The 55,756-nt window shown below is 68.1% G+C and carries 53 protein-coding genes; 16 read left to right on the top strand and 37 right to left on the bottom strand.

The features are described 5' to 3' along the window. Window positions 1-268: 268 nt before the first annotated feature. Together B0W80_RS20550 and B0W80_RS20545 are read right to left on the bottom strand one after the other, a co-directional pair. Window positions 269-628, bottom strand: a complete 360-nt coding sequence (locus B0W80_RS20550; RefSeq protein WP_077001012.1) for an HU family DNA-binding protein — start codon at window positions 626-628, stop codon at window positions 269-271. A 112-nt stretch (window positions 629-740) separates the two neighbouring features. After that, a complete protein-coding gene (locus B0W80_RS20545) occupies window positions 741-1,259 on the bottom strand; it encodes a PPC domain-containing DNA-binding protein (protein ID WP_077001011.1) in 519 nt (172 codons plus the stop codon). 195 nt (window positions 1,260-1,454) lie between these two features. Here B0W80_RS20545 and B0W80_RS20540 point away from each other — a divergent pair, with 195 nt between their 5' ends. Then, window positions 1,455-2,375: a transcriptional regulator GcvA gene (locus B0W80_RS20540; RefSeq protein WP_077001010.1), complete on the top strand. Its 921-nt coding sequence runs from the start codon at window positions 1,455-1,457 to the stop codon at window positions 2,373-2,375. A 5-nt stretch (window positions 2,376-2,380) separates the two neighbouring features. On the opposite strand, the gene B0W80_RS20535 is transcribed toward B0W80_RS20540, so the two are convergent. From B0W80_RS20535 to B0W80_RS20520, 4 genes are read right to left on the bottom strand one after another with little or no spacing between them, the layout of a single operon-like run. Beyond that, complete coding sequence (locus tag B0W80_RS20535) at window positions 2,381-3,292, bottom strand: amidohydrolase (protein WP_077001009.1); 912 nt, start codon at window positions 3,290-3,292, stop codon at window positions 2,381-2,383. Between the two features lie 19 nt (window positions 3,293-3,311). Continuing rightward, the gene (locus tag B0W80_RS20530) at window positions 3,312-4,310 is read right to left on the bottom strand and encodes a tripartite tricarboxylate transporter substrate binding protein (protein WP_077001008.1); all 999 of its coding nucleotides are present in this window, start codon (window positions 4,308-4,310) and stop codon (window positions 3,312-3,314) included. Window positions 4,311-4,367: 57 nt separating this feature from the next. Continuing rightward, window positions 4,368-5,591, bottom strand: a complete 1,224-nt coding sequence (locus B0W80_RS20525; RefSeq protein WP_077001007.1) for a CaiB/BaiF CoA-transferase family protein — start codon at window positions 5,589-5,591, stop codon at window positions 4,368-4,370. 46 nt (window positions 5,592-5,637) lie between these two features. Continuing rightward, the gene (locus tag B0W80_RS20520; protein ID WP_077001006.1) at window positions 5,638-6,426 is read right to left on the bottom strand and encodes an enoyl-CoA hydratase-related protein; all 789 of its coding nucleotides are present in this window, start codon (window positions 6,424-6,426) and stop codon (window positions 5,638-5,640) included. Window positions 6,427-6,657: 231 nt separating this feature from the next. Here B0W80_RS20520 and B0W80_RS20515 point away from each other — a divergent pair, with 231 nt between their 5' ends. From B0W80_RS20515 to B0W80_RS20485, 7 genes are all read left to right on the top strand, one after another. Beyond that, complete coding sequence (locus B0W80_RS20515; RefSeq protein ID WP_077001005.1) at window positions 6,658-7,797, top strand: iron-containing alcohol dehydrogenase; 1,140 nt, start codon at window positions 6,658-6,660, stop codon at window positions 7,795-7,797. Between the two features lie 51 nt (window positions 7,798-7,848). Beyond that, on the top strand, window positions 7,849-8,856 hold the full coding sequence (locus tag B0W80_RS20510) for a TRAP transporter substrate-binding protein (RefSeq protein WP_077001004.1): 1,008 nt from the start codon (window positions 7,849-7,851) through the stop codon (window positions 8,854-8,856). Between the two features lie 10 nt (window positions 8,857-8,866). Further along, window positions 8,867-9,793 (top strand): amidohydrolase, encoded by a 927-nt coding sequence (locus B0W80_RS20505; RefSeq protein WP_077001003.1) that lies wholly within the window; start codon window positions 8,867-8,869, stop codon window positions 9,791-9,793. Window positions 9,794-9,835: 42 nt separating this feature from the next. Then, a complete protein-coding gene (locus B0W80_RS20500; protein WP_077001002.1) occupies window positions 9,836-10,339 on the top strand; it encodes a TRAP transporter small permease in 504 nt (167 codons plus the stop codon). A 19-nt stretch (window positions 10,340-10,358) separates the two neighbouring features. Then, the gene (locus B0W80_RS20495; RefSeq protein ID WP_077001001.1) at window positions 10,359-11,636 is read left to right on the top strand and encodes a TRAP transporter large permease subunit; all 1,278 of its coding nucleotides are present in this window, start codon (window positions 10,359-10,361) and stop codon (window positions 11,634-11,636) included. Between the two features lie 154 nt (window positions 11,637-11,790). Next, window positions 11,791-13,317, top strand: a complete 1,527-nt coding sequence (locus B0W80_RS20490) for an ABC transporter substrate-binding protein (protein WP_256856636.1) — start codon at window positions 11,791-11,793, stop codon at window positions 13,315-13,317. Between the two features lie 49 nt (window positions 13,318-13,366). Next, window positions 13,367-14,299, top strand: coding sequence for a TauD/TfdA family dioxygenase (locus B0W80_RS20485; RefSeq protein WP_077001000.1), 933 nt, complete (start codon window positions 13,367-13,369; stop codon window positions 14,297-14,299). A gap of 48 nt (window positions 14,300-14,347) precedes the next feature. Here B0W80_RS20485 and B0W80_RS20480 read toward each other — a convergent pair whose 3' ends face one another. Further along, a complete protein-coding gene (locus B0W80_RS20480) occupies window positions 14,348-14,560 on the bottom strand; it encodes an acetyl-CoA carboxylase biotin carboxyl carrier protein subunit (protein WP_077000999.1) in 213 nt (70 codons plus the stop codon). Between the two features lie 94 nt (window positions 14,561-14,654). On the opposite strand from B0W80_RS20480, the gene B0W80_RS20475 reads away from it, so the two are divergent. Genes B0W80_RS20475 through B0W80_RS20465 form a run of 3 tightly spaced genes read left to right on the top strand, consistent with a single transcriptional unit; the run spans window position 14,655 to window position 17,094 of the window. Beyond that, a complete protein-coding gene (locus B0W80_RS20475; protein ID WP_077000998.1) occupies window positions 14,655-16,223 on the top strand; it encodes an FAD-binding protein in 1,569 nt (522 codons plus the stop codon). Further along, on the top strand, window positions 16,220-16,696 hold the full coding sequence (locus B0W80_RS20470) for a MaoC family dehydratase N-terminal domain-containing protein (RefSeq protein ID WP_077000997.1): 477 nt from the start codon (window positions 16,220-16,222) through the stop codon (window positions 16,694-16,696). Before B0W80_RS20475 ends, B0W80_RS20470 begins: the two co-directional genes overlap by 4 nt. Next, window positions 16,693-17,094, top strand: coding sequence for a MaoC/PaaZ C-terminal domain-containing protein (locus B0W80_RS20465; RefSeq protein WP_077000996.1), 402 nt, complete (start codon window positions 16,693-16,695; stop codon window positions 17,092-17,094). The genes B0W80_RS20470 and B0W80_RS20465 overlap by 4 nt, the downstream gene beginning before the upstream one ends. Window positions 17,095-17,144: 50 nt before the next feature. Here B0W80_RS20465 and B0W80_RS20460 read toward each other — a convergent pair whose 3' ends face one another. Further along, window positions 17,145-18,680, bottom strand: coding sequence for an acyl-CoA carboxylase subunit beta (locus B0W80_RS20460; RefSeq protein WP_077000995.1), 1,536 nt, complete (start codon window positions 18,678-18,680; stop codon window positions 17,145-17,147). A gap of 183 nt (window positions 18,681-18,863) precedes the next feature. Here B0W80_RS20460 and B0W80_RS20455 point away from each other — a divergent pair, with 183 nt between their 5' ends. Beyond that, complete coding sequence (locus B0W80_RS20455; RefSeq protein WP_077000994.1) at window positions 18,864-20,210, top strand: acetyl/propionyl/methylcrotonyl-CoA carboxylase subunit alpha; 1,347 nt, start codon at window positions 18,864-18,866, stop codon at window positions 20,208-20,210. A gap of 26 nt (window positions 20,211-20,236) precedes the next feature. Then, window positions 20,237-21,130 (top strand): IclR family transcriptional regulator, encoded by an 894-nt coding sequence (locus tag B0W80_RS20450; protein WP_083745530.1) that lies wholly within the window; start codon window positions 20,237-20,239, stop codon window positions 21,128-21,130. A 47-nt stretch (window positions 21,131-21,177) separates the two neighbouring features. On the opposite strand, the gene B0W80_RS20445 is transcribed toward B0W80_RS20450, so the two are convergent. From B0W80_RS20445 to B0W80_RS20355, 19 genes are all read right to left on the bottom strand, one after another. Beyond that, on the bottom strand, window positions 21,178-22,602 hold the full coding sequence (locus B0W80_RS20445; RefSeq protein WP_077000993.1) for an aldehyde dehydrogenase family protein: 1,425 nt from the start codon (window positions 22,600-22,602) through the stop codon (window positions 21,178-21,180). Beyond that, window positions 22,599-22,931, bottom strand: a complete 333-nt coding sequence (locus tag B0W80_RS20440) for an antibiotic biosynthesis monooxygenase (protein ID WP_077000992.1) — start codon at window positions 22,929-22,931, stop codon at window positions 22,599-22,601. Before B0W80_RS20440 ends, B0W80_RS20445 begins: the two co-directional genes overlap by 4 nt. 20 nt (window positions 22,932-22,951) lie before the next feature. After that, a complete protein-coding gene (locus tag B0W80_RS20435) occupies window positions 22,952-23,566 on the bottom strand; it encodes an NADPH-dependent FMN reductase (RefSeq protein WP_077000991.1) in 615 nt (204 codons plus the stop codon). Then, the gene (locus tag B0W80_RS20430; protein WP_077000990.1) at window positions 23,563-24,636 is read right to left on the bottom strand and encodes an LLM class flavin-dependent oxidoreductase; all 1,074 of its coding nucleotides are present in this window, start codon (window positions 24,634-24,636) and stop codon (window positions 23,563-23,565) included. The genes B0W80_RS20435 and B0W80_RS20430 overlap by 4 nt, the downstream gene beginning before the upstream one ends. A 78-nt stretch (window positions 24,637-24,714) precedes the next feature. Continuing rightward, the gene (locus tag B0W80_RS20425) at window positions 24,715-26,247 is read right to left on the bottom strand and encodes an ABC transporter substrate-binding protein (protein WP_077000989.1); all 1,533 of its coding nucleotides are present in this window, start codon (window positions 26,245-26,247) and stop codon (window positions 24,715-24,717) included. A gap of 188 nt (window positions 26,248-26,435) precedes the next feature. Further along, window positions 26,436-27,605 carry a thiolase family protein gene (locus B0W80_RS20420; RefSeq protein ID WP_077000988.1) on the bottom strand — a complete coding sequence of 390 codons (1,170 nt, stop codon included), beginning with the start codon at window positions 27,603-27,605 and terminating at the stop codon, window positions 26,436-26,438. After that, complete coding sequence (locus tag B0W80_RS20415; protein WP_077000987.1) at window positions 27,602-28,780, bottom strand: acyl-CoA dehydrogenase family protein; 1,179 nt, start codon at window positions 28,778-28,780, stop codon at window positions 27,602-27,604. The genes B0W80_RS20420 and B0W80_RS20415 overlap by 4 nt, the downstream gene beginning before the upstream one ends. A gap of 16 nt (window positions 28,781-28,796) precedes the next feature. Then, entirely contained in the window at window positions 28,797-29,963 is a 1,167-nt protein-coding gene (locus tag B0W80_RS20410) for an acyl-CoA dehydrogenase family protein (RefSeq protein WP_077000986.1), read from the bottom strand. A 13-nt stretch (window positions 29,964-29,976) separates the two neighbouring features. Further along, on the bottom strand, window positions 29,977-31,011 hold the full coding sequence (locus B0W80_RS20405; RefSeq protein ID WP_083745526.1) for an ABC transporter ATP-binding protein: 1,035 nt from the start codon (window positions 31,009-31,011) through the stop codon (window positions 29,977-29,979). Next, window positions 31,008-32,099, bottom strand: a complete 1,092-nt coding sequence (locus tag B0W80_RS20400) for an ABC transporter ATP-binding protein (protein WP_083745525.1) — start codon at window positions 32,097-32,099, stop codon at window positions 31,008-31,010. The genes B0W80_RS20405 and B0W80_RS20400 overlap by 4 nt, the downstream gene beginning before the upstream one ends. Further along, a complete protein-coding gene (locus B0W80_RS20395; RefSeq protein WP_083745524.1) occupies window positions 32,099-32,998 on the bottom strand; it encodes an ABC transporter permease in 900 nt (299 codons plus the stop codon). The genes B0W80_RS20400 and B0W80_RS20395 overlap by 1 nt, the downstream gene beginning before the upstream one ends. After that, window positions 32,991-33,908, bottom strand: a complete 918-nt coding sequence (locus B0W80_RS20390) for an ABC transporter permease (RefSeq protein ID WP_077000985.1) — start codon at window positions 33,906-33,908, stop codon at window positions 32,991-32,993. Before B0W80_RS20390 ends, B0W80_RS20395 begins: the two co-directional genes overlap by 8 nt. Next, window positions 33,905-35,578 carry an AMP-binding protein gene (locus B0W80_RS20385; RefSeq protein WP_077000984.1) on the bottom strand — a complete coding sequence of 558 codons (1,674 nt, stop codon included), beginning with the start codon at window positions 35,576-35,578 and terminating at the stop codon, window positions 33,905-33,907. The genes B0W80_RS20390 and B0W80_RS20385 overlap by 4 nt, the downstream gene beginning before the upstream one ends. Further along, complete coding sequence (locus B0W80_RS20380; protein ID WP_077000983.1) at window positions 35,575-37,116, bottom strand: ABC transporter substrate-binding protein; 1,542 nt, start codon at window positions 37,114-37,116, stop codon at window positions 35,575-35,577. The genes B0W80_RS20385 and B0W80_RS20380 overlap by 4 nt, the downstream gene beginning before the upstream one ends. A gap of 23 nt (window positions 37,117-37,139) precedes the next feature. Next, window positions 37,140-37,913, bottom strand: coding sequence for a 3-oxoacyl-ACP reductase FabG (gene fabG / locus B0W80_RS20375; RefSeq protein ID WP_077000982.1), 774 nt, complete (start codon window positions 37,911-37,913; stop codon window positions 37,140-37,142). Window positions 37,914-38,396: 483 nt separating this feature from the next. Then, on the bottom strand, window positions 38,397-38,738 hold the full coding sequence (locus tag B0W80_RS20370) for a carboxymuconolactone decarboxylase family protein (protein WP_218668925.1): 342 nt from the start codon (window positions 38,736-38,738) through the stop codon (window positions 38,397-38,399). A gap of 70 nt (window positions 38,739-38,808) precedes the next feature. Further along, the gene (locus B0W80_RS20365; RefSeq protein WP_077000981.1) at window positions 38,809-39,558 is read right to left on the bottom strand and encodes an enoyl-CoA hydratase/isomerase family protein; all 750 of its coding nucleotides are present in this window, start codon (window positions 39,556-39,558) and stop codon (window positions 38,809-38,811) included. Next, window positions 39,555-40,121, bottom strand: a complete 567-nt coding sequence (locus tag B0W80_RS20360; protein ID WP_077000980.1) for a cysteine dioxygenase — start codon at window positions 40,119-40,121, stop codon at window positions 39,555-39,557. Before B0W80_RS20360 ends, B0W80_RS20365 begins: the two co-directional genes overlap by 4 nt. After that, window positions 40,118-41,308: a CaiB/BaiF CoA-transferase family protein gene (locus tag B0W80_RS20355; RefSeq protein ID WP_077000979.1), complete on the bottom strand. Its 1,191-nt coding sequence runs from the start codon at window positions 41,306-41,308 to the stop codon at window positions 40,118-40,120. Before B0W80_RS20355 ends, B0W80_RS20360 begins: the two co-directional genes overlap by 4 nt. Window positions 41,309-41,364: 56 nt before the next feature. On the opposite strand from B0W80_RS20355, the gene B0W80_RS20350 reads away from it, so the two are divergent. Both B0W80_RS20350 and B0W80_RS20345 read left to right on the top strand, forming a co-directional pair. Next, window positions 41,365-42,153 (top strand): IclR family transcriptional regulator, encoded by a 789-nt coding sequence (locus B0W80_RS20350; protein ID WP_077000978.1) that lies wholly within the window; start codon window positions 41,365-41,367, stop codon window positions 42,151-42,153. Between the two features lie 86 nt (window positions 42,154-42,239). Further along, on the top strand, window positions 42,240-43,226 hold the full coding sequence (locus B0W80_RS20345; RefSeq protein WP_179106983.1) for an ABC transporter substrate-binding protein: 987 nt from the start codon (window positions 42,240-42,242) through the stop codon (window positions 43,224-43,226). A gap of 10 nt (window positions 43,227-43,236) precedes the next feature. Here the strand turns inward: B0W80_RS20345 and B0W80_RS20340 are convergent, their stop codons facing one another. The 10 genes from B0W80_RS20340 to B0W80_RS20295 form a co-directional block, all read right to left on the bottom strand. Continuing rightward, the gene (locus B0W80_RS20340) at window positions 43,237-45,426 is read right to left on the bottom strand and encodes a hypothetical protein (protein ID WP_077000976.1); all 2,190 of its coding nucleotides are present in this window, start codon (window positions 45,424-45,426) and stop codon (window positions 43,237-43,239) included. 15 nt (window positions 45,427-45,441) lie between these two features. Then, window positions 45,442-45,810 carry an HPF/RaiA family ribosome-associated protein gene (locus tag B0W80_RS20335; RefSeq protein ID WP_077000975.1) on the bottom strand — a complete coding sequence of 123 codons (369 nt, stop codon included), beginning with the start codon at window positions 45,808-45,810 and terminating at the stop codon, window positions 45,442-45,444. A 134-nt stretch (window positions 45,811-45,944) separates the two neighbouring features. After that, entirely contained in the window at window positions 45,945-47,189 is a 1,245-nt protein-coding gene (locus tag B0W80_RS20330; protein ID WP_077000974.1) for an NAD(P)/FAD-dependent oxidoreductase, read from the bottom strand. A 36-nt stretch (window positions 47,190-47,225) separates the two neighbouring features. Further along, window positions 47,226-48,233, bottom strand: coding sequence for a tripartite tricarboxylate transporter substrate binding protein (locus tag B0W80_RS20325; protein ID WP_083745522.1), 1,008 nt, complete (start codon window positions 48,231-48,233; stop codon window positions 47,226-47,228). 61 nt (window positions 48,234-48,294) lie between these two features. Then, window positions 48,295-49,056 carry an SDR family NAD(P)-dependent oxidoreductase gene (locus tag B0W80_RS20320; RefSeq protein ID WP_077001014.1) on the bottom strand — a complete coding sequence of 254 codons (762 nt, stop codon included), beginning with the start codon at window positions 49,054-49,056 and terminating at the stop codon, window positions 48,295-48,297. A gap of 26 nt (window positions 49,057-49,082) precedes the next feature. Then, on the bottom strand, window positions 49,083-50,750 hold the full coding sequence (locus B0W80_RS20315; RefSeq protein ID WP_179106982.1) for a thiamine pyrophosphate-binding protein: 1,668 nt from the start codon (window positions 50,748-50,750) through the stop codon (window positions 49,083-49,085). A 65-nt stretch (window positions 50,751-50,815) separates the two neighbouring features. After that, window positions 50,816-52,072, bottom strand: a complete 1,257-nt coding sequence (locus B0W80_RS20310) for an SRPBCC family protein (RefSeq protein WP_077000972.1) — start codon at window positions 52,070-52,072, stop codon at window positions 50,816-50,818. A 9-nt stretch (window positions 52,073-52,081) separates the two neighbouring features. Further along, on the bottom strand, window positions 52,082-52,582 hold the full coding sequence (locus tag B0W80_RS20305; RefSeq protein WP_179106981.1) for a nuclear transport factor 2 family protein: 501 nt from the start codon (window positions 52,580-52,582) through the stop codon (window positions 52,082-52,084). Between the two features lie 114 nt (window positions 52,583-52,696). Continuing rightward, window positions 52,697-53,590, bottom strand: a complete 894-nt coding sequence (locus B0W80_RS20300; RefSeq protein WP_083745519.1) for an IclR family transcriptional regulator — start codon at window positions 53,588-53,590, stop codon at window positions 52,697-52,699. A gap of 223 nt (window positions 53,591-53,813) precedes the next feature. After that, on the bottom strand, window positions 53,814-54,716 hold the full coding sequence (locus tag B0W80_RS20295; protein WP_143684707.1) for an AraC family transcriptional regulator: 903 nt from the start codon (window positions 54,714-54,716) through the stop codon (window positions 53,814-53,816). A 97-nt stretch (window positions 54,717-54,813) separates the two neighbouring features. On the opposite strand from B0W80_RS20295, the gene B0W80_RS20290 reads away from it, so the two are divergent. Further along, complete coding sequence (locus B0W80_RS20290; protein WP_077000969.1) at window positions 54,814-55,554, top strand: SDR family oxidoreductase; 741 nt, start codon at window positions 54,814-54,816, stop codon at window positions 55,552-55,554. The last annotated feature ends 202 nt before the right edge of the window (window positions 55,555-55,756 follow it).

The raw sequence follows: 55,756 nt of genomic DNA, 5'->3' as shown, positions 1-55,756 counted from the left end.
GCCAACGGCGCCGGTGCAGGGGGAACGGTGCAGTTCGATGGCCACAACTTCGCACTGGACATCCAGGGCGGCAACAACCCGGAGTGGCCCGACATGACGGTGAATGACGACTACGACTACTCGCAGGTGTACGAGTACGCGTATTAGGCGGTGGCGCCGATGGTTCTTGCTTCCCGCCAGCCCGGCGCCTGAGCCGGCCATGAAAAACGGCCCCGTCGGGGCCGTTTCTTCATTTGTTGGCGGCCGAGAGGCTGCCGGCTGTGCTGCCTTACTTCTTCTTGGCAGCAGCCTTCTTCGCCACAGGCTTGGCCTTCGGCGCCGCAGCGGCCTTCTCGGTCTTGCGCTTCGCGGCCTTCGGGTCCACGGCGGCCTTGAAGGCGGCGCCCGGCACGAACTTCGGCACCTTCTGGGCGGCGATCTTGATCTTCGTGCCCAGGCTGGGGTTGAAGCCGGAGCGTGCGGCGCGGGCCACTTGCTTGAAGGTGCCGAAGCCGACGATCTGCACGGGATCGCCCTTCTTCACGGCGGCGACGATGGCGGTCGTCACGGTTTCGAGGATGCGGGCACCTTCGGCCTTGCTGACGTTGTGGGTGTCTGCGATCTTCTCGACGAGTTCAATGCGGTTCAAAGCTGATTTCCTATGAGTTGATGTCGCCACGTTGCCAGTGGCGGCACGCGATGATCGGCCATCGCGAGCGGGGCGCAGTGTATTCGATGACGAGCGACGCCCCGCCACAGCCTCACTTCGCGCCGGGATGCAGCCCCAGCACGTTCGCGCCGATGGCCGGATCGACGAAGCGCTCGAGCCGGTGCGGATGCAGCATCACCGTGACCTCGCAGGAGCCGGTGCCCACCGTCAGGCCCAGCAGGTGCCCGCCCGCGCCGACGAAGCTGCCGTCGGTCACGATGCCGTGCGCGTGGATCGAGGGCTTGCCCTCCTTCCAAGCGATGCTGCCGGTCAGGTTGGCGAGTTCGACGTCCTTGAAGGTCTTGGGGTCGAAGACCTTGCGCGAGAAGTCGTAGAAGCCGAACTTCGCCTCGCGCATGAAGCCGATGCCGACGATGCTGGCACTCGGGATCTGCTCGACCACCGCGAGCCGCTCCAGGTGCGCGATGACGTCGTCGCCGTTGCGCAGCACCATCAGGTAGCCGGTGGGCGTGCGCGTCACCTTGCCGGTGAGGTCTTGCGCCGACGCGCCGAAGGCCAGGGTCGCCAGCAGGGCCGGCAGCAGGGGAAGAAAGCGTTTGCAGAAGGGCATGCGTTGTCTCGTTTGCGGGTTTGAAATCACACGGTGCGCGATGCGGTGCTGCATCGGGCGGGGGCCAGTCTAGGAATCGCGCCAGAGAGCGGCAAACGAGTTTTTCTAGGGCGACTGCCGAGAAAAATTCGAAGGCTTTGGCCTCACACTCGACACGCGCGGCCGCGCCTTCAGGGCCGCACCCAGGAGACGACCTTGTCACGCCCCATCCCGCCCCTGAACGCGCTGCGCGCCTTCGAAGTCGCCGCACGTCACCTGAGCTTCACGCGTGCCGCCGACGAGCTGTTCGTCACGCCATCGGCCGTGAGCCACCAGGTCAAGACGCTGGAAGAGAACCTCGGCGTCGCGCTCTTCATGCGCGACTCGAAATCGCTCTCGCTCACGGCCGCCGGCAAGGCCTATTTGCCGGGCGTGCAAGAGGCGTTTCAGCAGTTGGTCTTCGCCACGCACCAGCTCAACAAGACGCTGGGCGTGCCTTCGCTGAAGATCAACCTGCCGCCCACCTTCGCAGTGAAGTGGCTCACGCCGCGCATGCGCCGCTTCATGCAGGCGCATCCCGACATCGACCTCAAGATCGCCACCGAGAAGGACATGGTCGACTTCACGCGGCAGGACTTCGACCTGGCCGTGCGCTACGGCCGCGGCGTGTACCCCGGCATGTACTCCGAGCTGGTGCTGCCCGTGGAGGTGTTCCCCGTCTGCAGCCCGGCGCTGATGCAGGGCGAGCATCCGCTGGCCTCGCCGGCCGATCTGCGCTTCCACACGCTGCTTCACGACGAGAGCACCTACGACGACGTCAGCAACCCCAACTGGTCGATGTGGCTCGAGCACGTGGGCGTGACGGACGTCGACACGACGCGCGGCCCATCCTTCTGGCCCAGCCACCTGGTGCTGGGCGCGGCGATCGACGGCCTGGGCGTCGCGCTCGCCAAGAAGCACTGGGTGGCCGGCGACATCGCCGCCGGGCGGCTGGTGCGGCCCTTCGAGGGCAGCATGCAGGTGGAGTTCGCCTACTACATCGTCTTTCCGGAAGACCGCGCGAACGACCCGCGCATCCACGCCTTTCTCGAATGGGTGCGCGAGGAACTGGCGCGCCCACCTGACGAAGCGATGTAGCAGCCTCAGCCGATGCGGTAGATGCGAACGGCGTTGTCGTGCAGCAGCGCGCGACGCTCGTGCGCCGGGCGCGGCGCGATCGCGGCGCGGAAGCCGGCCAGGAGGGTGGCGTAGTCCGCGACCAGGCTGTCCACCGGAAAGTTGCTCGCGAACATGCAGCGCGTCGCGCCGAAGATCGCGATGGCATCGCGAATCACAGGCACGTTGTCGGCCTGCGTCCACGGACGGCCTGCGAGGCCCAGGCCCGAGATCTTGAGAAAGGCATTGGGCTGTGCGGCCAACGCCTCCAGAGCGGCGCGCCAGCCGCGCAGGCCTTCGTCACTGCGGTCCGAAGGCAGGCCGGTGTGGTTGAGGATCAGCGTGGTGCGCGGAAAGTCGCGCGCCAGCTCGGCCGCCTGGTCGAGATTCCACCATGGCGCCTGCAGGTCGAACGAGAGGCCGTGGCGTTCCAGCAGCGCATAGCCTTCACGCCAGCGCGCGTCGTCCATCGACCCGGCGACGCCGCGCCGCGCGTCGGCCCGCGCCGCGGCCGTCGCCGGCTTGTGACGGATGCCGCGCACGAGCGCGAAGGCGGCCTGCGCGGCCAGCACTTCGGCCGCGTCGGAGCGATCAAGTGCCGCGTGCGCCACCACGACCGAGGGCCGCCCGTGCGAACGCGCAAGCTCGGTCAGCCAGCGCGTCTCGGCCAGCGGATCGCGGCGGTCCCACTCGGCCTCCACATGCACCGTGGCCACCGGTGCATCGGCGCGCGTGTCCCGGGCGTAGTCCGCGGGCAGGTAACTGCGCTTCAGCGCCGAGTAGTCGCCGTAGCGAAAGGCCGGCACCGTCTCGCCCTGCAGCCACGGATACGGGTTGGCTTCGAGATCCCAGAAGTGCTGGTGCGCGTCGATGAAGGCTTCGCCGGGGGTCGGGTCCATCGCAGGATGTCCAAGGCTTTCAGTTCGAAATCTTCAACTTGCCCGACAGCTCCTTGAAGAAGGCGCTCTCGCGCACCATCACCGCTTCGAGCGCGGCATCGTCGGCATAGGTGTCGGTGCTGAAATGCAGCTTCTGCAGCGCATCGATCCACAGCGGCTCCTTCACCGCCTTGGCCGTGGCCGTCTTCAGCACCGCCATCACCTCGTCGGGCGTGTTGCGCGGCGCCGAGAGCCCGCGCCAGATGCCGATCGACAGGTCGACCTTGCGCTCCTTCAGTGTCGGCACGTTCTCGAAGCCGTCGGCCACGCGCTTGTCGGCCATCACCGCCAGCGCCTTGAGCTTGCCCGCGGCGACGTAGCTCGACACTTCGGCGGTGCTGACGGTTACCGCGTCGATGTGCCCGCCCAACAGGGCCAGCACCGCCGGCGCGCCGCCCGCATAGGGAATGTGGTTAAACTGCGCACCGGTCTTCTCCGACAGCGCGGCGGCGGCCATGTGCCAGGTCGAGCCGTGGCCCGCATTGCCCACGCGGATGTTCGCTTCGGGTTTGCGTGCGGCGTCGAGGAACTGCTCGAGCGTTGCGTAGGGCGCGTCGGCACGCACCACCACCGCAGCCGGGTCGGCATTGAGCCGCGCGATGGGCCGCAAGTCCTTGTACGAGAACTTGGCCAGGCCCAGGTGGTTCAGGAAGGTCAGCTCGGTGGACGACAGCACGATGCGGTAGCCGTCGGGCTTGGCATTGACGACCTCGCCCAGCCCCAGCACGCCGCTCGCGCCGGGCCGGTTGATGACCACGATGGGCTGCGGCAGGTGCCTGGCCACCGCGGCACCGAAGGCGCGGCCAACCACGTCGGCGCCACCGCCGGCCTGCCAGGGCACGACCAGTTCGATGGGCTTGTTCGGATAGGCGCCGCCCTGCGCCCAGGCGGGCACGGCGAAGGTGGTGCCCAGCAGCATGGCGGCGGGCCAGGTGCGCAGCCATTGGCGGCGCGCGGTGTCGATGGTCGAGAGGGCCATGTTCTTGTCTCCAGGTTCGTGATGGTGTCGCTTTGCGTGCGTTCGTGCCAGCGCCGGTCAAGCGGTCGCTGCGGCGTCGGTGCGCGCCGGACCGAAGGCGCCGGCGCGGCGGAGGGCCTCGATGCGGTCCTGGGTCAAGCCGATCTCGCCGAGGATCTCGTCCGTGTGCTGGCCCAGCAGCGGCGCCGGATGCCGCACGCGCTGCGGCGTGCCGCCGAGCTTGACCGGGAAGCCCAGCGCGCGCGTCTCGCCTTCGACCGGATGCTGGATCTTCAGCACCATCTCGCGCGCCACCGCCTGCTCGCTTGCGAGCGCCTCGGCGTAGTTGTAGATCGGTGCGGCCGGCACGCCCGCGGCCAGCAGCGCATCCACCCACTCGTCGGCGCTGCGGCGTGCGAACTCGCGCTCCAACTCGGCGATCAGCGCCTCGCGGTTGCGGATGCGCAGCACGTTGTCGATGAAGCGCGGGTCCTGCACCAGGTCGTCGCGGCCCACCACGCCGCACAGCGCCGTCCACAGCTTGGGGTTGGCCGCGCCGATGACGAAGTGGCGGTCGGCCGCCTTCACCGCCTGGTAGGGCGCGCTCATGCGGTTGGCGCTGCCGATGGGCACCGGCAGCTCGCCCGTGCCCCAGTATTCGGCCGATTCCCACACCGACAGGCCCAGCGCCGTCTCGAACAGCGATGCGTCGACGAGCTGGCCCTCGCCGGTGATGTCGCGGCCGATCAGTGCGCTCAGGATGCCGTAGGCCGCGAAGAGCCCGGCCCCCAGGTCGGCCAGCGGCACGCTGGACTTCACCGGCTCCTGGCCCGGGTGGCCCATCACGCTCATCACGCCGGTCATGGCCTGCGCGATCAGGTCCAGGCCGGGCCGCTTGGCCCAGGGGCCGGTCTGGCCGAAGCCGGAAATGCTCGCGTACACCAGGCGCGGATTGATCTTGCGCAGGGTCGCGTGATCGATCTTGAGCCGCGCGGCCACGCCGGGGCGGTTGTTCTCGACCAGCACGTCGGCGTCCTTCACGAGCGCGTAGAAGGCTTCGAGCCCGGCCGGGTTCTTGAGATCGATCTCGACGCTGCGCTTGTTGCGGTTGAGCGCGAGGAAGCCGCCGCTGTCGGCGCCCTTGAGCCGGAAGCCCATCGAGCGCCGGGTCTGGTCGCCGATGCCCGGCGTCTCGACCTTGATCACGTCGGCACCCATGTCGCCGAGCAGCATGCAGCAGAAGGGTCCGGCCATGATCTGGCTGACGTCGAGAACCTTGATGCGGGAAAGAGGAAGGGTCACCTGGAGGCTCCGGAAGATGTTCGATGAATGACGATGGGTGGCTCGCTCAGCGGCCGACGAAGGCCGGCTTGCCCTTGGCCAGGAAGGCCTGGAAGCCGATGCGGAAGTCCTCGGTGTCGAAGCAGGCGTAGGCCTCGTCGGCTTCCTCGGGCGTGAGCGGCACGGGCTGTGCGAGGCGCCGCACGAACTTCTTGTGCCAGCGCGCCACCAGCGGCGCGCCGTTGGCGATGCGGCGCGCGGTCGCCTCGCCCTCGGCCAGCACATCGGCGTCGGCCACCACACGGTTCACGAGGCGCTTGGCCAGCGCCTCCTGCGCGTCGAAGACGCGGCCTTCGAGCACGATCTCGAGCGCGGTGGCACCGCCGACCAGGTCGACCAGGCCGCCCAGCTCGCCGTACGACATCGTCAGGCCCAGCTTGTTGACCGGCACGCCGAAGCGGCTCGACGTGCCGCAGATGCGCATGTCGCAGACCGAGGCGATCTCGAGCCCGCCGCCCACGCACGCGCCTTCGATCACGGCCAGTGTCGGATGGCGACTTTGCGCAACGGCCTGCATCGCGGCGTACGTCACCTTGGCGTAGGTGGCGGCCTGCTTCGAATCGGCACGCAGGCGAGTGAACTCCTCGATGTCGGCGCCGGCCGAGAAAGCCTTGCCGCCGGCGCCGCGCAGCACGATGCAGCGCAGCGCGTCGTCGGCCGACAGCATGGCCATGGCATCGCCGAGGCCTTGCCACATCGCCAGGTCCATGGCGTTCATGCGGTCGGGCCGGTTGAAGGTGATGGTGGCGATGCGGGCGTCTTGCTCGTGGCGCTCGACCAGGATGGGCGGGGTCATGGTGATTCGTCTCTCGTGTGGTGGGCTGTGAACCGGGCGAAGTCTAGGTTTGGGCCACCGTCCAGCCAAACGAGAAAAACTGGGCCGACCTTCAAGAAAAACTCGGCCCCGCGCTTGTGAATTTTTCTCGGCCGGGCTTCAAGTAAATCCACGTTGCCCGGCCCTGGCGCCGTTCCTAGACTCGCGGCCCGAACCCCCACAGGACACCCGACCGGAGACACGAGACGCACCATGGCCCTCATCCACTACATCACCCAGATCCAGATCGACTTCGGCGCGGTGTCCTTGCTCGCGCAGGAATGCGAGCGCATCGGCATCCGGCGCCCGTTGGTCGTCACCGACGCCGGCGTGCGCGCCGTCGGCGTGCTCGACCGCGTCACTGCGCACATCGGCGAAGGGCGCCGCTTCGTGGTGTACGACGGCACGCCTTCCAACCCGACCGAGCGCGCGATGCGCGAGGCCGTGGCGCTCTATCGGCAGCACGATTGCGACGGCATCGTCGCCGTCGGCGGCGGCTCGCCGATCGACCTGGCCAAGGGCGTGGCCGTGTGCGCCACGCACGACGGCCCACTCGCCACCTTCGCCGCCATCGAAGGCGGCGTGGCCCGCATCACCGCGGCCACGGCGCCCGTGATCGCGGTGCCCACCACCGCCGGCACCGGCAGCGAGGTCGGCCGCGGCGCGGTGTTGATCCTCGACGACGGTCGCAAGGTCGGTGTGCTTTCGCCCTTCCTGGTGCCGCGGGTCGCGCTGTGCGACCCCGAACTCACGCTCGGCCTTCCGCCGATGCTGACCGCGGCCACCGGCATGGATGCGATCGCGCATTGCATGGAAACCTTCATGGCACCGGCCTTCAACCCGCCGGCCGATGGCATCGCGCTCGACGGCCTGCGCCGCGCGTGGAAGCACATCGAAACGGCGACCACGACGCCCGGCGACCGCGAGGCGCGGCTGAACATGATGAGCGCCTCGATGCAGGGCGCGCTGGCCTTCCAGAAGGGCCTGGGTTGCGTGCACAGCCTGAGCCATGCGCTGGGCGGGCTCAATCCGCGCCTGCACCACGGCACGCTCAACGCGATCCTGCTGCCGGCCGTGATTCGCTTCAACGCCGAGGCACCCTCGATGCGGAAGGACGACAAGCTCGCGCGCATGGCGCAGGCCATGGGCCTCGCGGCGGCAGACGAGGTGGCGGCGGCCGTCGCCGACATGAGCCGGCGGCTCGGGCTGCCTGTCGGGCTGACCGCGATCGACGTCTCGCCCGACGTCTTTCCGCGCGTGATCGAAGGCGCGCTGAAGGACCACTGCCACAAGACCAACCCCCGCGAGGCGAGCCCGGCCGAGTACGACGCGATGCTGCAGGCCTCGCGGTAGCCGCCCCTCGTCACCCCTCGTCACCGCTCATCCAACCCAAGGAGACAAACCATGACAAAGAGCTTTTCCGCGATCCGCCGTTTCGTCGTCCGGCCCTCTGCAGTGGGCCTGCTGTTCGCCCTGCTCGCCTTCGGTGCCGCAGCCCAGGCACCGGTCAAGCTGCGCTTCAGCCACACCGTGCCCGAGAGCGATTCGCAGCACAAGGCCGCGCTCGAATTCGGCAAGCGCGTGAAGGAGCGCACCCAGGGCGGCGTCGAGGTCCAGGTCTTCGCCAACAGCCAGCTCGGCAACGACGTGACGCTGGTGACCGGCGTGCGCAGCGGCACCATCGACATCGGCGCCACCGGCAACCCCTTCGTGACCGGGCTGGCGCCCAAGCTCAACGCGCTCGACCTGCCCTACCAGTTCGCCGATGCGCAGCAGGCCTACCGCACGCTCGACGGCCCGGTCGGGCGCTCGCTGCTCGACGAACTCTCCGCGCACCAGATCAAGGGACTGGCCTTCTGGGAGATCGGCTTTCGGAGCCTGGGCAACAACAAGCGCCCGATCAACGGCGCCGACGACATCAAGGGCCTGAAGATCCGCACCACGCCCAATCCCTCGCACCTGAAGGCCTTTCAGCTGCTCGGCGCCAACCCGCAGCCGATGCCCTTCGCCGAAGTCTTCGGCGCGCTCGAATCGGGCGCGGTCGACGGACAGGAGAACCCGCCGACGCTGATGCTGTCGTCGAAGATGTTCGAAGTGCAGAAGTACCTGTCGCTCACGCGCCATGCCTACACGCCGCTGGTGGTGATCATGAACAAGGCGCGCTTCGAGGGCCTCAAGCCCGACTACCAGAAGGTGCTGCTCGAAGAGGCGGCCAACGCGGCGGCCTTCCAGCGCAAGCTGAACGCCGACGGCGAGAAGGACGCGATCGCCCAGCTGCGCGCCAAGGGCATGCAGATCAACGAGAACCCGGACACCGCCAGCATCCGCAAGGTGGTGCGCGACGAGACGCGCAAGCTCTACGTCGACAAGAACGGCGATGCGGTGCTGAAGGCCATGGATGCCCAGCCCTGAGGCCTTCGGAATGAATGGCACGCCCGCGCCGGCCATCGTCGACGCGCACCATCATCTCTGGCGGCTAGGCGAAGGCCGCTATCCCTGGCTGCAGGAAGGCTACGACCCCGGGGCTTTCTTCCTGGGCGACTACAACGCGCTGCGGCGCGACTTCGACGCGGATGCCTACCGCGCGCGCACCGAGGGCCTGAACGTGGTCGCCACCGTCCACGTCGAGGCCGAACGCGATCGCGCCGAATCGTTGGCCGAGACACGCTGGCTGCATGCGATGCATACGCGGCACGGCTCTCCGAACGCCGTGGTAGCGCACGTCGATCTGCTTGCGCCCGATGCGGCACAACAGCTGGCGCAGCATCTCGAATGGCCGCTCGTGCGCGGTGTGCGCTGCAAGCCGCTGACGGCGCCGACCGCGTCCGCCGGCGTGGAAGGGCGACCCGGCGCCTTGCAGGACTCGCGCTGGCTCGCTGGCCTGTCGCTGCTGGCCAGGCACGAGCTGGCCTGGGACCTGCGCGTGCCCTACTGGCACCTCGAAGAAGCCGCAGCGCTCGTCGAGCGCGTACCGGGCCTGCCCGTGGTGCTCGAGCATGCAGGCCTGCCCTGGGACCGCAGCGAGGCCGGCTTGGCGCATTGGCGCCGCGGCATGCAGGCGCTCGCCGCCTTGCCAGGCGTGCACGTCAAGCTCTCGGAATTCGGGCTGCCCGATGCGCCCTGGGATGCCGCAAGCACGGTCCGCGTGGTGCGCGAAACCATCGACATCTTCGGCTGGCAGCGCTGCATGTTCGCGAGCAACCTGCCGGTGTCGGGCCTGCGCGTGTCGATGGCCGAGCTGGTGCGCACGATGTCCGAGGCGCTCTCGGCGCTGGATGTCCAGGCGCGCGACGCCGTCTGGCGCGGCAACGCGCTCCGCTTCTACCGCATCGACATGGCCGAGCGCTGATCGACGCCAGGCTGCACTGCAACTACAACAAGGAGACTCCCCATGCTTTCCCGCCTCGTCGAGCGCGGCGCCCAGTGGCTGATGATCGCGATGATGGCCGTGATGGTCGCGCTCGTGTTCGGCAACGTCGTGCTGCGCTACGCCTTCAACTCCGGTATCGTGTTCTCGGAGGAAGCCTCGCGCTTCGTCTTCATGTGGCTCACGCTCCTGGGTGCGCTGCTGGTGATGAAGGACAACGCCCACCTGGGCATGTCGACCATCGTCTCGCGCCTCGGCGAGCCGGCCCAGCGCTTCTGCCGCGGCGTGGCCGACCTCGGCGCCCTCGCCTGCTGCCTGCTGCTGGCCCACGGCGCGTGGAAGCTCGTGGTGATCGGCATGGACGACTACGCGCCCGTCACCGGCGTGCCGCTGGGCGCGGTGTATGCCTGCCTGCTGGTCAGCAGCGCGGGCATGGCGCTGATCCTCGCGCATTCGCTGTGGCGTCTTTTCAGCGGCCGCATGCCGCGCGAAGAGCTGGTCAGCGACGTCGCCAGCGCGTGCGAATGACGGCCACCGAAAGACACGCATGACCATCTTCGTCTTCATCACCTCGCTGCTGGGGGCCATGGCCTTCGGCATGCCCATCGCCTTCGCCCTGCTGGTCTGCGGCGTCGCGCTGATGGCGTACCTCGGCAACTTCGACACGCAGATCCTTGCGCAGAACATGCTGGAGGGCGTCAACAACTACCCGCTGATGGCGGTGCCCTTCTTCATGCTGGCGGGCGAGCTGATGAACGCGGGCGGCCTCTCGTCGCGCATCGTGAAGGTGGCCGATGCACTGGTGGGCCACGTGCGCGGCGGCCTCGGCTACGTGGCGATCATCGCGGCCACCGTGGTCGCGAGCATCTCGGGCTCGGCGGTGGCCGACACGGCGGCCGTCGCGGCGCTGCTCATTCCGATGATGCGCAACGCCGGCTACGACGTGCCGCGCGCGGCGGGCCTGATCGCGGCCGGCGGCATCATCGCGCCGGTGATTCCGCCGTCGATCGCGATCGTGGTGTTCGGCGTGGTGGCGCAGGTGTCGATCACCAAGCTGTTCCTGGCGGGCCTCTTCCCCGGCATCATGATGGCGCTGACGCTCACCGCCACCTGGTGGTTCTGCGCGAAGAAGGAGAAGAAGGTCGCGGTGCGCCGCTTCTCGCTGCGCGAACTGGGCCGCAGCCTCGTCGACGGCATCTGGGCGCTGGTGCTGCCCTTCGTGATCATCGGCGGCATGAAGTTCGGCGTGTTCACGCCGACCGAGGCAGCCGTGGTGGCGGTGGTCTACGCCTTCGTGGTGGGCCGCTTCGTCTACGGCGAACTCCAGCTGAGCCGCCTGCCCGAGCTGGTGCTGAGCGCGGCCAAGACATCGAGCACCGTGCTGTTCCTCGTGGCCTGCGCGCTGGTGTCGGCCTGGCTCATCACCATCGCCAACATCCCGGCACAGGTGACGGAGCTGCTGGAGCCCTTCATCGACAACAAGATCCTGCTGATGTTCGTGATCATGGTGCTCGTGATCATCGTCGGCACCGCGCTCGACCTGATGCCCACCGTGCTGATCATGACGCCCATCCTGATGCCGGTGATCGCCAAGGCCGGCATCGACCCGGTGTACTTCGGCGTGATGTTCATCATGAACAACGCCATCGGCCTGCTGACACCGCCGGTGGGCACCGTGCTCAACGTGGTGGCCGGCACCTCGCGCGTGGGGCTGGACAGCGTGATCCGCGGTGTGTGGCCCTTCTTGCTGTCGCTGACGGCGCTGATGTTCCTGTTCGTGCTGTTCCCGCAGCTGATCATGGTGCCGGCGAGCTGGCTGCGTTGAGGCCAGGTATTCCAATATTTGGATATAAGGTTCGATCGGTTTTTCATTGGTAAACGGTATCTAGTGGAATTCCCCGTATGCCATGAAGTCTGAACCGTGATGTCATATGTTGGCATTCGAAGGCGGCACGCCTTCCGTCCAACAAGGAGACATCGTGGGACTCTTTCGCAGCGGCACCTGCGCCGCCCTGCTGCTGGGCAGCCTGGCATTCGGACCGCATGCGACCGCCCGGCCGGCGGTCGACAAGGACACGGTGGTGTTCGGCGTCAGCCGCGACATCGCGATGCTCGACGCCCAGGTCGACAACACCGGCAACTCCGACCGCTACGCCTGGCAGCTGTTCGACAACCTGTACACCTTCGACAAGAAGGGCCGGCTGGCGCCGCAGATCGCCACCGGCTACACCGTGTCGGACGACCAGCTGCAGTACCGCTTCAGCCTGCGGCGCGACGTGAAGTTCCACGACGGCACGCCGCTCAAGGCCAAGGACGTGAAGTACTCGCTCGAGCGCATCATGGACCCGGAGGTGAAGAGCACGCGCCGGCCCTATTTCTCCGACGTCGACAGCGTCAGGGCCCCCGACGAGTTCACGGTGGTGGTCAAGCTCAAGAAGGTCGACGCCGTCTTCATGAACAAGGTGGCGGCTTTCGTCGCCATCGTGCCGATGGACTACACGCGCTCGCTGGCGGACGTCGACGCCTTCTCGCGCGCACCGATCGGCGCCGGCCCCTACAAGCTCGTCGAACACAAGCTGGGCCAGAGCCTGACGCTGGAGCGCTTCGACGGCTATTGGGGCGCCAAGCCGGGCATCAAGCGTCTGGTCTACAAGGTGATCCCCGAAGCCGCGAGCCGCGTCAACGCGCTGCTCGCGAACGAAGTCGACATGATCGACAACGTGCCGCCGAACGACGTGGCACGGGTCAAGGCGGCCGCCGAGCGCGAGGCGGTGTCGGTGCCCATGGGCAGCCCGCTGCACGTGCGCCTATACACCACCACGCCCGGCACGCCGCTGCACGACCGCCGCGTGCGGCTGGCCCTCAACCATGCGGTGGACGTGAACGCGATCATCGCCAACGTGATGAAGGGCGTGGGCAAGCCGCTCACGACCTATATCTCGTCGTACTACCCGATCGGCGTCGGCAAGGACCTCAAGCCCTATGCCTACGACCCCGCGCTCGCGAAGAAGCTGCTGGCCGAGGCCGGCTACCCCAAGGGCTTCGAGACGGAGCTGATGTCGCCGACCTCCTACCCGAAGGAGGTGACGGAGGCCATCGTCGCCTACTGGTCGCAGGTGGGCGTGAAGGCCAAGATCAAGATGCTGGACTTTCCCGCCTGGACACGCCTGAACAACACGAAGAAGTCGGGCCCGATGACGATCATGCAGTACTCCAACGCGATGTACGACCCGATCACCGCCATCCAGGGCACAGCCAGCAAGGCCGGCACCTGGTCGGACTACGACAACCCCGAGGTCGAGACACTGATCACCAAGACCAACTCGGTCGCCGACCCGGCCGAGCGTGACAAGCTGTTCCAGCAGATCGGCAAGCTCATGCGCGACGACGGCCATGCGGTGCTGATCTCCGAGCTGTTCCTGGTGTTCGCCAAGGACAGGCAGATCGAGTGGGAGCCGCAGTACGGCTATTCCTTCTACGACCTTCGCACGCTGCGCTGGAAATGACGGCGCCGCTTTTTCATACCGCATCCAAAGCCCGACAAGGATTCATCCGATGACCCAGCAAGCCGCGCCCACCCGAACCGCCGGCCGCCCGAGCGGCGGCGCCTCGTCCTTCGACATCGTCCCCACCGGCTGCGCCCTGGGCGCCGAGATCGTCGGCCTCGACATCGCAGGCGAAGTCTCATCGGCCGATTTCGCGCGCCTGCGCCAGGCCTACGACGAGCATTCGGTGCTCGTCTTCCGCGGCCGGGCGCTGCAGCCGGCAGAGCAGGTCGCGTTCAGCCGCGGCTTCGGTGACCTGGAGCGCCACGTGGTCGAGAAGTACCTGCTGCCCGGCCACCCGGAGATCTTCCGCGTGTCGAACATCGTCGAGAACGGCCAGCGCATCGGCGGCAGCGGCGAGTTCTGGCACACCGACCTGTCGTACGTGGCCGAGCCCAGCCGCGGCTCGCTGCTCTACGCGGTCGAGGTGCCGGTGCGCGACGGCGTGGTGCTGGGCGACACCGAATTCGCCAGCAGCGCGGCCGCCTACGACGCGCTGCCCGCGGCGCTGCGCAGGAAGCTCGACGACATGCAGGCCGTGCATCGCTTCGGCGACATCTACGCCAAGGTGAATGCGCAGCGCGGCACGACGACGACGCTGTCGGACGAGCAGAAGAAGCGCACGCCCGACGTGGTCCATCCGGTGGTCATCCGGCACCCCTTCTCCGGGCGCAAGAGCCTGTTCGTGAACGAAGGCTTCACCGTGTCCATATTGGGCGTGCCAGAAGCGGAAAGCACGCGGCTGCTCGAAGAGCTGTACGCGCACTGCAAGCGGCCCGAGTTCGTCTACCGCCACAAGTGGCAGCCCCATGACCTGGTGATGTGGGACAACTGGGCCACGATCCACCGCGCCACCGGCGGCTACACGGCCGAAGAGCGCCGGCTCATGTACCGCACCACGCTGCAGGCCTCCGTGCCCTTCGGCAGCCTCACGCCGCAGTGAAGCGAATTCACCCGTGCCGGGCACGGCGCGGGTGCGATCGGCGGCGACTCAGTCGAGCACCACCACCACGTCGCCTTCGTTCACGCTGTCGCCCTCGGCCACGCGCAGTTCGCGCACCACGCCGGCTTGCGGCGCTTCGAGGTGAATCTCCATCTTCATCGACTCGACGACCAGCAGGGTGTCGCCACCGTCGACGCGCGCATTCAGGCTCACGGGAACCTGGATGACCTTGCCGGAGATCTCGGACTTCACTTCTTTCATTTGTCTCATTCCACTATTTGGATTTTAACCAAGGCGATTTACTGCATGATTTGGTACGCTACGCCTTTGAATGCGTCGATGATATAGCCAATATATGGAATTACAAAGCTCCACATCGAGCGCCGCGCAGTACGACGTGGTGGTGGTCGGCTACGGCGCCGCAGGCGCGATGGCCGCCATCGAAGCCTGGGACGCCGGCGCCCGGGTGCTGCTGATCGAGAAGATGGCGCAGCCTGGCGGCATCTCCATCCTGTCGGCCGGCGGCGTGCGGATCGCCTTCGACGCCGACCAAGGCCTCGCCTACCTGCGCGAGACCTGCGGCGGCCGCACGCCGGACGACCTCCTGCAGGCGCTGGCCCAGGGCATGCACGCGGTGCCGGAGCAACTGCGCCGGCTCGCGCGCGTGAACGGGGCGCAGATCTCGGTGGAGCCGGCTGCGGGCAACTATCCGTTCGCCGGTTGCGATGCACTGGGCTACGCCGAGGTGGCCGACATTCCCGGCTTCGCGCAGGACCCGGCCGGCTGGCTGCATGCGCGGCCCTTCCGCCCCGGCTGCCTGCTCTTCAAGCTTCTGCTGGACAACGTGGAGCACCGCCGGCGCCAGGGACGGCTCGACGTCTGGTTGTCCACCCCGGCGGATCGGTTGATGAAGGATGCACACGGCCGGGTCACGGGCCTGCGCGTGCAGCACGGCGGCCGTGCGGTGACCGTGCATGCGCAAGGCGGCGTGATCCTCGCCTGCGGCGGCTTCGAGGCAGACGAGGAAATGAAGCGCCAGTACCTCCCGGCCATGCCGGTGCTGGCGGGCAGCTTCGCCGGCAACACGGGCGACGGCATCCGCATGGCGCAGGCGGTGGGCGCGGACCTCTGGCACATGTGGCACTTTCACGGCCCCTACGGCATGCGCCACAGCGACCCTGCCTATCCGTTCGGCCTGTATGTGAAGGCCCTGCCGATGTGGACGCCCGAGCGGCCGACGCGCAGGCCGCTGCCCGTGATGCCGTGGATCGTGGTCGACCGCCGCGGCCGGCGCTATATCGACGAATACCCGCCCTATATGTCCGACACCGGCGTCCGGCAGTTCGACTTCTTCGACCCGCAGGCCCATGCGCACACGCGCCTGCCCTCCTTCATGGTCTTCGACGAGGCGGGCCGGCGCATGTATTCGATGGGCCGCGCGATCACCAACGACCCGCAACACTGGTACGACTGGAGCGAGGACAACCTGGCCGAGGTCGAATCGGGCATGCTGCAGCGCGCCGATTCGATCGCTGCCCTCGCTCGAGCCGCCGGCATCGATGCCGCGGCGCTCGAAGCCACCGTCGCCACCTGGAACGCCGCCTGCGCCGCGGGCCGGGACGACGCCTTCGGCCGCCGGCCGGAGACCATGGCGCCGATCGTCGAAGGGCCCTTCTACCTGGCCGAGCTCTGGCCGGTGGTCATCAACACGCAGGGCGGCCCGGTTCACGACGCGCGGCAGCGGGTGCTCGACCCCTTCGGCGACCCCATCGAAGGCCTGTACGCGGCCGGCGAGATGGGCAGCGTGTTCGGCCACGTCTACATGGCGGGCGGCAACCTCGCCGAATGCTTCGTCGGCGGCGCTGCCGCCGGTCGCGAAGCGGCGCAACGCAGCCTGCCCGCAAGGCAAAGGAATGCAGCATGAGTGAAATCGATCTCTCGCTCGTCGGATCGCTGTCGCAGCCCTTCGTGGTCGACGTGGAGCGCGGTGCGATCCGCCGCTTCGCCGAGGCCGTCGGCGAGCCCAGCCCCATCTACCGCGAACTCGCCGCCGCGCGCACCGCCGGCTTCGACGACATCCCGGCGCCGCCGACCTTCCCCACCTCGTTCCGGCCGCCGCAGGAGCCGGCCTGGACGCGCGACCTCGACCGCCGGCGCATCCTGGCCGGCGAGATGTCCTTCCACTACGAGCGGCCGGTGTTGGCCGGCATGCGGCTGGAGTGCCGCCTGCGCTTCGTCGGCGTCGAGGACAAGCAGAGCGCGCGCGGCAGCATGCAGCTGATCCGCCAGCAGATCGAGGCCCGCCTGCTCGACGCGGACGACCGCGCCGGCGATCTCGTCGTCACCTGCGGCCGCGTGACCCTCTATCGCGCCTCGCGCACGGAGCAAGACGCATGAACGGCCCGCTGTTCGCGATGAAGCCCGGCGAGTCGCTCAGCATGACCTTGCCGCCGGTGACGACCACGCAGCTGGTGCAGTACGCCGGCGCATCGGGCGACTTCAACCGCATCCACTACGACCACCCGTTCGCGGTCGAGGCGCAGCTGGGCGGCGTGATCGCGCACGGCATGCTGACGATGGCCTTCATGGGCCGCGCGGTGGGCGAATGGGCAGGCACGCCGGGCCGCGTGAAGAACATCAACGCGCGCTTCACCTCGCCCGTGCGGCCGGGCGACCGCGTGCGTGTGCAGGCGACCGTGACGGCACCCGAAGCCACCGGGCACGTGGCCTGCACGCTCGAGGCGTGGGTGGAAGACACGCGCGTCGCCGTTGGCGAGGCCTTGATCGCACGCTGAGCCCCGGCCGCAGCTGCAGGCAGCGCCTGCGCGCGGCGGGCGCAGGAGCGTCAGGGATCGATGCGGTGCTTGAACTTGGCTTGCCGCGCGGCCTCGCACTTGGCGAGCGACTGCAGGATGACCTGGCGCGTCTCGCCCGGATCGATCACGTCGTCGATCAGCCCCATCTCGGCGGCCCGGTAGGCGCTGGACTGCTCGCGCAGCTGCTCCATGATCTCAGCCTTGCGCTGCACCGGGTCCGGCGCCGCGGCGATGGCCTTGGCATGCACGATCTCGACGCCGGCCTCCGGACCCATCACGTCGAAATGCGCGGTCGGCCAGGCGACGATGGTGTCGGGGTTCATCGACCGTCCACAGAAGGCGATGTAGGCCAGCCCGATCGCCTTGCGCGCGACGATGGTGATCCGCGGCACCGAGGCCGCCGCCACCGAATTCAGCAGCCGCGACGCGAGCGAGACCATGCGGTGCTTCTCGATGTCCGGCCCCACCAGGAAGCCCGGCGCATCGCAGACGAAGACCAGCGGCAGGTGGAAGGCGTCGCAGGTGTCGATGAACTTGCGCGCCTTCTGCGCCGACCTCTCGTCGAGCACGCCGCCGCGCGCCATCGGGTTGGACGCGACGATGCCCACCGGCTGGCCGCCGAAGCGCGCGAAGGCGGTGACCACGCCCACGCCGTAGCGCGGCCGGTAGTGCAGCAGCTCGCCGCCATCGACGATCAGGCCGAGCACCTTGCGCATGTCGTAGGCCTGGCGGGCCAGGTCGGGGATCAGCGTGGCGAGCTTTTCCCGGCCCTCGGGCGTGTCGACAGCCGCCGGCTTCGGCGCTGCGCGCGGCGGCAGTTCGCCGCTGTGGCTGGGCAGGAACGACAGGAAGCGGCGGATCTCGGCCAGGCATTCGGCCTCGGTGTCGCCTACGTGGTCGGCCTGGCCGGTGTCGACGGCGCAGATCTCGCTGCCGCCCAGCGACTCGCTCGACACCTCCTGGCCGATGCCGACCTTCACCACGATCGGGCCCGACATGCCCATGAAGCCGGTGTCGCGCGCGATGGTGGTGAAGTCGGATTGCGCGGCCGTGAACGACGGCCCGCCGAAGGCCGGCCCGAGGATGGCAGCGACCTGCGGCACCTGGCCCGACATGCGGAAGTGGTCGCCGAAGCGCGCACCCATGGTGGCGGCCATGGCACCGAAGCTTTCCTGCACGCGCGCAGCGCCCGCTTCCATGAGCGCGATGAAGGGCTTGCGATGCGCGAGCGCCGCCGCGCGTGCCCGCGCGATCTTCAGCTCGCCCACCTTGCCGCGCGTGCCGCCCATCACGGTGTTGTCGTCGGCGGCGACATAGACGATCCGTCCGTCGATGGTGCCGTGGCCGACCACGATGCCGTCGGCCGGCGTGCGGTCCGCCAGGCTGGGATGCGAGCTGCGCGCCAGCACGCCCAGCTCGACGAAGCTGTCCGCATCCAGCAATTGCGCGATGCGCTCACGCGCGGTCAGCTTGCCCTGCGTGCGCAGCTTGTCGATGGCCGCGGCGTTGGGCGCACGGCCCGTCGCGCGGCGGGACTTCAGCTCTTCCAGGATTTCGCTCTTCATCTTCGCCTCTCGTATTTCGTCTCGTGTTCGTCGGGAAGCGCGTCGCGTCGACATCGTCGTCGTGATCGCACCTCAAGATACTCCATATATTGACATTGTAGTTTCCATCTAATCGAACATCTAGTCTTAGTAAGAGCAGCAATGTATGATTTGCAACACCAATATATGGAATCTTGAGACATCATGTACAGCAAAGTGCTAGTTGCCAACCGCGGCGCCGTGGCCGCGCGCGTGATCCGGGCGCTCAAGGGCCTGGGCATCCGTTCCGCCGTTCTCTACTCCGACGCCGACAAGGACCTTCCCTACGTCGCGCAGGCCGACGAAGCCATCGCGCTGCCGGGCAGCGCCGCCACCGAGACCTACCTGAATCAGCCCGCGGTGCTGGCCGCCCTCGCCACGTGCGGCGCCGATGCGGTGCATCCCGGCTACGGTTTCCTGTCCGAGAACGCCGGCTTCGCGCGGCGCGTGACCGAGGCGGGCGCCGGCTTCATCGGCCCGTCGCCGCAGTGGATCGAAGCCATGGGTCACAAGACGCGGGCGCGCGACACCATGGCCTCGCTGGGCATGCCGATGTCGCGCAGCAGTGGCCTGCTGGGCGCCGACGCGGCGGCCAACCTGCGCGAGGCGGCCGCGATCGGCTTTCCGGTGCTGGTGAAGCCCGCGGGCGGCGGCGGCGGGATCGGCATGGTCGCGGCACGCAGCGCCGAGGAACTGGAACGCGCGGTCGGCCAGGCGCGGGCGCTCACGCAGCGCAGCTTCGCCTGCGACGACCTGTACCTGGAGCGCCTGATGGAAAAGCCGCGCCACATCGAATTCCAGGTACTGGCCGACCGCCACGGCGAGGTGCGCCATTTGTTCGAGCGCGACTGCTCCATCCAGCGCCGCCACCAGAAGGTGATCGAGGAATCGCCCGCACCGCGCCTGCCGCGCGCCCAGGTGCTCGAGCGGGCCGACGAGATCGTGCGCGTGCTGTCGCGCATGGGCTACGACGTGATCGGCACCGTCGAGATGCTGCGCGACATGGCCGGCGAGTGGAACTTCCTGGAGATGAACACGCGCCTGCAGGTCGAGCATGCCGTGACCGAGGAGATCACGGGCATCGACCTGGTGGCGGCGCAGGTGAAGCTGGCCAGCGGCATGCGCATGCGCGACGTGCTGCCGGCCGAGGTGCAGTCCCGCGGCCACGCCATCGAGGCCCGCATCTATGCCGAGGACCCGGTGAAGTTCTACCCCTCGCCGGGCCTGCTGGAGGTGTTCCGCATGCCGGCCGGTGACGGCGTGCGCGTCGAAACGGGTTACGCCGAGGGCAACCGCGTCACCCCGCACTACGACCCCATGATCGCCAAGGTGATCGTTCATGCGCCCTCGCGCGACGGCGCCATCGCCCGGCTGGAACAGGCCCTGCGCGCGACCGAGATCGCCGGGCTCAAGACCAACCTGCCCTTCCTGCTGAAGATCCTTGCCAGTGCGGAGTTCCGCTCGGGCGAGGTCCACACCGGCCTGGTGGGAGAGATCGCTGCCCGGCACTGACGCGCCGAGGCACAATGGCCGGCACCATGAAGAGCAACAACAAGAGGAGCACCGCGCCTTCGCCGCGCGGCAGTGCCGCGGAGACGACGCCGGCCACGCGCCCGAGGGCCGCCAAGAAGGCGCCTTCGAAGCTGGGCACGCCCACCTGGGGCACGCAGAGCATCTACCGCGCCGTGACCATGCTGCGCGAGATCGCCTCGCACGGCAGCAAGGGCGTGCGCCTGGTGGACCTGGCCAAGGTGCTCGACCTCGAATCGCCCACCGCCCATCGCATCGTCAAGGGGTTGATGGCGCAGGGCATGGTCTCGCAGGACCCCGGCACCAAGCTGTACCGCCTGGGGCACGTGGTGTACGAGCTGGGCCTGGCCGCCTCGCCGCACTTCCAGCTGAAGGAGCTGTGCCACGCCACGCTCGACCGCATCCGGCAGAAGACCGGCGACTCGGTGTTCCTCATGGTGCGCAGCGGCACCGAGGCCGTCTGCCTGGAGCACCTGGAAGGCACCTACCCCATCCAGACGCGCGCGCTCGACGTCGGCGGCCGCCGGCCGCTGGGCGCCGGCGCCGGCTCGCTGGCCTTGCTGCTGGAGCTGCCCGACGAGGACTGCGAACGCATCATCACCCTCAACAAGGACCGCTACACCTCGCACGGCAATGCCAGCGCCGAGCGTGTGCGCGCCGCCGTGCTCAAGTCGCGCGAGGTGGGCTATGCGGTGAACGTCGACGACGTGCTCGAAGGCGTGACCGCCATTGGCATGCCGGTGCGCATCGGCTCCGGGCCGGCCTTCGCCGCCATCAGCGTGGCCGCCATCGGCTTTCGCATGCGCGACGAGCGCCGCACCGAGATCGCCGAGCTGCTGCAGAAGGCCGTGCGCCAGCTCGAGCGGCAGCTGGCCGCGCAGACCGACCTCTGGCCCCAGTAGACGGAAGGCACCTCGGCAGCCGGGCATCGGCGCGTGGGCCCGGCGGCTCAGGCGTGGTAGCCGAACATCGACTTGATCTCGAGGAATTCCTCGAAGCCGTAGCGCCCCCACTCGCGCCCGTTGCCCGAGCGCTTGTAGCCGCCGAAGGGCGCATGGCGCTGCGCCATGGCCCCATTGATGTGGACCATGCCGGCGCGCATGCGCCGAGCGACGGCGCGTGCCGCGTCGATCGTCGGACCGTGGACGTACGACGACAGGCCGTACTCCGAATCGTTGGCCTGCGCGACCGCCTCGTCCTCGGTGTCGTAGGGGATCATCACCAGCACGGGGCCGAAGATTTCCTCGCGCGCGATGCGCATGTCGTTGCGGACGCCGCGGAACAGCGTCGGCCGCACGTAGAAGCCGCTCGCCAGGCCCTCGGGTCGCCCCGGGCCGCCGAAGGCCAGGCGCGCGCCTTCGTCGATGCCGGCCTGCAGCATCGACTGGATGCGGTCGAACTGCACGCGGTTGGCCACCGGGCCGTGCGTGGTGGCCGCGTCCGCCGGCGCGCCGAGCACCAGGCCGGCGGCCACCTGCTGCGCGATCCGCACGGCCTCGTCCTCCAGCTCGGCCGGTACGAACATGCGCGTCGGTGCATTGCACGACTGGCCGGAGTTGTTGAAGCAGAGGCGTATGCCGTGCGTCACCGCGGCTTCGAGGTCGGCGCCGCGCAGGATGATGTTGGCCGACTTGCCGCCCAGTTCCTGCGTCACACGCTTCACGGTGGGCGCCGCGGCGATGGCGACCTGCGTGCCGCCGCGCGTCGAGCCGGTGAAGGACACCATGTCGACCTCGGGATGCGCCGCCAACGCCGCACCGACGCCGGGGCCATCGCCGTTGACCAGGTTGAACACTCCGGCCGGCACCTCCGCCTCGTGCAGGATCTGCGCGAAAAGCAAGGCCGACAGGGGCGCCACCTCGCTGGGCTTCAGCACCATCGTGCAGCCGGCCGCCAGCGCCGGCGCCACCTTGCAGGCGATCTGGTTGATCGGCCAGTTCCAGGGCGTGATGAAGGCGCACACGCCGATCGGCTCGCGGGTGACGCGCACGTCCTCCATGCGCTCGTCGAACTCGTACTCGCGCAACACCTTGATGGCCTGGTCGATGTGGCCCAGCCCCGCCGGCACGTGCGCGCGGCGGGCCAGCGTGATGGGGGCGCCCATTTCGGTCGACACAGCCTGCGCCAGCGCCTCGGCATGGCGTTCGTAGGCGGCGCGCACGCGGCCGAGCAGCGCGAGCCGAAACTCCCGCGTGCTGGCGGCATAGCGGCCGAAGGCGGCGCGGGCGCTGTCGACGGCGCGGTCCACGTCGGCCGCGCAGCCCAGCGCGATGCGGCCGGCGGACTGCTCCGATGCCGGGTCGATGACCTCGCACGCGCGCGGCTCGACCGGGTCGACCCAGTGCCCGCCGATGTAGAACTGCCCGCCGTTCACTGCGGCCGGCCCGCGGCCGCTTTGATCTGGTCGAGCAGCCCCACCGGGTCGTCGACCTTGATCTCGAACAGCGAGATCGCCTGCGAGCCGGCCAGGTAGGGCCGCACGGCCTCGACGCCGCGCTGGTAGGCGTCGGAGCTCTCCCAGTCGCGCACGCTCTTCTCGCTGTCCCACAGCGTGACCGTGATGACGCTTTCCGGGTCGGCGACGTCCTGCGTCACCCAGCGCAGCAGGCGGCCGGGGATGGAAGTGGCGAGCTGCCGGTACTTGTTCTCGATGGCCGGCAATGAATCGGGCTGAATGCGGGTCCAGTAGATGCGAACGTACATGGGGTGCTTTCGTGAAGGGCTCAGACGCTCTGCGCGCTCGAGTTGGGCATGACGCTCGGCATGGGGGTCGAGCACATCCGGCAGAACTGCATCACCTGCTGTCCCACGGTCTCGAGCTGGAACTTGGAAGACAGGTCGGTGCACTGGCCGTTGGCGTCGAAGAGCGGCAGCGCGCTGTTGAGCGCCGCACCCATCGGCGTGGGCCAGCCACGCAGCGCGTGGACGATGGAGCGCATGGTCGCGAGCGTCTGCACAGCACCCTGCCAGCCGCCGGCCGTGGCGATCAGGCCCACCGCCACGCCGTCGAAGTACACACGGTCGTCTTCCTGCATGTCGGCCACGTAGTCGAGCGTGTTCTTCATCAGGCCCGAGATCGAGCCGTGATAGGCCGGCGAGGCCAGGATGACGCCGTCGCAGCGGCGCAGCAGCGACAGCAGCCGCTCGGCCCCAGGCGCGCGCGCGGGAGTGGAGGGGTTGTACATCGGCAGGTCGAGTTCGGGGCCGGCGATCAGGTCGACCTCGGCGCCCTGCGCCTCGGCTGCGGCAAGGCTGATCCTCAGTGCCTTTTCGGTGCTGGATCCGGCGCGGGTGGTCCCACCGACGCCGACGATGAAGGGTCGTTTCTTCTGGCTCATGGCTTTGGCTTTCGGTCGATGGCAAGTGCGCCGGCGCGCACGCGCGGCAACAGTTCGCGCCCGAACTCGGGCACGTCGGCGAGGGGGTCGAACCCACGCAGCAGGAAGGAATGCACGCCGAGTTCGTAGTACTTCAGCAGCGCGTCGGCGACTTGCGCGGCGGTGCCCACCAGGCAGGTGGTGTTGCCGTGGGCCGAGGTCGCCTCGGCGATCGGCATCCACAGCCGCTCGTCGTGCACGTCGCCCTGCTTGGCGAATTCCATCAGGCGTTCGGCGGAATGACTGATCGGCGCCCGACTCACGGCGTCGCCCGAGGACTTGACCTGCGCCAGGATGGCCTTCGCCTTGTCCCAGGCTTGCCCTTCGGTTTCCGCGATGACGGGACGGAAGGACATGTTGAATCGCGCCTCGCGGCCGAAGCCCGCGCAGCGCGCCCGGTAGTCGGCCACGCGTGCCGCGGTGGCCGCCAGCGGTTCGCCGAACATCGCGAACACGTCGCAGTGCTTCGCACCCATGTCCAATGCGCCGGCCGACGAGCCGCCGAAGAGCAGCGTGGGATGCGGCTGCTGCACCGGCTTGACCTCGCAGAAGGCCTGCCGCAGCTTGTAGAAGTCGCCGTTGTAGTCGATGGGTGCGTCGGCCGCCCACAGGCGGCGCATGACGTCCACGTACTCGGCGCCGCGCAGGTAGCGCTCCTCTTTCGAGGTGAAGTCGCCTTCGGCTTGCATGTCCTGGTCGCTGCCGCCGATGATCACGTGGATCGAGATGCGGCCCTGCGTCAACACGTCCAGCGTGGCGAATTTGCGCGCCATCAGCGCCGGCAGCACGCGGCCTGGCCGGTGCGCCACCAGGTACGACAGCTTCTGCGTATGCGCCGCACCCCACAGCGCCACGCCCAGCCCGTCGGCCGACGACGAGTAGTAGCCGACCAGCACTTCGTCGAAGCCGGCCTCCTCGTGCTCGCGCGAATGCTGGGCGATCCAGTCGCGCGAAATTCCGCCGCCGATCACGTGGACCGGCCCGCCGGCGGGTGGCACCACGCCGATCATTCCTAGGATGCGTGCAGGCATCGTCGTCTCCTTTTGCTCGTTGTGACTCTGGGTGTTTGTGTGTCTGTGTGTCTGTGTGTCTGTGTGTCTATGCACCGGTCAGGGCTTGCCCGTCTTCCAGCCCACCTTGCGGAAGTCGAGGAAGCCGGAACCTTCGGTGATGGTCCAGTCGAGGTCGGACTTCTGCACGTAGAGGTAGAAGATCTCGTTGATGAAGACGCCAGCGGCATCGTCGTAGAGCATCTTTCCGATCTTGCGGAACAGCGCGCCGCGCGCCTCCGGGCCCTGGGTGCCGATCACTTCGTGGATCACGGCCTCGACCTCGGGGTTGTAGTAGCTCGACCAGGTGCCGTCTTTCGAGAAGGCGCCGGTCACCGTGTTGATCGGGTCGTAGATCGCGTTGCCGAAGGCCGACAGCGTCATCGGGCCGCTCTGCTGCGTGTTGTTGAGACGGCTCCAGGCGGCGTAGTCGATGCGCGCGATCTCCGTCTGCACGCCGATCTGCTGCCAGAAGGCGGCGATGGCCGCGGCGAGCTCGGGCGCCTGGTCGGAGGGGCTGTAGAGCTTGGTCTTGAAACCCTTCGGATAGCCGGCCGACGCGAGCAGCGCCTTGGCCTTCTGCGGGTCGTAGGGGTAGGGCTTGATCGCAGGGTCTGACCCGTACGGAAAGTATTCCGAGATGAAGGTGCCCAGCGGCTTGCCGACGCCGTGGAAGACGCTGTCGACGATCGCCTTGCGGTCGAGCGCCAGGTTGAGCGCCATGCGCACGTCGCGCTTGGCCAGCGGCGAGGCTTCGTCGCGCGTGTAGAGCCGCACGTACATCGGCGACGCCACGGGAATGGAGTTCACCTTCAGCTCGCGGTTCTGTTCGAGCTGCTTGCGGTAGTTGGTGGGCACCTGGATCACGATGTCCACTTCGCCCTTGGCGATGGCATTGGCGCGCGTCGAGCCTTCGGGAATGATCTTGAACACCAGCCGCTTGATGGCGGGCTTGGTGCCGTAGTAGCCGTCGAAACGCTCCAGCTCAAGTTCCTGGCCGATCTTGTGCGACTTGAGCTTGTAGGGGCCCGAGCCGATCGGCGCCCGCGCGAAGGCATCGGCATCGGGCAGCGAGGTGGCGTACTTCTTCGGGATGATGAAGACGTTGTTGGCGACCTTGTTGTGGAAGGCGCCGTCGCGGTCCTTCAGCTTGACCTCGACCGTGTCGGGCGCGGCCACCCGAACGCTGTCGACGCGCGCGAGGTAGGGGCGCTTGGTGCTCTTGGTGGCGGGGTCGAGGATGCGGTCGAAGGAGTACTTCACGTCCTCCGCCGTCACCGGCTCGCCGTCGTGGAACTTCATGCCCGCGCGCAGCTTGTAGCTGTAGGTCAGGCCGTCGTCCGACAGCTTGAAGCCGGTGGCGGCGCGGGGCTCGAGGTTGCCCTTGGCGTCGAAACCGTAGAGCGTGTCGTAGAGCTGCCAGGCGTAGCGCTGGGAATCGCCGCTGGCCGCCACCTGAGCATCCAGATTCTGGAAACTTTTTTCGACCGCGACGACGATGGTGTTGTCGTCGACGGCCGGGGCGGCACCTGCCGGCAAGGGCGCCGCAGTGCCGACTACGGCCGCGGCGAGGAACGCAGAAATCCACTTCATGGTTTGTCTCCTGTGACGCTTATTGCTCTGTACGAGAGGTACTTTCGTGAAGCCTGCATGCGCTTCTTCGCGCTTCGTTCCTCTCGCGCACAGGTGGATTCTGATTCCCGGATTCTTCGCCTTGCAAAGGTTTCACAATGGAGAACCGCCGGCACTACACAAGTCCATTATTTGGAGTTGTTTATTCGTCAGTTCTCGATTCTTTCGATGATCGTGGCCGTTCCCAGGCCACCGCCGCAGCACATCGATTGCAGGCCGAAGCGGCCGTCGCGGCGCTCCAGCTCGCACAGCAGCTGCGTCATCAGGCGGGCCCCCGTGGAGCCCAGCGGATGACCGATCGCGATGGAGCCGCCGTTGACGTTCACGCGCTCCATGTCCGGCTTCAACTCGCGCACCCAGGCACCCAGCACCGAAGCGAAGGCCTCGTTGATCTCGAACAAATCGATGTCCTGCATCGACAGACCGCTCTTCTTCAGGATCTGCTGCGTGGCCGGGATCGGGCCGGTCAGCATGATCGACGGATCGACGCCCACCACGAGCTGGCTGTGCAGGCGCGCGCGCGGGCGCAGGCCGTACTCGCGCGCCTCGCGGGCCGACATCAGCAACATGCCGGACGCGCCATCGGACACCTGACTCGCGTTGCCGGCCGTGATGCGGCCTTCGGGCCGGAACGAGGTCTTCAGCGTGGCCAGCTTCTCCAGCGTGGTGCCGCGCCGCACGCCTTCGTCGGTGGCGAAGACGCTGCCGTCGGGCTGCGTCAGCGCGAGCATCTGCGAATCGAATCGCCCCGCGTCCTGGGCCTCTGCCGCCAGCGCATGGCTGCGCAGCGAGAGTTCGTCCAGCCATTCGCGCGACAGGTCCCAGCGATCGGCGATGCGTTCGGCGGCCTCGCCCATGCTCGGCATGGCGAACTTCTGCACCAGCGCCTCAGGATGGCGGCGGCCGTAGCGCGTGTCGTCGTTGCCGCCCTGCGTCTTCGACATCAGCTCCACGCCGCCGGCGATCACGACCTCGCAGACGCCGCTGCGGATCAGGTTGTCGGCGAAGTGCACGGCCTGCTGCGACGAGCCGCACGCGCGCTGCACCGTGGTGCCGGGCACGGTCACCGGAAAGCCCGCCATCAGGAGCGCGGTGCGCGCCACGTTGCCGGCCTGCTCGCCCACCTGGGTGGCGCAGCCGGCGACCACATCGTCCACCGCATCGTGCGGCAGTCCGCTGCGCGCGACCAGGCCGCCCAGCACCTGCCCGAGCAGCTCGGCCGCATGCCAGTCCTTGAGCGAGCCGCCGCGTCGCCCGACAGGCGTGCGCAGCGCGTCGACGATGACCGGCTCGTGGTCGGCGAGTTGCGATGCCTTCATGTCTCTGCCTTAGGTGCCCACTGGTTGTTCTTGCGGCCGAGCAGGTGCGCCGCGATCATGTTCTTGTGGATCTGCAGCGTGCCGCCGTAGATGGAGCCGCCGCGCACCTCGCGGTAACGGGCTTCCACCGGGTACTCGGTCATGTAGCCGTAGCCGCCCAAGAGCTGGATGGCGTCGTCGCAGATTTCCTTGCAGGCCTGGGCGACGTAGACCTTGGCCATCGAGGTCTCCACCGGCACCGGCAGCCCGGTCATCGCGTTGGAGGCTGCGCGCCACACCATGAGCTGCGCCGCCTCGAGCTTGACCTTCATCTCGGCCAGCATCCATTGCAGGCCCTGGAAGTCCGCCAGCTCGCGGCCGAACTGCTTGCGCTCCTGCACGTACTGCAGCGCGAACTCGAACGACGCCTGGGCCGAGCCCAGCATGCGCGCCATGCTGCCGAGCCGCTCGGCGTTGTAGACGCTGATGAGCTTCCCGAAGGCGTTGGACTCGGCCAGGATGTTCTCGCGCGGCACCTTGCAGTCGTCGAAGAACAGTTCGTACTGGCGCTCGCCGGCCATGTTGAGCGTGCCGGGACTGATGGAGAAGCCCGGCGCGTCGTGCGGCACCACGATGGCGCCGATGTCGCGTGCACTGCCGGTGCTGCCGAAACGGCAGTACAGCATCGTGTACTTGTGGGCCTTGGCGGCGCTGATGAAGATCTTCTGGCCGCGGATGAAGACGTCGTCGCCCTCGATGCGGCCGCGCGTCTTCATCGCCGTGGCCGCGGAGCCCGCATCGGGCTCGGTGATGCCGATCGACACGCCGAACTCGCCGCGCGCGACGCCGGTGACGTAGCGGTCCTTCTGCGCCTGGTTGCCGAGCTCGAGGATGGCGCCGATGGCGCCGGTGGAGGTGCGGTGCGCCAGGCCGCCGAGCGTGGAGTCGATCTTCTGCAGCGACTGGATGAGCAACAGCGTGTCGAGCAGCGGCAGGCCCATGCCGCCGTATTCCGTCGGCATGTTGAGGCCCAGCAGTCCGTTGGCCGCCATGTCGCGGCGGAGCTTGTGCATCGGCTCGAAGTCGCCGTGGTGCTCGGCGTCGCCTGCCTCCTTGGCCTGCGCCTGCAGCTGGCGGCCCAGGCGCTCGGTTCCCTCGATCAGTTCGCGTTGTTGGTCGTTGAGCTGGAAGTCCATGCGTTCCCTCTTCCTCTCAACGCTGCAGGGTGGAGTCGAAGCTTTCGCCGAGCTCGGCGGCGCCGCAGATCTGCGCCGTCTTGTCGTGGCCGACGTGAAGCACGTGCGTGTTCAGGTCGCGGATCATGCGACCGAGCGGGAACTCGTCGAACAGCGCGGTCGAGCCGGCCAGCGTGATCAGCGTGTGCGACACCTGCAGCGCCGCATGCGCGCAGATGGCCTTGGCCTTCATCGAGGCCAGCTCGGCGGCCTGCACGTCGCCGCCGCGCCACACCTCGATGGCATGGGCGAAGGCCGTCTGCGCGCCGTAGATGAGGGTCTGCGCCTCGCCCACGCGCAACTGGATCAGCGGGTCCTTGCCGCGGCCGCGCTTGCGCAACTGGCCAACGACCCAGCGGTACGAGCCCTCGAGGTTGCCCAGGTAGTTGGCGGCGAAGCCCAGGTGGAAGCGGCCCTGCCAGCGGCCGCGCGTGTAGTCGCCGGGCTGGCCCAGCACGTGTTCGCGGTCGATGAAGACGTCGTTGAGGTAGATCTCGGGGCTGGGGCACACGCGCATGCCGGTCGGTTCGTACCAGTCGTCGTTCTGCTCCAGGCCTTTCATGCCGGGCTCGACGATCACCATCAGGTGGCCCTTGGCCGGATCGGTCTCGCCCTCGATCGTGCAGAACACGATCGCCATGCCGTCCTTGAAGCCGTTGCTCGCGTAGTTCTTGTGGCCGTTGACGATGTAGCCGCCATCCACCGGCTTGGCGGTGGTGTTGAGCACGTACATGTGCTTGCGGTTCGATTCGCTGCCGACGTACGAACTCAGCGTGAACTTCTCGACCATCGGCTTCAGGAAGCGCTCCTTCTGCGACGGCGTGCCCAGCTCGTCGAGCGTCCAGGCCACATGGTTCTGCACCTGCATGCAGTGCGCGGTGCCGGGCGACACGCGCGCCACCGTGCGCACGGCGTTCAGGAAGGTGTCCGGCTCGCCGGACATGACGTTGCTGCCCAGGCCGCCGCTCTCGCGGCTGACGGTGGCGGTGAGCAGCCCGCGGTCGAACAGCTCGCGCAGGTTCTCGTAGGGCATCTTCACGTGGTCGTGATAGTCGCGCTCGCGCGGCGCGAAGGCTTCCTGCGCGTGGTGGTCGAGTTCGGCGAGCAGCGGTGCGCCGGCAAAGGCCTTGGTGTCGTTCATCATGTCTGTTGCATCCTCAATGGTTGGCGCCGTGTGGCTGGTGGATCGCCGGATCTGCAGCCGCGCCGGCGGCGAAACTCCGGAAGGTGATGGTCTCGGCGTGGTGGCAGGCGGCCTTCTGGCCGTTGCCGAAGTCGCGCAGCAGCGGCTTCTCGGTGCGGCAGCGCTCGGTGGCGTGCGGGCAGCGCGGATTGAAGAGGCAGCCGCTCGGCGGGTTCATGGGGGAGGGGATCTCGCCCTGCACCAGGTTGGCGGAGGCACCGCCGCTGCGTGCGCCCACCGACGCGATCAGCGCCTGCGTGTAGGGATGCCGCGGGCGGGTCATCACGTCTTCGGCGTTGCCGATTTCCATGAACTCGCCCAGGTACAGCACGCCGATGCGCTGGCTCAGGTAGGCGACCACGGCCAGGTCGTGCGAGATCAGCAGGTAGGTCAGCTGCAGGCGCGCTTGCAGGTCTTTCAGCAGGTTGAGAATCTGCGCCTGGATCGATACGTCGAGCGCGGACACCGGCTCGTCGAGGATCATGCACTTGGGGCTCAACGCCAATGAGCGCGCGATCGACACGCGCTGGCGCTGCCCGCCCGACAGCTCGTGCGCGTAGCGCCCGGCCGCTTCGGGCGGCAGCCCGACCAGCGCCAGCAGCTCGGCCACGCGCTGCTTGTGCGGCCCGAATTCGGTGACCTCGTGGATGCGAAGCGGCTCGTCGATGATGCGCCCGATGCGCATGCGCGGATTCAGCGAGCTGTACGGGTCCTGCAGCACCGGCTGCAGTTCGCGGTGGAAGCGGGCCTGGTCCTGCTTCTTCATCTCGGTCACCGCGTGATCGCCGATGCGGATGGTGCCCTCGGTGGGGCTTTCGGCCAGCATCAGCATCTTGGCGATGGTGCTCTTGCCGCTGCCCGATTCGCCCACCAGCCCGAAGGTGGTGCCGGGCTGGACGTCGAAGCTCACGCCGGCGACCGCGTGCAGCGGCTTCGGCCGGCCGAACAGGCCGCGGCGCACCTGGTAGGTCTTGCGCAGGCCTTCGACCTGCATGAAGGTGGCGCTCATGCGGCGGCTCCCAGGCCCGGCTTGGCGAGCTGAACGTCGACAGGGGGACGCATGCGCTGCGGCACCCCGCCCGGCTGCTCGGCGCCCTGCACCGGCGCCAACGTGTCCTCGAGCGAGTCGGCCGTGCGCCAGCAGGCGCAGCGGCGCGAGGGCTCCCACTCGAACCAGTCCGGATACTGCTGGCGGCACACGTCCAGCGCATAGGCGCAGCGCGGCTCGAAGCGGCAGCCCGTCGGCAGCTTGGCCAGCGAGGGCTGGTGGCCCGGGATGGCCGTGAGCGGACGCTTGTAGCTCTCCAGCGACGGCACCGCCTTCAAGAGGCCGCGCGTGTAGGGATGCGCCGGCCGCGCGAAGACGTCGGCGATGGGGCCCGCCTCGACGATGCGGCCCGCATACATGATGGCCACGTCGTCGCAGAACTGCGCCGCCAGGTGCAGGTCGTGCGTGACGAACACGATCGCCATGTTCTGCGCCTTCTGCAGCTCGCGCAGCAGCTTGAGGATCTGCAGCTGCACCGTCACGTCGAGCGCGGTGGTCGGCTCGTCGCAGATCAGCAGCGAGGGCGACAACGCGATGTTGATGGCGATCGACACGCGCTGCCGCATGCCGCCGCTGAACTGGAAGGGGTAGCTGTCGAGCCGGCCTTCGGCGGCCGGAATCTTGACCTTCTCGAGCACTTCGATGCTGCGGCGGCGCAGTTCGGCTTTGTCGGTCACGCCCTGGTGGTACTTGAACACTTCGCCGACCTGCTCGCCGATGGTGAAGAGCGGGTTCAGCGAGGTCATCGCGTCCTGCAGGATCATGCCGATCTCGCGGCCGCGCAGCGCCTGCAGTTCGCGCGGCGAGATCTTGGTGATGTCGCGGCCCTTGAAGTAGACCTCGCCGGCGGCCAGGCGGCCGTTGCCGGGCAGCAGGCCCATCATGGACATGCAGGTCATGCTCTTGCCGGAGCCGGACTCGCCGACCAGCGCGAGCGAGCGCCCGGCCTTCACTTCGAGCGAGACGTTGTCGACGGCGCGCACGACACCCGACGCGGTGCGCAGCACCGTCGTGAGGTTCTTGGCTTGGAGGATGGTGTCGGAGGCCATTACCAGTTCCGTGATGCGGTGGGGCTGAGCCAGTCGCGCAAGGCGTCGCCCAGCAGGTTGGCGGAGAGGACGGTGACCATGAGCATCAGCCCGGGTACGCCGCAGATCCACCAGGCGGTCTCCAGGTACTGGCGGCCGTCGGCGATCATCGAGCCCCACGAAGGCTCGGGCGGCGGAACGCCCAGGCCCAGGAAGGAGAGGGTCGCCTCCAGGATGATGATGATCCCGACGTCGAGCGTGGCCAGCACGATGAAGGTGTTCACCACGTTCGGCGCGATGTGGCTCAGGATGATGCGAATGCGCGAGGCCCCGGCCAGCCGCGACAGCAGCACGAAGTCGCGGGTGCGCAGCGTGAGCGCCTCGGAGCGCGTCACCCGCGCGAAGCGCGCCCAGTTGGCGAGGCTCAGCACGACGATGAGGTTGAACAGGCTCGGGCCCACGGCGCCGACCAGCACCAGCGCCAGGATCACCGCCGGCAGCGCGAGCTGGATGTCGACCACGCGCATCGCGATGGCGTCGAACACGCCGCCCAGGTAGCCGGCCGTGACGCCGACCAGCGCGCCGATCACACCCGCGAGCGTGACGGCGCACAGCGCCACGAACAGCGAGATGCGCGCGCCGTACACCACGCGGGAGAACATGTCGCGGCCCAGCTGGTCGGTGCCCAGCCAGTGCTCGGCCGACGGCGGCTGCAGCGTGGCGCCCAGCGCGATGGCCGTCGGGTCCTTCTGCACCACGAGGCCCGGCGCGATGGCGACCAGCACGAGCACCAAGGCCACGGCCAGGGCCAGCACAAGCTGCACGCGGGCGCCGTAGCGGCTGCGCGAGCGCGGCGGCAGCACCGTGACCGAGGGCTCGGCCGGGCGGCGCGTGAGGGTGGGAACGGAGGTATCAGGCATAGCGGATCCTTGGGTCCACGTAGGCGTAGACGATGTCCACGGCGAGATTGACCGCCGCGAAGATGAGTGCCCCGACGGCGACCGCGGCCTGGACGGTGGTGTAGTCGAGGTTGGAGATCGAATCGATGATCAGCCGCCCCACGCCCGGCCACGCGAAGATGAACTCGACCGACACGGCCCCGCCCATCAGCACGCCGAACTGCATCGAGATGAAGGTGATGACCGGCAGCAGCGCGTTGCGCAGCGCGTGGCGGAACAGGATCACGCGCTCGGGCACGCCCTTGATGCGCGCGAGCTTGATGTACTCGGAGTCGAGCACGTCGCTCATGCTGGAGCGCGTGAGCCGCATGATGCCGGCCGCCGAGTACCAGCCCAGCGCCAGCGAAGGAAGCAGCAGGTTCTTCCAGCTGCCGTAGCCGCTGGTCGGCAGCCAGCCCAGCTGGATCGCGAACAGCCGGATGAACAGCAGGCTGAACAGGAACGGCGGCGCCGCCTGCCCGACGACGGCGAAGACCTTGGCGAACTGGTCGACCCAGCCGTCGCGGCGGATCGACGCGACCACGCCCAGCGGTACGCCGATGGCGACGCCGAGCACGAGCGCCGAACTCGCCAGCAGCAGCGTGGGGCCGAGCGCGCCCAACACGATCTCGAGCGCCGGCCGCGCGAAGCGGTACGACACGCCCATGTCGCCCGTCAGCAAGGCGCCGAGGTAGCTCAGGTACTGGATCAGCACCGGCCGGTCCAAGCCCATCTGCTGGCGCAGCAGGTCGCGGTCGGCATCGGTGGCCTCGGGCGGCAGCATCAGGTGGGTCGGGTCGCCGATCAGCCGCACGATCACGAAGATGATCAGCGTGACGAGCAGCACCGTCACCAGCGATTGCCCGACGCGCTTGAGGATGTAGCTGATCATTCGGGGCCTCCGACGGTTTCGGCGCGGCGGGCCTCGATGGTGCGCAGCGCACGCTCCTTGAGTTCGAGCTTGCGGATCTTCTGGCTGCCGGTAAGCGGCCACTCGGACACCAGCTCGACATAGCGCGGCACCTTGTAGCTCGCGATGTGCTCGCGGCAGTAGCCGATCAGCGTGTCGCCGTGCAGCGCTTCGTCGTCGAGCGCTTCGACATAGGCGTAGGCCACCTCGCCCAGCCGTGCATCGGGCACGCCGACCACGGCCGCCTGCCGCACGCCGGGGAAGGACTTCAGGAACAGTTCGATTTCCTGCGTCGCGACGTTGAAGCCGCCCGGCTTGATCATTTCCTTCACGCGACCGCGGTAGATCAGGTAGCCGTCGGAGTCCAGCTCGCCCAGGTCTCCGCTGTGCAGCCAGCCGTCGGCGTCGATGGCCTTCGCGTCTTCGTCGGGCAGCTGGTAGTAGCCCTTCATCACGACGTAGCCGTGGATGCAGATCTCGCCGACGCGGCCCGTGCCCAGGTCTTCGCCGGTGTCGACGTCGGCGATCTTGATGCGCACGCCCGGCACGGGCCGGCCGCAGGTGCTCGCGCGCTTGTCGAAGGGGTCGTCGCAGCCGGTGCGCGCCACGGCGTTGGAGCTTTCGGACATGCCGTAGGCACTGACCAGCTCGGGGATGCCGATTTCGTCGGTGAGCCAGCGGAACGAGGCCTCGGGCAGCGGCGCGCCGGTGCCGGTGCGCAGGCTCGACAGGTCGTAGCGGCCGCGGCCGGGAAAGGCGCGCAGGTCCTGCACGATGGTGTCGACGAAAAAGCTCAGCGTGATGCGCTCGCGCTGCACCATGTCGCAGAACTGCTCGGCATCGAAGCGGTCGGCGATCACCATGGCGGCGCCGGCCATCCACAGCGACAGCGTGTAGAAGGTGCCGGTGGCCGTGAAGAGCGGCACGCAGGCCAGGTAGCGGTCGGCCGGCGTGAGCTGCAGGATGTCGGCCGCGGCGCGGTTGTTCTGCAGCAGCGGGCCATGGCACACCATCGCCCCCTTGGGGAAGGAGGTGGTGCCCGAGGTGTAGAGGATCTGCGCCACGTCGTCCGGGCGCACCGCGGCGATGCGACGGTCGAGTTCGCCGTCGGCGAGCAAGGCACGGCCGCGTGCCTCGATGGCATCGAAGTCCGTGAAGCCGGTCAGCGTTCCACCATCGCGCGAATGCAGGATCACGCGACGCAGCTTCGGCAGCACCGTGCTGCGCCAGTCGCCCTCGCGCTGCTCGCGGCAGGCCGGCTCCACCTTGGCCAGGGTGTCGAGGTAGTTCGCGCCCATCGCCGCGCGGTCCTGGATGATCAGCGTCTCGCTGTCGGACTGCGCCAGCACGTAGCGCGCATCCTGGTCGCGAAAGCGTGTGTTGATGGGCACCAGCACCGCGCCGATCGACGGCACCGCCCAGCGGGCCACGAGCCAGGCGACACAATCCGACATCCAGAGCGACACCTTCTCGCCCGGCTGAACACCGAGTTCGACGAGGCCGCGAGCGAACGCGCGCGAGCGCTCCGACAACGCCGCGAAGCTGAGGCGTTCTTCGCCATGGACCACCGCCAGGCTTTCACCGTGGGCATCGGCTCCCCATGACAGCGCGCGACCGAAGGTGCTCTGCAGCCATTCCGGTTGACCCTTCATTTCTTCCAGCCGATGTTGTGCAGGTTGAAGTAACCGCTGCCCTGCTGGATCTCCCACTGGATCTGCGAGTCCCGCGCGTAGGTGTAGAACATCTCGGTGACGAGCACGGCATGGCCGTCGTCGTGCAGCGTGCGGCCGATCTTCTTGAAGATCTCGTCGCGCTGGGCGCGGTCGGTGGTGGTCTGGGCCTGCTCGACCAGCTTTTCGACCTCGGGGTTGAAATAGTCCGACCAGGTGCCGGCCTTCGTCGCGCCACCGCCGATCGGGTGGATCGGGTCGTAGATGGCGTTGGAGAACTGCATCATCGTCATCGGCCCGTTCTTGTGGGTGTTGTTGAGCCGGCTCCACGCGGCGTAGTCGATGACCTTGATGTTGGCCTTCACGCCGATCTGGCTCCAGTACGCGGCGATCGCCTCGCACAGCTCTTTCGGGTTGTCGCTCGAGCAATAGAAGTCGGTGCTGAAGCCTTGCGGATAGCCGGCCTGCGACAGCAGCCGCTTGGCCCGCGCCGGGTCGTAGGCATAGGGCTTGAGCGCCTTGTCGACGCCGTAGGGATAGCTCGACGAGATGTACGAAGCCAGCGGCGCGCCCACGCCCTTGAGCACGTTGTCGATGATGGCCTTCGCGTCCAGGCCGTGGTTCAGGGCCAGGCGCACGTCGCGCTTGGCGAGCGGCGTGCCTTCGACGTTGGAGTACAGGCGCACCGCCAGCGGTCTCCCCACCTGCACGGAAGCGAGGTTGAGGCCGGCCGTCTTGCGCAGGCGCTCGACTTCCGCGGTCGGCACGTAGTCGACGATGTCGGCCTCGCCCGTCAGCACCGCGTTCACGCGGCTCGCCGGCTCGGGCAGGCTCTTGAAGATCAGCTTCTTGATGCCGGGCTTGGCACCCCAGTAGGCCTCGTTGCGCTCGAGCGTCACGGACTGCCCGATCTTCTGCTCGACGAACTTGTAGGGGCCCGAGCCCACCGGCGCACGAGCGAAGGCTTCGACGTTGGGCAGCGACTCGGTGTAGGCCCTGGGTACGAGCGTGAGGTAGCCCGCGACCTTGTTCAGGAAGGCGCCGTCGGGCCGCGACAGCTTGAAGACCACCTTGCTGTCGCCCTGCGCTTCCACGCCCGTGACGAGGTCCGCGAAGTAGGGGCGGCGCGTACTGCGCGTGTTGGGGTCGAGGATGCGCTCGAGCGAGTACTTCACGTCGCTGGCCGTGAGCTTCGCTCCGTTGTGGAAGGTGACGTCCTTGCGCAGTTCGAAGGTGTAGCTCAGGCCATCGGCCGCGATGTCGACCTTGGTCGCCACGTTCGGCTTCAGGTTGCCCTTGGTGTCGAAGGCGTAGAGCGCGTCGTAGATCTGCCAGAGGTAGCGCTGCGAATCGCCGCTGGCGGCCACCTGGCCGTCGAGGTTGCCGATCTCCTTGCCGATGCCGAAGACGATGGTGTCGCGGTCGACCGCCGGCTTGCCGTTGATGGCGAAGGCGGAAGTCGACGCCGCTGCGAGCAGCGCGAAGGCGACGGAGAGCACGGGAGGTTTTTTCTGGGTCATGGCGTGGATGCGTGGGGAGGTGTTCAGCGGAGCGTTTCCGGGCCGCCCTTGACGTAGATGATCTGGCCCGAGACGAAGGAGGCCTCTTCGCTGCACAGGAAGGCGATCACGTTCGCGATGTCGGCGGGCACGCCCACCCGGCCGAGCGGGATGTTCTTGGCACGCTGGGCCTTGTATTCCTCGGGGTCGATGCCGCGGCGCGCGGCCGTGGCCCGGGTCATCTCGGTGTCGATGAAGCCGGGCGCCACCGCGTTCACGTTGATGTTGTAAGGGCCGAGTTCGATGGCCGCGGTGCGCGTGAAGGCCTGCAGCCCGGCCTTGGCAGTCGAGTAGTTGGCCTGGCCCCGGTTGCCCAGCGCGGAGGTGGACGACAGGTTGACGATCTTTCCGAAGCGCCGCTCCACCATGATCTTCTGCACGGCGCGGGTACACAGGAAGGTGCCGCGCAGGTGGACGCCCATGACGGTGTCCCAGTCGGCCAGCGTCATCTTGAAGAGCAGGTTGTCGCGGGTGACGCCCGCGTTGTTGACGAGGATGTCGACGGTGCCCGTGCGCTCGGCCGCGCGGGCGACCAGGTCGTCGACCTGCGCCTCGTTCGACACGTCGCAGCCGACCGCGAGCGCATGGACGCCGAACTTCTTCTCGATGGACGCCGCAGCGCTCCTGGCCGCGTCCGCGGACAGGTCGCACAGGACCACGTTCGCGCCCTCTTCGGCGAAACGCTCCGCCGTCGTCAATCCAATGCCTTGCGCGGCGCCGGTCACCAATGCGACCCGCCCCTCGAAGCGTCTATCCATGCTGCTTGTCTCCATGTGCGGTCGAGGCCACGCGAACGCGCGCTGCCACCGAAGCGACCAATCTAGTTTGCAAGTTGAACTATGTCAATATGTGGCAATCCACTAGATGCTGCCGACCGAGCTGTTCACGGCGCTCTCGGTGCTGGGCTTCGATAGGGTTCTTCATTGGAAGTTCAAAGCTCTACTCGGTGATATTCATTCGATTGTGCGGCACCTGGAAAGGCAGGCATGACCAGAGCGAGTATGGATATCTGATTTCTGAATATCCATATTTTGGAATTCAGAAGCTGCCTCGTTCGCGAAGCTTCGGCGAAGCGCACGGCCGATGCGAACCGCCCGGTCGCGAACGCGTGGGTCGGAAAAAGAGGGGGAAGCAAGCACCCGGCGCGCGCTGACAACGACCCCCGGCGGGTCGGGCGCGCATGGCGGTATCGGCACGACGCGCGCGGGCTCGTGGCCCGCGCAATGAGAGCACGTGAAGGCTCAGGCCGCGTTCTTCAGCTCGGCATACGCTTCCATGGCACGCAGCGAATAGACGTAAGCGGCACCGGCGTTCAACGCGATGGCCACACCCATCGCGTCGGACATCTCGGCTTCGGTCGCGCCGGCCTTGACCGCGGCCGCGGCGTGGGACGAAATGCAGCCATCGCAGCGTGTGGTCACGGCCACTGCCATCGCGATGAGTTCGCGCGTCTTGGCATCGAGCGCGCCGTTCGACCCCTGGGCCGCGGCAACGCCGCGATAGGCCTCGAGCATCTTGGGATTGGTCTCGCCCAGGCGGTTGTAGGAACGCTTGAGCGTGCCCAGCAGATCGGGCCAGTTCATGAAAGCCATCGAGACTCCTTTGAAGGTGTGAAGGTGAAATTGAAAGTGGATGCGCGAAAAGCGATCGCGGTCACGCCGGCCGGCGCGCCGCGGCGGACCGCGCCACATAGGCCGCGATGCGATCGCGCAGGCCCGGGGCGGCGGCCGAACGCACGAGAGATGCCAGATCGTCTGCGTCATGCCGCGCGGCGTCGGGCTCCGACGCCGACTGCAGTGCGAGGCGCACCGGCGCTGGAACGGCGAGCGCATCGGCCACATGCTTCGCGCATTGCTCGGGTACATCGGCCAGTTCGCTCGCGAGTCCCGCGTCGCGGGCCTCGGCCGCCGACACGGCGCAGGCGCTTTCGACCCAACGCAACGCCATCGGCACGCCGACCAATGCCGCCAGCCGGCGCGTGCCGAGCACGAGGCCGAAGCCGCGTGCACCCGGGAACGCGAAGCTTGCATCGGCGCCTGCCAGCCGCAGCCGGCAGGCGGCGAACAGATCGGCGCCCGCACCCATGGCGCGGCCGCGCGCCACGGCCACCGTGAGAAAGGGCGCGCGCGCCACGCGTTGAAGCAGCAGTTCGATGCGGACGAAGCGAGCCAGCAACGAATCGTCGGACTCCGTCGCCAGGCTCGAGAGGTCGAAGCCGGTGCAGAAGTGGCGCCCTCGCCCTTCGAGGATCAACGCCTGCACGTCCTCGCGGCTTGCGCGCTCGAAGACCTCGTCGAGCTCGCGCACCAGGCGGTTCGACAGGGCGTTGCCCTGCTGCGGCCGATCGAGCACGACGCGCCAGCTTCGTCCTTCGACGACCAGCGTGGATTCGGCCGCACTCATGGGCGCGCGCCAGCCGCGACGCCGCTGTATCCCGATACGAATTCCTTGGCGACGCCGGTCACCGGATCGAACACGTGCCGGCGCACCTGGCCGATGTCGGCGCCGTAGGCGTGGATGCTGATCGACACCTTGTCGTCGAAGGCATTGCAGACCTGGTGGATGTCGCCGATCGCCGGCGACACGGCGACCACGTCGCCGGGCTGCAGGCGCTCGATCTGGCCTTCGGGTGTCATGCCATCGGCCGACTTCGCGAAACCCTGCGACAGCTCGCTGCCGCGCAGCATGCCGATCACGCCCCACACCGTGTGGTCGTGGATCGGCGTCTTCTGGCCGGGGCCCCAGACGAAACTCACGACCGAGAAGCGCGCGGCCGGGTCCTTGTGCAGCAGGAACTGCTGGTAATGAACGGGATGCGGCTGCGCTGCTGCCTCGGGCAGCCAGTCGTCGTCCGCGACGAGTTCACTCATCGCGCTGCGCACGGCAGCCAGCACCGTCGCTTCATCGGCACCGTCGCCGAGCGCGGCCTCGACGCGGCCGACGAAATGCGCGAGCTTCGCGGTCATGCGCGCCCCTCCGGCGCGTACTGCGCAGCGATCTCTTCCGTGTGCTCGCCCAGGTGCGGCGGGCCGCGATGCACCGGCGAGCCCTGGCCGTCGAAGCGCAAGGGCGATCCGAAGGTGCGCGTGCGCACGCCGTTGGGCAGCACCAGTTCCTGCACCCATTGCATCGCATGCACCTGTGGATCGTCGAGCGCCTGCTCGTAGCTGTTGATGCCCGAATGCGGCACACCCGCCTCGGCGAAGACCGACAGCCAGTGCGCGACCGGGCGCGTGCGGAACACCTCTTCCAGGATCGGTTTCAGCGCCTCCTGGTTCGTGGCCCGCAGGAGCGTGCTCTTGAAGCGCGCATCGTCGGCCAGGCGCGGCAGGCCCACCACCTCCAGCACGCGCAGCCACAGCTGCTGGTTGCCGGCCGCGATGGCGAAGTAGCCGTCGGCCGCCTCGAAGGCGCGGTACGGTGCGTTGCGAGGATGCGCCGAGCCCAGGCGGCGCGGATTACGCCCGGTGCCGAAGAACTCGCTGGTCTGCAGCGCCGCGATGGCGAGGGTGCATCCGAACATCGGCACGTCGATGTGAACGCCGCCGGCGCCGCTGCGCACGGCAGCCAGCGCGGCCGCGATGGCGTAGGCACCGTAGAGGCCCGAGGCGAAGTCGGCCACGGGCACGCCGCACTTGACGGGCGCGCCGCCCTCCTCGCCCGTGACGCTCATCACGCCGCTGGCGGCCTGGATGGTCAGGTCGAAGCCACCTTCCTTGGCGCGCGGGCCGGACTGGCCGAAGGCCGAGATGGAGCAGTACACCAGCTTCGGATGCTGCGCCTCGAGCTGCGCGTAGCCCAGGCCGAGACGGTCCATCACGCCGGGCCGGTTGTTCTCGACCAGCACGTCGGCATCGAGCACGAGCTTGCGGGCCAGTGCCACGCCGGCCGGGTCCTTGAGGTCGAGCGCGACCGAGCGCTTGTTGCGGTTGACCGAGGCGAAGTTCTCGCTGAAGCCTTCGGTGATCGGCGGCCACTGGCGCAAGCCGTCGCCGTCGGGCGGCTCCACCTTCACCACGTCGGCGCCCATGTCGCCGAGCAGCATCGCGCAGAACGGCCCTGCGGCCGTCGAACAAAACTCGACGACGCGAACGCCGGCCAGCGGGCGGTGGGCGAAGTGCGGCACTGCCGCCTGATCAACTTCATCGGTCATGGAGACGAACGATAAGAAGTTCCACAAAGCGCCGCAAAGGTTCTACATTTCGGAACATGAACAACACGCTCCTGAAAGGCCTGGCGGTGCTTGAGCTGCTGTCGCGCAGCGACCGGCCGCTGAACCTCACGCAGATCGGCCGCGAGCTCGGGATGGTCAAGAGCAACGTCCACCGCCTCATGCTCGCGCTGGTCGAAACGCACTTCGTGCTGCGCGACGAAGACAGCGGCCACTACACGGCCTCGATCAAGCTGTGGGAACTGGGGTCGGCGGTGCTGGGCAAGCTCGACCTGCGGCGCCACGCGGAGCGACAGATGGAGGCGCTGATGAGCGCCACCGCCGAAAGCGTGCACCTGTCGGTGCTCGACGGCTCCGAGGTGGTCTACGTCCACAAGGTCGACAGCCCCAATCCCGTGCGGGCCTACACCCAGATCGGCGGCCGCGCGCCGGCCTACTGCGTGGCGACCGGCAAGGCCCAGCTCGCGTTCAGCGGCGGCGGCCTGCTGCAGGAGATCGCGGGCCGGCTGCGCCGCCACACCGATCACACCATCACCGACCCCGACGCCTTCCTGCGCGAGTTGCGCAAGGTGCGCGAGCAGGGCTGGGCCGTGAACCGTGCCGAGTGGCGCGACAACGTCTGGGGCGTGGCCGCGCCCATCAAGGATGCGCGAGGCTCGGTGATCGCCGCGCTCGGCGTGTCCGGGCCGTCGGAGCGCTTTCGCAAGACCAAGCTGCAGTCGCTCGGCGAGGCCGTCGTTGCTGCGGCGAACGACGTCGCGTATGCGCTCGGTGGCCGCCGGCCGGCGGCCTCGGCGCTGGCCCGCGTGCGGCTCAACGCCGACTGACGACGATGTCGCAACGGTTCAAGACCCCTGGATCGGCGCGGCCCACAATGCGCTTTGCACTACGATCCGGCCACCAGGAGGTGCCGATGCGCAGCAGGTTCTTTCGGTTGTTTCTCAGCTCGGTGTTGCTCTCGGCGGCCATGCCCGCGCCGGCGCAGCAGCACGCCGGCAAGGTGCCGCGCATCGGCTACCTTGCAGCCGTCACCGCCGCGGCCGACGCCCCGCGCCTGGAAGCCTTCAAGAAGGGGCTTCACGACCTGGGCTACGTCGAAGGGCAGAGCATCCAGATCGACTACCGTCACGAAAGCCAGGACTTGACCCGCCTGCAAACCCACGCCGCCGACCTGATCGCGCTGCAGATCGACGTGCTCGTGGCCGTCACCTCGAACGCGGCGCAGGCTGCGAAGAAGACGACGTCGAGCGTGCCGATCGTCTTCATGGGCGTCACCGATCCCATCAGCACCGGGCTGGCGCAGAGCCTCGCGCGGCCCGGCAGCAACGCGACCGGGGTCACCAACGTGGCGGCCATCCTCACCGGCAAGCGGCTCGAGATCCTCAAGGAGACCAATCCCAAGCTGGTGAAGGTGGCCGTGCTGTGGGACCCGAAGGCGCCCGGCTCCATCCCGCAGTGGGAGGCCAGCCAGCAGCCGGCGAAGCAACTGGGCCTGGAGCTGTACTCGATGGAGGCGAGCAGCGCCGCGGCCTACTCGGCCGCGTTCAAGGCGGCCGTGAAGGCGGGCAACCATGCCGTGTGGGTCACGCTGAACCCCATCGCCAACTCGAACCAGAAGCTGATCGCCGAGCTGGCGATCGAAAACCGGCTGCCGACCATCTGCGCGCGCAGCGACTACGCCGAGAACGGCTGCCTCATGGCCTACGGCCCCGGCTACGGTACCGAGGGCAAGGACGGGGCACGCTACGTCGACCGCATCCTGAAGGGCGCCCGGCCCGCCGACCTGCCGATCGAGCAGCCGACGAGCTTCGAGTTGCTGGTCAATCTGGACACATCCAAGCGGCTCGGCTATCCGATCCCGCGGTCGTTGTTGACCCGAGCCGACAAGGTGGTCCAGTAGGCTGGGCCGTTCAACTGCCCTGCATCGTCGGCGGCGTGTGCTGCAGCCGCGGCGGCAGCCGCTCGTCGAGCAGGTCGAGCTGCCATGCCAGCACTGCGGCCACTGCAACCAGCACCAGTGCGGCGAGCGCGCCCGCCATGCCGCGGCGTTCGGCGTAGGGGTCGCGCAGCACGCGCAAGGCCTGCCGCGGTATCTGCGCCGTCTTCGACAGCGAGGCACCGAGCCGCACGTTGACCTTCATGCGGCCATTGATGGCCCAGCCGCTGGCGTCGAGGATCGGCCCCAGGCTGCGCTGGCGCAGCTTGAGCCAGGCGATCAGCATGCTGGGGCCGGAGATGGCGATGACCATGCCCGCGATCGCGAACGGAATCCATTGCCCCAGGTCGATGAACTTGCTGAACAGCGCGACCAGCACGGCGCTGATGCTCCCCATGGCCACACCGATCGCCGCCACCGTGCCCACGTCGACACGGCTGCCGGGCAGGCGCGCGGTGGCGGCGGGCGCGACGCCCGGCGCGGGCGCCTTGTCGGCGGTCGCGAGCGTGCTGGCCAGCGTGCCGAGCGAACCAGTGGCGTTGGCCTCGCTGGCGGCTGCGCGCTTGGCGACCTGCTCCTCGATCATGCGAACGAACTTCTTGTAGGGCGAGAAAAAAGCCTGCGCGACGCTGGTCGCGTTCTCGATCAGGCGCGAGATGGTCGCATCCCAGTCGCGGCCCTGGCGGTCGTAGAACACGCCGTTGCGGCCCGCGAAGAGGAAGTCGACGTCACCCGCGGTGAAGGCGGCGACGATGTTCATCTTCTCGCTGCCGCGTCGGCACTCGCAGTAGGCCAGGCAGGTCTTCGCCAGGCCCGCGAGCACCGCGTGCTGCTTGACGTCTTCCACGCGCACCGTCAGGTCGCAGCTGCGGCTGTCGAGGTAGAGCGTGCCGGCCTGGAAGATCGCGCCCTCGCGGCGGTAGAAGGCCTTGAATGAAACGAAGTTCTCCAGCAGCCGGCGCAAGTCGCGTTTGAAGCGAAGCAGCTTCTCCAGGTCGCGCAGCCGCGCGTTGTGCGGCTCGGCCTGCTCGTCCTCGTCGATCAGCGCCATCAGCGCGGGTTGCGTCGCCAATAGCGCGTCGATGGTCGCGGCGTCCAGCTTCGACAGCGCCGACACGGGCTTCGCCGCGAGCCAGGCTTGGCACGACGCGACGCGATGCTGCAATTCCTTCCAGGCGTCTTCGTCGATCTGGCCCGCGTCCTCGTCCACCATGCCGAGCAGCGGCGTGACCGCCTTGTCGCGCAAGCGCGCCAGGGGACCGGCCCAGGCCGGGTTCATGCCGCTGCGCAGCGGCAACGTACGGCCCGGCGCGATGGGCGCCAGCGGCAGCGCCGCGATGCGCTGGTTGTCGATCGTGAGTTCGAGCGCGGCCAGCGTTTCGTAGGTTTCGGGCGACGCATTGAGCGCGGGTACGGCCTGCATGTCGTAGGCGGCCAGGCGGCAGCGGGCGAAGAAGTCCTCGACCTTCTCGCGCACGGCATTCACGGCCTCGGCGGCTTCCAGCATGTGTCCGCCCGCGCAGGCCGTGCTGCCTTCCCCGGCTTGCCACGCGCGCATGGCTTCGGCTTCCGCGAAGAAGGCCTTGGCGCGCACGCGGTCGATGCCGTCGTGGCCGTTGCGGTCTTTCACGATGCCGTGCGAGTCGGCGATGTGCCTCAGCGTGCGGCGTACGGCGTCGTCATGGGTGGTCTCGGGCGTGACGACGCCGTCGCCGTTGAAGCGCATGGCGGCGAGCATGTCGCTGCGCCGGGTGACGTCGGCCAATGCGATGGCGCTGGCCTCGGTCTTGTCGAGCAGGCACAGCACGCGGCGCGCTTCTTCGGCCAGCGAGATGCCATCGCCACCGGCTTCGCTGCCTGTCTCGGGCAGCGCATCGATGGCGATGCTGTCGCCGCCCTCGATCAGCAGGTCGGGCTCGCGCAGCTGCGCGCAGGCCCACTCGCAGGCCGCGATCAGCTCCGGCGGGCGAATGCGCCCATCGTGGTCGGTGTCGATCAGGTCGAGCGTGCGGCTGTCGAATTCGATGCCACGCGTCGGGCAGGCCAGCGCGACCCAGAGCTTCTGGTCTAGCTGGCCGATGTGCGCGATGTCGGCGCCGTTCCGGATCAGGACCTGGTCGACACCGCCGGCACGGAAGAACTTGAATTCGTGCGACTCATGCATTCGTGGATGCGGCCCTCATTCCGCCTCTTCCACCAACGCGTCGCCGTCCTTGCGAATCGTCACGCGATCGCGGCGCCGCTCCTGCCGGCCGAGCATGCTGTCGAGCGCGCGCTTGAGCTTGTCGCTGGCACCGCGAAAGGCCTCGTCGATGGTCGGTGCATGCTGCGTCACGGCCACCGGCGGATGCCCCGTCACGCGGGCTTCCATCGCGCAGCGCTTGTCCTTGCTGCCGCCCTTGTCGTGGTTCTCGTCGCTCAGGTGAACCTCCACCCGTGTCACGTCGCCGGCGAAGCGGTCGAACGACTGCCTGATCTGCTCGTCGGCCCAGCGGTCCAGGCTTTCCTTGTTCTCGACGCCATTGCTGGTGTTGAGTTGTATCTCCATGTGAGGGTCCTTTCGGCTTGTCGGTGACGATGCCCCGAAGTCTTGGCGCCGGGCCGCGTTCGTCACGTAGGCATATGGAGCATGCGCCCGAAGGAAATGGGCAAAAGGGCAAAAGGCAAAGAGGCGGAAAGAATTCAGCCGACCATGCGGGCCAGCTGGTCGAGCGCGGTGCCAGGGTCTTGCAAGCGCCGTCCATCGACGCGCGCTCGAACCCCGATCAACTGCTTGAGGTGCCGCATCTGCCGGCCTTGGTTGAAGGTGGCGCCGCCCACCAGCACGCCATCCTGCAGATAGAAGACGACTGCAGGCTTGCCGTCCGGCGCGTGGCGCCAGTGAACCTCGTCCCAACCCATGGGCGCACCGGCCGACTGGAAGTTGAGCCCGAACTGGTCGGTCCAGAACCACGGCACCTCGGAATGAGATTGCGCGCCACCGGCCATCACGCGGGCCACCGCGATGGCCTGGTTCTGCGCGTTCTGCCAAGTCTCCAAGCGCAGGTGACGGCCCAACAACGGATTGAAGTGCGCCGTGACGTCGCCCGCCGCGAAGATCGCGGGGTCGCTGGTGCGGCCGAACTCGTCGGTGCGGATTCCGTTGTCGACACGCAGGCCGGCGTTGGCTGCGAGTTCGTCGTTGGGCACGGCGCCGATGGCGGCAACGATGGCATCGGCTTCCCATCGACGGCCGTCCGCGCTCGTGGCGACCAGGCGCTGCGCATCGCGCAGCTTGTCGATCCGCGTGAGCAGGGTGCCGGCGTGGACTTCGGTTCCGAAGGAGGCATGCAGCTGCTCGAACATGCGCCCCACCTCGGGCGGCGTCACACGGCCCAGCGCGTGCGGCCCCGCCTCCAGCACGGCCACCTCGCAGCCGCGCGCGCGAGCGACGGCTGCCACCTCCAGGCCGATCAAGCCGGCGCCGACGACCAGCAGGCGCGCACCGGGCCGCAGGCGTTCGCGCAGCGCGAGCGCGTCCGCGACGGTGCGCACCGCATGCACGCCGGGGAGGTTCGCACCGGCCACCGTCAAGGGTCGGGCGCGGGCGCCGGTGGTCAGCAGCAGTCGGTCGTAGGCGATGGCGCGCCCGTCGCGCAGCAGCACCCGGCGCGCGGGGCGGTCGATGGCTTCGGCACGCGTGCCGAGCACGAGTTCGACGCCCTGCTCGGCGTACCAGTCGCGGGGGCGCACGAGCAGGCTGTCGAACTCGACCTCGCCGTTCAGGAGCTGCTTCGACAACGCGGGCCGTTCGTAAGGCGGCTGCTTCTCGTCGCCGACCAGCGCGATGCGGCCCGCAAAGCCGGCGCCGCGCAGCGCCTCGATGGCGCGGCCGGCTGCATGGCCGCCGCCGACCACGACGATGGAAGATGAGTTCTCCGCCTGCATGCTGTGGTTGATCGTTCAGTGAACGATGCGATGGTGCTACTCGACCTTGACGTTGGCAGTGCGAACCACCTGGCCCCACCGCTGCGTCTCGCTCTGCATGAAGGCCGCGAAGTGCTCGGGCCCGAGCGGGGGCACCACGGACGCCATGTCGTTCTTCACGATGTTCTGGATCTCGGGCAGCTGCATCACCGCGGTGAACTCCTTGACGATCTTCGCGACCACGGCCGGCGGCGTGCCGCGCGGAACCAGCACGCCGATCCATCCGTTGGCCTCGAAGCCCGGCACCCCGGCTTCCGACGCGGTGGGCACGTCCGGCAGCAGCGGCGAGCGCTCGGCGCCCGTCACCGCCAGCGCCCGCACCTTGCCGCCCTTCACCAGCGGCAGGCCGGCCGAGATGGGCGTGATGCCCACCGGCACGACGCCGGCCATCACGTCGGTCAGCCCCGGCGGCTCGCCGCGGTAGGCCACGTGCGTGAGCTTGATGCCCGCGGCCTGCGCGAGCATCTGTCCCGTGAGGTGCAGCGACGTGCCGACGCCGTTGCCGGCATAGGCGACTGGCCGGCTCTTGGCGCGCGCGATCAGGTCCTGCAGCGAACTCGGCCCGCTCTCGAGGTTGGCGATGACGAGGTTGGGGTAGCTCATCACCAGCGAGATGGGCGTGAAGTCCTTCTGCGGGTCGAAGGACAGGTTGCCGTACAGCGTCGAGTTGACGGCCATCGGGCCCGTGTTGCCGACGATCCAGGTGTAGCCGTCGGGCGGCGACTTGGCGACGAAGTCGGTGCCGATGTTGCCGCCCGCGCCGGTCTTGTTGTCGATGACGACCGGCTGGCCGAAGCGCTCGCCGAGCTTCTGCGCGACCACGCGGACGATGCCGTCGGAGGCGCCGCCGGCCGCGTAGGGGTTGACCCATTTGATCGGGCGCGACGGCCAGCCGGCCTCGGCGAAAGCGCTGCCGCCGCGGGCCGCGAGCACGGCCCCGCCGACGGTGACGGCCAGGGTGGCCAGTGCGTCTCGGCGTGTCATCGGTGTGTCGTGGGCTTGCATGCTTGTCTCCTTTTTGGAATCGCGGCTCTCGTGGCGGACGCCGTGCTTTCGCACTCGCGCGCTACCCGGCCCGGCACAATCGCCCGCCGTCCACCACGAGCAACTGCCCCGTCACGTACGACGACAGGGGCGAACACAGGTAGAGCGCAGCGCCCAGCACGTCTTCGGGCGTTCCCACGCGGCCGAGCGGCAGGCCGGCGGCGACGGCCCGCAGTCGCTCGGGCGAATCGAGCGTCGCGCGGTTGAAGTCGGTCAGGATGGTGCCGGGCGCGAGGCCGTTGACGCGAATGCCCATCGGCGCCAATTCGACCGCCGCCGACACGGTGAGCTGGCGGATGCCGCCCTTGGTCACGTCGTAGGCGATCTCGGGCACGCGCGACGCCACGAAAGCCGAGGTCGACGAGAAGGTGACGATCGATCCCTTGCGCTGCGGCACCATGTGGCGCGCCGCCTCCTGCACGGTGAAGAAGGTGCCCTTGAGGTTGACCCGCGCCAACGCGTCCCAGTCCTCCTCTTCATGGTCGAGGAAAGGCTTGACCTTGAGGATGGCGGCGGCGCACACCACGATGTCGACGGTCTCGCGTAGTCCACGGAAGAAGGCGCGCACCGCAGTGATGTCTGCGATGTCCAGCAACTGGGCGCGTCCGCTGCCGCCGGCGCGGACGATGGCATCGGCCGTGTCGTGGCAGGCCTCTGCGCGCACGTCGGTGGCGATGACAGCCGCGCCCCGCGCGCCGAGCGCCAGCGCGACCTCGCGGCCCATGCCGCGGCCGGCACCGGTCACCACCGCCGCCATGCCGCGGAAGTCGAAGTCGTTGATCATCGTCGTGCGTCCTTCGATGAAGCGCATCAGCCGCGCAGCGCCGCGAGCTGCGCCGCGTAGGCATGCGGATCGACCACGGCATCGATGACCACCGGCCCGTCGTGCGCGAAGGCCCGCCGCACCGTCGGCGCCAGGTCTTCCGGCCGCTCCACGCGCAGGCCCAGGCAGCCGAAGCCCCCGGCCACCTTCGCGAAATCGGCAGGCGAGAAGTCGAGACCCTTGCGCGCGAAACCACGCTGCTGCTGCTTGACCTCGATCAGCGTGAGGCTCTGGTCGTTGAACACCACCACCACCAGCTTGCAGCCGTACTGCACGGCGGTGCCCAGTTCGCCGGGGCACATCATCAGGCCGCCGTCGCCCGTGAAGGCGATCACGGGCTTGTCGGGCTGCGCGAGCGCGGATCCGATGGCCGCCGGCAGCGCGAAGGCCATGGTCGCGAGCCCGCGCGAGATCAGCGCCTGGCGCGGCTCGGTCGCGTGCCACGCATGCAGCACGGGCAGCATGTGTGCACCGGCATCGAGCGCGATGCGCGCGTCGCGCGGCGCCGCGTCGATGACCGCGTCGACCACCGCCTGTGGCGTGATCGGGCCGTCGCCCTGGTCGGCACGGGCCCGCCGCTTGATCTCGGCGCGCGCCTCGGACAGCGTCGATTCGCGCCACTCGCTGCGGCTGACGACGCCCGCCACGGCATCCGCGAAGCCCGCGAGCGGCCCGGTCATGCTCACCTCGGGCTTCACCATGTTGCGCTCGAACTCGTGGGTGGTGAATTCGACGACGGGGCCATCGAACAGCCAGGTGTGCGCCGGGAACTCGATGGCATCGAGCCCGTAGAGCACGACCAGGTCGGCCTGCGACAGCAGGATCGAGTCCGTCTTGCCGCCGGTGTAGCAACCCACCGCGTGCGGGTCGTCCGCGGAGACCGTGCCCAGGGCCTTGTAGCTCTCGAGCACCGGGCAGTTCCAGGCCTTCGCCAGGCCGCGCAATGCCGCGGAGGCGGACGCATCGCAGGCTTGCAGGCCCGCGACGATGACGGGCCGGCGTGCGCCTGCAAGCAATGTCTTCGCCTGCGGCGGCAGTTCGACACGCACCGGCGGACGCGGGGCAGTGCGCGCGGCGCCTGTCGCCTTCATCGGCGGGACCCGGCGCCGGATCTCGCCGCCCCGCATCTCGATGTAGACCGGACCGGGCGGCTCGGCGACCGACAGTTCCAGCAAGGCATCGATGTCGCCGCCCGGATCATCGCCCGACAGGCCGCAGTGCCCTTTCGACAGAGGAGCGACCATCGCATGCTGGTCGTAGCGCTGGTGCGCAACGTGGTCCATGCGCGGGCTGTCGTAGCCGTCGGCCAGCACGAGCAGCGGCGCGCGGTCGAGCGCCGCGTAGGCCACGCCGTTCATGGCATGCGCGATGCCCGGCCCGCGCGTCACCATGATCACGCCCGGCGCGCCCGTGAGTTCACCGGTCACGCAGGCCATCATGCCGGCGGCCGATTCGGTGCGGGCCAGGACGAACTCGATGCCGACCTTGGCACAGGCCGCGATCAGGTCGAGGCTGCAGTCGCCACCGGGCACGCCGAAGACGTGCTTGACGCCACGCGCGGCGAGGCGTTGGGCGAGGACGTCGATGACGAGCGTGGGCGTATCGGCGGCAGTCGTCGTCCCGGAAGATTCGATGGATTCTGTTAGCGATAACATGATTGGTCGCACTGAAACGTTGAAATGAAGGATGTCCGCCATGGCGCCAATGGGCGCCGGCGGGCTCAGAGGCCCATTTCCTTTCTGTAGAAATCGTAGAAAGCGCGCAGGCCGACCTCGGTGGCCATCGAGTACTGGGTCTTGACGTCGGTGCCGCCCATCTCGACAAAGGCCACCGAATCGCGATAGCCCTCCACGTTGGCCTGCAGCGGCTTAAGCAATTCGCTGTCTTCCAGCGACACCAGGCCGCCGGGGCCGACCAGGTTGGCCTGCTTGAGGCGCAGGCGCCGCAGGCTTTCGTCGTCGTCCACGTAGCCGAAGTAGGTCCAGCTGAGCTCGAGCTTGTCCACGCCGCGCGGGATGATGTTGCGGATGGCCAGCACGTTGGCATGCTGCTGGATGAAGGCGCTCGGGAAGATCTGCAGCGCCGTGTTCTGCCGATCGCCGAATTCGTCGCGGTGGCCCACGATCTCGGTGTCGCGCAAGGTCAGGCCGTGGCTGAAGCGCTTCATCTGGCTGGTTTCGGAGGTCACCTTCTTGCCGGCCGAGATCGCGTAGTTCGACGAATGCCGGCCACCTTGCACCGGCGAAGTCAGATGCTCGTTGTCGGCGCGGTAGAGGCCGAAGGTGATGAAGAAGGTGTGCAGCAGTGTCGCGTGATACGGGTCGCGGCTGTTTTCGAGGTAGAGCTTCCAGTTCGACGGGATGAGCTGCTTGCTGTAGCCGACGATGCGCAGCGGGCTCCTGCCGAAGATGCGGTCGAAGCGCGCGATCAGTTCGGCGCCGCAGTAGTCCTCGAACGCGGGCACCGTGTCGCTGAAGGTGGCCCAGATCGAGCCACCGCGCACCGCCACGCGCAGCTTGCGCAGGCCGTGGTCCTTCGGGTCGAAGTCACGCGGCATGCCGCCTTCGCCGTGCACGCCGCGGCGCAGCGGCACGCCCAGCAGGTCGCCCTTGAGCGAGTAGCTCCACTGGTGGTACGGGCAGGTCAGCTCGGTCACCTGGCCCTGGTTCTTCCAGCAGATGGCGGAGCTGCGGTGGGCGCAGCGGTTCTCCACCACGTTGATGCCCTCCTCGTCGCGCAGCACGATGACCTGCCGCTCGCCGATCCAGGCGCGCTTGAAGCTGCCGACCTCGGGCAGCTCGCAAGCGAGGCCGACGTAGGACCAGGCGTTGCCGCCGAAGAGATGGTCGAGTTCCTTGCGGTAGATGTCCTCGTCGGAATAGATCCAGGCCGGCACGCGCGTGAAGCCTTCCTTGGGCCATGAGCGGTTGCTGCGAAGTCGGCTTTGATCGATGGCTTGTTCGATGACGTGTTCCATGGCGGTGCCTCAGACGGGATAGACCAGCGACGTGCGGATGCGGTAGTTGTCGTACACGCAGATGCGCTTGCGAAACTTCAGTTGGTTCTGCTGCGCCACGATCTCGTCCTCGTAGGTGCCCGCCATGTAGATCTGCGGTTCGTCGTCGGACATCGCTTCGATGACGACGAAGTTGGTTCGCGCACCGAGCGAGCCGTCGGCCAGCGGCCGGATGCGCGGATGCGCGATCAGGTGGCGCAGCGTGCGTGGCTCGTAGACGGTCGAATCCTGCAGGGCATCAGCGCGGTCGCGGATCATCGCCAGGCCATCGCAATAGATGTCGCCATGATCTAGCCTGGCCGCGAAGTTCTCTCGCGAGGTCACGCGGTACACCGCATCGTCGGTGAAGAACGCGTGCCACTTCTGCAGTTCGCCGGTGTCGCAGGCGTCCGCATAGGACTCGAACAGCTCGGCGACCGACAGGTAGATGTCCGGCGCCAAACTGGGCTTGATCCGATTCAATTCGTTCACTGATTTGATTCCACGTACAGGCCGTTGCCGATGCCTTTGACTATAGGAACCGCGCACTCGCCCATCCACCGGGTTGGCCGCCATTCGTTCCAACTGTCGGAACGGTTCGGGCGCTCAGCAAGCGCTGTCCAGCCCTGTGCGCCGATCGAAGCTTTCGAACCAGATCTCGGGATAGCCGCGGGACATCACGCAGTCGACTTCGCGGCGGATGAGCATGGCCGCTTCCTGCGCCTTCGTCTTGGTGAAGCTGGCCGATTCGTCGATCAGCGCGATCGATGCGAAGGCGACGCCGCCGGGCGAGCGCAAGGCCAGCGCGATCGAGGTGACGCCCGGGATCACATCGCCCATGCTGAAGCCGTAGCCCAGTGCATCGGAGCGGGCCCACATGCGCTTCAACGCTTCGAGTTCGCCTGCGTTGCGCGACCGGAGCACTTCGATGTTGAGGCGTCGTACCCGCTCCTGCTCTGCGGCAGGCAGCCCCAGGAAGATGGCCGTTCCTGCGCTCGATGCGAGCAGCGGCCGGCGGCCACCGACCTCGGTCATCATGCCGCGGCCCGCAGACGGTCCGGTGCGTGCCGCCACCACCGAATGGATGCCGCTGCGAATCGCCAGCATCGCGGCAGCACCGGTCGTGCGGCTCAGGTCGTCCATCGAACTGGCACAGGCCTCCATGAAGCCATGGAAGCCCGGCAGGCCCAGGCTCAGCTCCGCGACCGTGGGCCCGAGAAAGTAGCGATGGTCGGACGCGCGACGACTCACCAGCCCCTCGCATTCGAGCTTGGCCAGCATCCTGTGCGCCGTGGTCTTCTTCAGGCCCGCCTCTTCGGCGAGCTGCGTGAGCGCCCAGCCGTATTGCGTGCGCGTCGCGAGCACCCGCAGCAGCGCCGCGACGCGCTCGATGCCGCGTGTGCCGGGCATGGCGTCGTCACGGGCGGGCTTGGAGGGATGGCGACGAGCAGCCTTCACGCGGGTCGCCACGGTGCCCGCGCCGGCCTGGAACATTGGCATGTCGAATCCTACGGGTAATGATAGCGCTAACCAGAATGAGGTTAGCAGACGGATCGTCGATGTCAAGAAGGCCCACTGCCTGAAGGCGCTCCCGCGGCGCCCTCAAGCCTGCAGCGTGAAGACCCGCCACTCGTCCTGGATGCCCTTGAGCATGCGTGGCTCGCCGCGGAAGAAGCTCAGGCCGGAGCCGACGATTTCACACGGGGAGGCGGCAGCGACAAGCTCACCGCATGCGCGCATACCGCCCGGGCGGCTGCCCCACGTGTCGGCTGAACGCCGTGCTGAACGTGCTGGCGGAACCGTAGCCTACTTTTTCGGCGACCTCGGCGATCGGCAGGTCTTCTCGGCGCAGCAGATTTTTCGCAACGGCCATTCGCCATGCCAACAGGTATTCCATCGGCGGCAGCCCAACGGCGCGACTGAAGCGATCGAAAAAGGCGGAACGCGACAACGCGCTTTTCTGCGCGAGCTGCTCCACCGTCCATGCCCGCGCCGGGTTGCCGTGCATGTGGCGCAGGGCAGCGGCGAGGCGCTTGTCCGACATGCCACGCAGCAGTCCTGGCTCGGCTTGCTTCTCAGGCACGGCCCGCAGCGATTCGATCAACAGCAGTTCGACCAGCCGCGCCAACACCAGGTCGCGCCCCGGGCGGCGCTCCAATGATTCCTCGCGGACGAGTTCGACGAGCATCGGCAGCCTCGGTGCGCCACGCACGTGCACAACGGCGGGCAGCAGCGACACCAGCAGCGAAGTGTCGGGCGACTCGAACTCGAAGTAGCCGCCGAGCATTCGTACGTCCGGCCGCCCGCCGCGCGTGCCGTGCCGGGTTTCGCCAGCAGGCGAACGGGCCGCCGCGCGGGCATCGATGACGACGGGCGTGCCGGGCTCCAGGCTCGTCATGCTGAAGCCGGGTGTGGCGGGCAGCAGCACGAAGTCGCCGGCGGTCAGCATGATCGGCGGCTGGCGGTCGACAGCCAGCAGGCAGCAGCCCTCGAACACGGCGCAAAAGCTCGGTTGCCCGAAATCCGAATAGCGAACGGCCCACCGTCCGGCGCCGCTGATGACCTTCGAGAAGACGGCGCGCGGCTGGAGCAGCCCGATCATCCCGGACAGTGGATCGGTCGACATGCTGGACTTTGGCCAATGAACTGCGGACGAATGATTGTAGATAGTCCGGACGCTCCCCGGTAACGTCCATGTCTTCATTCACCGAACGAAAGACCCCATGAAAACCGCACTGATCACCGGCTGCTCCTCCGGTTACGGCCTGGAGACGGCCCAACGCTTCCATGCCGAGGGGTGGAACGTCGTCGCCACCATGCGCAACCCGCGAGGCGGCCTGTTGCCCGAATCGGAGCGCATGCGGTTGCTGCCGCTCGACGTGACGAAGCCCGACAGCATCGCCGCGGCGCTCGATGCGAGCGGGCCGATCGACGTGCTCGTCAACAATGCGGGCATCGGCCTGCTGGGCGCTTTCGAGGCCACGCCGATGGCCACCACGCGCGAGCTGTTCGAGACCAACACCTTCGGCGTGATGGCGATGACGCAGGCGGTGCTGCCCGAGTTCCGCCGCCGGAAGGCCGGCACCATCGTCAACGTGACCTCGAGCGCGACGCTGGCGCCGATGCCGCTGGTCGCGGTCTACACGGCCAGCAAGACGGCGATCGAAGGCTTCACGGCATCGCTCGCGCACGAGCTGGCGGCGTTCCAGGTCAAGGTGAAGCTGGTCGAGCCGGGATATGCGCCGACGACCCGGTTCACCGCAAACGGTGGCGAACGCATGGAAGGCTTGATTCCTGAGCCCTATGCACCGTTCGCGCAGTCGATCTTCGACGCGCTGAGCAAATCGAACGCCGTGACCACTGAAGCCGATGTTGCGGAAGCGGTGTGGCAGGCCGCGAACGACAGCTCGGGGCAACTGCGATTTCCTGCAGGGGCGGATGCGGTTGCGCTGGCTTCGCGGTGATCGTCGTGACGACGTGCGGCACTGACCTGTTGCCTCAAAGGCTATCTCAGCTCCAAGTTCGATTGCGTCCGCCAATGACATCGTGAGAACTTTTTTCCAGACTGGTGTGCAGTGGGGGTTCGTTCCTATGATCCGCGCCCACCGATGAACTGAACTTCATCGGATTGCGCCGCCGCCAGCCAGATCTTGCGGCAAGAAGATC

This window comes from Variovorax sp. KK3 (assembly GCF_001984055.1).
Classification (GTDB): Bacteria; Pseudomonadota; Gammaproteobacteria; order Burkholderiales; family Burkholderiaceae_C; genus Variovorax.
This window is presented reverse-complemented; position numbering and strand designations above follow the sequence as displayed.

Excerpts from the sequence above, each read along its gene's own strand:
- B0W80_RS20530 (WP_077001008.1), bottom strand. The coding sequence starts at position 4,310 with ATGGCCCTCTCGACCATCGACACCGCGCGCCGCCAATGGCTGCGCACC.
- B0W80_RS20315 (WP_179106982.1), bottom strand. The coding sequence starts at position 50,750 with ATGTTATCGCTAACAGAATCCATCGAATCTTCCGGGACGACGACTGCC.
- B0W80_RS20465 (WP_077000996.1), top strand. The coding sequence starts at position 16,693 with ATGAACGGCCCGCTGTTCGCGATGAAGCCCGGCGAGTCGCTCAGCATG.
- B0W80_RS20415 (WP_077000987.1), bottom strand. The coding sequence starts at position 28,780 with ATGGACTTCCAGCTCAACGACCAACAACGCGAACTGATCGAGGGAACC.
- B0W80_RS20330 (WP_077000974.1), bottom strand. The coding sequence starts at position 47,189 with ATGCAGGCGGAGAACTCATCTTCCATCGTCGTGGTCGGCGGCGGCCAT.
- B0W80_RS20400 (WP_083745525.1), bottom strand. The coding sequence starts at position 32,099 with ATGGCCTCCGACACCATCCTCCAAGCCAAGAACCTCACGACGGTGCTG.
- B0W80_RS20345 (WP_179106983.1), top strand. The coding sequence starts at position 42,240 with ATGCGCAGCAGGTTCTTTCGGTTGTTTCTCAGCTCGGTGTTGCTCTCG.
- B0W80_RS20370 (WP_218668925.1), bottom strand. The coding sequence starts at position 38,738 with ATGAACTGGCCCGATCTGCTGGGCACGCTCAAGCGTTCCTACAACCGC.
- B0W80_RS20475 (WP_077000998.1), top strand. The coding sequence starts at position 14,655 with ATGGAATTACAAAGCTCCACATCGAGCGCCGCGCAGTACGACGTGGTG.
- B0W80_RS20425 (WP_077000989.1), bottom strand. The coding sequence starts at position 26,247 with ATGAAGTGGATTTCTGCGTTCCTCGCCGCGGCCGTAGTCGGCACTGCG.
- B0W80_RS20520 (WP_077001006.1), bottom strand. The coding sequence starts at position 6,426 with ATGACCCCGCCCATCCTGGTCGAGCGCCACGAGCAAGACGCCCGCATC.
- B0W80_RS20390 (WP_077000985.1), bottom strand. The coding sequence starts at position 33,908 with ATGATCAGCTACATCCTCAAGCGCGTCGGGCAATCGCTGGTGACGGTG.
- B0W80_RS20360 (WP_077000980.1), bottom strand. The coding sequence starts at position 40,121 with ATGACCGCGAAGCTCGCGCATTTCGTCGGCCGCGTCGAGGCCGCGCTC.
- B0W80_RS20440 (WP_077000992.1), bottom strand. The coding sequence starts at position 22,931 with ATGTACGTTCGCATCTACTGGACCCGCATTCAGCCCGATTCATTGCCG.
- B0W80_RS20485 (WP_077001000.1), top strand. The coding sequence starts at position 13,367 with ATGACCCAGCAAGCCGCGCCCACCCGAACCGCCGGCCGCCCGAGCGGC.
- B0W80_RS20350 (WP_077000978.1), top strand. The coding sequence starts at position 41,365 with ATGAACAACACGCTCCTGAAAGGCCTGGCGGTGCTTGAGCTGCTGTCG.
- B0W80_RS20470 (WP_077000997.1), top strand. The coding sequence starts at position 16,220 with ATGAGTGAAATCGATCTCTCGCTCGTCGGATCGCTGTCGCAGCCCTTC.
- B0W80_RS20515 (WP_077001005.1), top strand. The coding sequence starts at position 6,658 with ATGGCCCTCATCCACTACATCACCCAGATCCAGATCGACTTCGGCGCG.
- B0W80_RS20395 (WP_083745524.1), bottom strand. The coding sequence starts at position 32,998 with ATGCCTGATACCTCCGTTCCCACCCTCACGCGCCGCCCGGCCGAGCCC.
- B0W80_RS20290 (WP_077000969.1), top strand. The coding sequence starts at position 54,814 with ATGAAAACCGCACTGATCACCGGCTGCTCCTCCGGTTACGGCCTGGAG.
- B0W80_RS20545 (WP_077001011.1), bottom strand. The coding sequence starts at position 1,259 with ATGCCCTTCTGCAAACGCTTTCTTCCCCTGCTGCCGGCCCTGCTGGCG.
- B0W80_RS20535 (WP_077001009.1), bottom strand. The coding sequence starts at position 3,292 with ATGGACCCGACCCCCGGCGAAGCCTTCATCGACGCGCACCAGCACTTC.
- B0W80_RS20295 (WP_143684707.1), bottom strand. The coding sequence starts at position 54,716 with ATGTCGACCGATCCACTGTCCGGGATGATCGGGCTGCTCCAGCCGCGC.
- B0W80_RS20405 (WP_083745526.1), bottom strand. The coding sequence starts at position 31,011 with ATGAGCGCCACCTTCATGCAGGTCGAAGGCCTGCGCAAGACCTACCAG.
- B0W80_RS20430 (WP_077000990.1), bottom strand. The coding sequence starts at position 24,636 with ATGCCTGCACGCATCCTAGGAATGATCGGCGTGGTGCCACCCGCCGGC.
- B0W80_RS20310 (WP_077000972.1), bottom strand. The coding sequence starts at position 52,072 with ATGGAACACGTCATCGAACAAGCCATCGATCAAAGCCGACTTCGCAGC.
- B0W80_RS20410 (WP_077000986.1), bottom strand. The coding sequence starts at position 29,963 with ATGATGAACGACACCAAGGCCTTTGCCGGCGCACCGCTGCTCGCCGAA.
- B0W80_RS20460 (WP_077000995.1), bottom strand. The coding sequence starts at position 18,680 with ATGAAGAGCGAAATCCTGGAAGAGCTGAAGTCCCGCCGCGCGACGGGC.
- B0W80_RS20420 (WP_077000988.1), bottom strand. The coding sequence starts at position 27,605 with ATGAAGGCATCGCAACTCGCCGACCACGAGCCGGTCATCGTCGACGCG.
- fabG (WP_077000982.1), bottom strand. The coding sequence starts at position 37,913 with ATGGATAGACGCTTCGAGGGGCGGGTCGCATTGGTGACCGGCGCCGCG.
- B0W80_RS20335 (WP_077000975.1), bottom strand. The coding sequence starts at position 45,810 with ATGGAGATACAACTCAACACCAGCAATGGCGTCGAGAACAAGGAAAGC.
- B0W80_RS20340 (WP_077000976.1), bottom strand. The coding sequence starts at position 45,426 with ATGCATGAGTCGCACGAATTCAAGTTCTTCCGTGCCGGCGGTGTCGAC.
- B0W80_RS20455 (WP_077000994.1), top strand. The coding sequence starts at position 18,864 with ATGTACAGCAAAGTGCTAGTTGCCAACCGCGGCGCCGTGGCCGCGCGC.
- B0W80_RS20500 (WP_077001002.1), top strand. The coding sequence starts at position 9,836 with ATGCTTTCCCGCCTCGTCGAGCGCGGCGCCCAGTGGCTGATGATCGCG.
- B0W80_RS20495 (WP_077001001.1), top strand. The coding sequence starts at position 10,359 with ATGACCATCTTCGTCTTCATCACCTCGCTGCTGGGGGCCATGGCCTTC.
- B0W80_RS20505 (WP_077001003.1), top strand. The coding sequence starts at position 8,867 with ATGAATGGCACGCCCGCGCCGGCCATCGTCGACGCGCACCATCATCTC.
- B0W80_RS20365 (WP_077000981.1), bottom strand. The coding sequence starts at position 39,558 with ATGAGTGCGGCCGAATCCACGCTGGTCGTCGAAGGACGAAGCTGGCGC.
- B0W80_RS20325 (WP_083745522.1), bottom strand. The coding sequence starts at position 48,233 with ATGCAAGCCCACGACACACCGATGACACGCCGAGACGCACTGGCCACC.
- B0W80_RS20510 (WP_077001004.1), top strand. The coding sequence starts at position 7,849 with ATGACAAAGAGCTTTTCCGCGATCCGCCGTTTCGTCGTCCGGCCCTCT.
- B0W80_RS20480 (WP_077000999.1), bottom strand. The coding sequence starts at position 14,560 with ATGAAAGAAGTGAAGTCCGAGATCTCCGGCAAGGTCATCCAGGTTCCC.
- B0W80_RS20380 (WP_077000983.1), bottom strand. The coding sequence starts at position 37,116 with ATGACCCAGAAAAAACCTCCCGTGCTCTCCGTCGCCTTCGCGCTGCTC.
- B0W80_RS20450 (WP_083745530.1), top strand. The coding sequence starts at position 20,237 with ATGAAGAGCAACAACAAGAGGAGCACCGCGCCTTCGCCGCGCGGCAGT.
- B0W80_RS20355 (WP_077000979.1), bottom strand. The coding sequence starts at position 41,308 with ATGACCGATGAAGTTGATCAGGCGGCAGTGCCGCACTTCGCCCACCGC.
- B0W80_RS20385 (WP_077000984.1), bottom strand. The coding sequence starts at position 35,578 with ATGAAGGGTCAACCGGAATGGCTGCAGAGCACCTTCGGTCGCGCGCTG.
- B0W80_RS20300 (WP_083745519.1), bottom strand. The coding sequence starts at position 53,590 with ATGCCAATGTTCCAGGCCGGCGCGGGCACCGTGGCGACCCGCGTGAAG.
- B0W80_RS20435 (WP_077000991.1), bottom strand. The coding sequence starts at position 23,566 with ATGAGCCAGAAGAAACGACCCTTCATCGTCGGCGTCGGTGGGACCACC.
- B0W80_RS20320 (WP_077001014.1), bottom strand. The coding sequence starts at position 49,056 with ATGATCAACGACTTCGACTTCCGCGGCATGGCGGCGGTGGTGACCGGT.